Here is a 57671-nt window from a genome sequence, read left to right on the forward strand (position 1 = left end):
TTGAAGAGGGCACTGCTTTTAGGGATGCAGCACGAGATGTTCCTCTTCTCGCAGCGTCGAGCTCAGGGCCTGGACCAGGATCACACCCAATCGTTCGTGCCGGGCTGCCGGGGGCAGACGAGGGTGGGGAACCTCGGCCCCTTAGGACGGAGAGTGCATCGCGCGAAGACCGCTGGCGCCTGGCGCGCGGATCAGCCCAGGCCAGGGCAGTTCTTCTGGCTCGGCCCCCTCGGCTACCGCTATGAGGTCACGCCGAGCGGCACCCGCATGCTTGCATGAGGCCTTCGCTAGGCTGACGCCCATGAGTGGGGGGCTTGGATGAGCAACTTCGGTTTCATCGAGCCCATCTGGCCTGAGCTCTTCGCGGACTGCGTCCGAGCTGAGGGCTACCTGAGGTCAGACCCCCGCTCGGCCTGCATCTACGGCCGACGGGTGGCCGAGCTCCTCGTCGACTACCTGTACGACGTGCTGGAGCTCCCGCTGCCCTACCGCGACGACCTCAACGCCCGCATCAACGACGCGTCCTTCGCCGCCAAGGTGGGCGTGGGCATCCAGGGCAAGCTCAACCTCGTCCGCAGGCTGGGCAACACCGCGGCCCACGGCATGGCGTCCGTGCCGGGCGGCGACGCGCTCGCCGTGCTGAGGGAGGTCCACCACCTGGTGATCTGGGCCGCGTTCCGGTACTCGGACAGCCCGCGGGCGGTGCCCACCTCGGCGGCTTTCGACGCCAGCCTGGCCGCGAGGATGGCTCCGCTGAGCAGGGACGAGGCTGTCAAGCTCGCCGGCCTCTTCCGCGAGCAGGACGAGGCGCACAAGGCCGAACTCGCCAACCGCGACGACCTGCTGGCCAAGATCGAAGCCGAGAATGCTGAGCTGCGTGAGCGGATTCGCGCCGCGCAGGAGGCCACCACCCTCACTGACCTCCACGACTACACCGAGGCGGAGAGCCGCGACACCTTCATCGACCTCCTCCTCCGCGAGGCCGGCTGGCCGCTCGACGAGGCGAGGGACCGCGAGTTCGAGGTGGGCGGCATGCCCAACGCCTCGGGCAAGGGCTTCGTCGACTATGTCCTCTGGGGCGCCGACGGGCTCCCGCTGGCCGTCATCGAGGCCAAGCGCACCGGGCGGAGCCCGGACGTCGGCGAGCAGCAGGCCAAGCTCTACGCCGACGCTCTGGAGAAGCGGTTCGGCCGTCGTCCCGTGATCTTCCTCACCAACGGCTACGAGCACTGGATCTGGGACGACGCCGCCGGCTACCCGCGCCGGCAGGTGCAGGGGTTCTACACCAGGTCCGAGCTGGAACTGATGGTCCAGCGACGCACCACCAGGCGCCCTCTGGCCTCGGTGCCGGTGAACCAGGACATCGCGGGCCGGCATTATCAGGTGCGGGCCATCAAGGCCGTCGACGACGCCCTCGAGCAGGGCAAGCGCGAGGCGCTCCTGGTGATGGCCACAGGCTCCGGCAAGACCCGCACCGTCATCGCGCTGGTGGAGCAGCTGATGCGGGCCAACTGGGTCAAGCGCGTGCTGTTCCTCGCCGACCGCACCGCACTCGTCAAGCAGGCGGCCCGGGCCTTCAACGAGCATCTCCCGTCGACGCCCGTGGTCAACCTGCTCCAGGAGAAGGCCCGTGACGCCCGCGTGTTCGCCTCCACCTACCCGACGATGCTGAACCTCCTCAACGAGACCCACGACAACGGGGAACACCTCTACGGCCCCGGTTTCTTCGACCTCGTCATCATCGACGAGGCGCATCGATCGGTGTACGCCAAGTACGGCGCGATCTTCGAGCGTTTCGACTCCCTCCTCGTCGGCCTCACCGCCACCCCGAAGGACGAGGTGGACCACAACACGTACCGGCTGTTCCACCTCGAGGACGGCGTGCCCACGGACGCCTACCCGCTGGAGGACGCCGTCGCGGACGGCTATCTCGTGCCGGCGCGCGCCGTCGCCGTCGGCACCAGGTTCCTCCGCCAGGGGATCAGGTACGACGACCTGACCGAGGAGGAGAAGGACGACTGGGACGCCCTGGACTGGGGCGACGACGGCACCCCCGCCGAGGTGGGCGCAGACGCCATCAACCGGTTCCTGTTCAATGAGGACACCGTCGATCAGGTGCTCGGCACGCTGATGACGCAGGGGATCAGGGTGGATGCGGGAGACCGCATCGGCAAGACCATCATCTTCGCCCGCAACCGCCGTCACGCCGAGTTCATCGCCCAACGCTTCGACCTCGGCTGGCCCGACACGGCCGGCCACTTCGCCCGCGTGATCACCCATGACGTCACCTACGCCGATTCGCTGATCGACGACTTCTCCCAGCCCGGCAAGGCCCCCCACATCGCCGTCAGCGTCGACATGCTCGACACGGGCATCGATGTGCCCGACGTGGTCAACCTCGTGTTCTTCAAGCCGGTGCACTCCAAGACCAAGTTCTGGCAGATGATCGGGCGCGGCACGAGGCTCCGCCCCGATCTGTTCGGCCCCGGCCAGGACAAGCGCGAGTTCCTCATCTTCGACTTCTGCGGCAACCTCGAGTTCTTCAGCCAGGATCCCGCTACGGCCGAGGGATCGACGCAGAGATCGCTGACGCAGAGGCTCTACGAGATGCGGCTCTCGCTCGTGACAGGGCTGGACCGGGCCCAGACGGACCGCGATCTCCGCGATGAGGTGGCCCGGATCCTGCATGAGCACGTGGCGGGGATGACCCTGGACAACGTCATCGTCCGGCCGCACCGTCGAATGGTGGAGCGATTCGCCGAACCGGCGTCCTGGCAGCGGCTCGACGACGAGGCGGCTGAGGCGGCCCTCGCTCTTGCGGGCCTACCCACCACGGTCACCGATCCGGACGTCGACGCCAAGAGGTTCGACGCGCTGATCCTCCGCCGGCAGCTCGCCCAGCTCGACGGCGACACCGTGACAGCCGAGCGCATCCGGCAGACCGTGCAGGCGGTGGCGGAGTCGCTGCTGGCCAGGATCGCTATCCCGTCGGTCGCCGAGAGGGCGGAGCTGCTGGAGGCCGTTGCCGGCGACGGGTGGTGGGTGGACGTGACCCTGCCGATGCTGGAGGTGGCGCGCCTCCGGCTGCGCTCACTCGTGCGGTTCGTCGAGAAGAGCGCCCACAACCCGATCTACACGGACTTCGAGGATCTCCTGACTCCCGCAGTGGAGATTCAACTCCCAGGAGTGACGCCAGGCACGAACATGGAGCGCTTCCGGGCGAAGGCCGCTGCGTTCCTCCGCTCCCATGCCAACAATGTGGCCGTGGAGAGGCTCCGTCGGAACAAGCAGTTGACTCCAGATGACCTCGTCGCGCTCGAGACGATCCTGATCGACAGCGGGGCCGCGCCCACCGACATCGAGAGTGCCGCCCAACGGACCGGGGGTCTGGGCCTCTTCGTGAGATCGCTGGTGGGCCTGGACCGCCCGGCCGCTGTGGAGGCCTTCGGGGAGTTCCTGGACGGCAACCGCTACACCGTCGACCAGGTGCGCTTCGTCAACCTGATCGTCGACGAGCTCACCGCCAACGGCGTCATGGAGCCGGCGCGCCTTTTCGAGTCGCCGTACACGGATCGGGCGCCCACGGGGCCGGACTTCGTCTTCCCCGAGGCACAGGTGGGTCAGATCGTCGAGATCCTCGGCAGTATCAAGGCCCATGCGGTCGTCGCCTGAGCGAGAACCAGGGACCGGCGCTGCGCCGTCGACGGAGGGTCATGGGCACCGCGTAGAGTGGGTGGGAATCCGTGGGGGCATCCGGAGGTTAGCCATGAATGATTCAACCGTCGTGAAAGGCTTGTGCCGTGCAGAACCCTTCTGACCTTTACCGCTTCACCACCGAGGCGGGCCGCAACGATCCGGGTTCGGGCGTGCTTCTGGTGGCGCTGGGGGCCTTCATCGACGCAGGCCAGGTCCAGGGCATGCTCAGCGAGCACCTCATCGGGACCGGCAACGCCGAGGTGGTCGCCTCCTTCGACGTCGACCAGCTCTTCGACTACCGGGGCCGCCGCCCGGTGATGATCTTCGACACCAACAGGTGGGCGGAGTACGAGGCTCCCGCCATCGTGCTGAACCGGCTCACGGACCGCGACGGTCACGGGTACCACCTCCTCACCGGACCGGAGCCGGACTTCCAGTGGGACCGGATGGTCGAGGCCATCCGCGAGATCGTCGCCGCGCTGGGGGTCACGCTGGTGGTCACCGTCAACGGGATCCCCATGGGGGTGCCGCACACCAGGCCCGTTGGGATCACTGCACACGCCACGGACGCCACCCTCATCGGTGAGGTGAAGTCGCCGTTCGGCCGCGTGCAGGTGCCGGCCTCGATCGGTGCTCTGCTTGAGCTGCGTCTGGGTCAGGCCGGGCACCGCGCTGCCGGCTTCGCCGTTCACGTCCCGCACTACCTCGCGGCCTCGGAGTTCGCCGAGGGGGCCCTGGCGGCGCTCAACGCGATCGTTGACCTGACGGGGCTCAACCTGCCCAATGACGCCCTCGTCGCGAAGGCCGAAGCCACCCGTCGTGCCATCGCCGCAGAGGTGGAAGGCAACGATGAGATCAGCGCGATCGTGGCCGCCCTGGAGCAGCAGTACGACGCGTTCGTCCAGGGGCAGCACCTGCCGAACCTGTGGGCCGAGGGCTCGCAGATCCCTTCGGCCGATCAGCTCGGAGCGGAGTTCGAGAACTTCCTGCGGACGGTCTCAGACGACGAGACCGACTGACCTGGGTGTCGGACCACCAGTTCCGGGCTCAGGCGTGCTCCCGCCGATAGATCTCCCGGCCGCGCAGGTAGGTGGCCTCGACGGGGTCGGGGAGATCGCGGCCGTGGTACGGGTTGTTGCGGCTGAGCGACGCGGACGCGTCGCGGTCCACCGGCGCGCGGCGGGTGGGGTGCACGAGCACGACGTTGGCCGGTTCGCCCACGGCAAGGGGTCTGCCCTGCCTGTCCAGGCGCGCGATACGCGCAGGCGCGTGGCTCATCCGCTCCGCGACCCCCGACCAGTCCAGGCGGCCCGGGAGCACCATCGTCTCGATCACCACCGAGAGCGCCTGCTCCAGCCCGATCATCCCCGGCTTCGCGTCGACGAAGGCGTGATCCTTGTCCTGAGGGGCGTGCGGGGCGTGGTCCGTGCCCACCACGTCGATGGTGCCGTCCGCCAGCGCGGCGCGGAGCGACTCGATGTGCTCGGGCGTCCGCAGCGGGGGGTTGACCTTGTAGACGGTGTCGTAGCCCTCGAGCTCCTCGGTGCCCAGCAGCAGGTGGTGCGGGGTCACCTCGGCGGTCACGTCGATGCCGCGGGCCTTGGCCCAGCGCACCACCTCGACGCCCTCGGCCGAGGTGATGTGGCATACGTGCAGCCGCGACCCTGTCGTCTCCGCCAGCATCGCGTCGCGCGCGATGATGGTGGCCTCGGCCACCGGCGGCCAACCGCCCAGTCCGAGCCGGCCGGAGATCTCGCCCTCATGGCAGCAGGCGCCCGGCCCGGCGAGGTTGGACTCCTGCGAGTGCTGGGCGATCACGCCGCCGAACGGCTTGACCCACTCCAGGGCCCGCCGCATCAGGGCAGCGTTCTGGATGCACATGCCGTCGTCGGAGAACACCGTGACCTTGGCCCGGGAGCGGTTCATCAGCCCCAGCTCGGCGAGCTCCTCGCCGCGCAGGCCCTTCGAGATCGCGCCGATCACCTGCACGTCGACGAGGCCCGCCGCGACACCGAGGTCGTGCACGTGCTCGGCCTTCTCCGCCGTGTCCGTCACCGGTTGGGTGTTGGCCATCGCCAGGACCGCGGTGAATCCTCCGCGGGCCGCGGCCCGAGCACCGCTGGCCACGGTTTCCGCGTCCTCCCGGCCGGGCTCGCGCAGATGCGTGTGCACGTCCACCAGGCCGGGCAGGGCGATCAGGCTGTCGCAGTCCACGACGGTGGCCTCCCCGGAGGGGGAGTCGACGAACATGCCGTCCTCCATCACCAGGTCCGTGCGGGTGCCGTCGGGGAGCTGTACCCCGCGGAGCACTGTTGCCGTCATGACTGTTCCTCTCCAGCGAGCAGGTGGTAGAGCACGCTCATCCGCACCGCGACCCCGGACGAAACCTGGTCCAGGATGATGGAGCGTGCCGAGTCGGCTGCCGCCGACGAGATTTCGAGACCGCGGTTCATCGGCCCTGGGTGTGCGATGCAGGCGCCGTCCTTGAGCATCGCCAGGCGGCGGGGCGTGAGCCCGTAGCCGTCGATGTATTCGCGTTCGGAGGGGAAGAAGCCGCCGCTCATCCGCTCGCGTTGCACGCGCAGCATCATCACCACGTCCGCCCCGGGAAGGACCGGGTCGAGCTCGTGGCTCACCTCGACGCCCCAGTTCTTCACGCCCGGCGGCAGCAGCGTCGGCGGCGCCACCAGCACGACGGAGGCGCCCAGCTTCGCCCACAACAGCACGTTCGAGCGGACCACCCGCGAGTGGAGCAGATCACCGGTGATGGCCACCCGCTTCCCCGCGACCTCACCCAGCCCGTGCCGGGCGAAGTGCCGGCGCACCGCGTGCGCGTCGAGCAGCGCCTGTGTGGGGTGCTCGTGCATGCCGTCGCCGGCGTTGATCATCGACGCGCGCACCCACCCAGCAGCCTGGCGCACCGCGCCGGAACCGGAGTGCCGCATGACGATGGCGTCCACGCCCATCGCGTCGAGGGTGAGCAGCGTGTCGCGCATCGACTCACCCTTGGACACCGAGGAGCCCTTGGCCGCGACATTGATCGCATCCGCCGACAGCCACTTGGCGGCCAGTTCGAACGACGAGCGGGTGCGGGTGGAGTCCTCGAAGAACAGATTGACGACGGTGCGGCCTCGCAGCGCGGGGAGCTTCTTGATGGGCCGGGACTGCACGTCGTGCATCTCCACGGCCAGATCCAGGATGGAGGTGATCTCCTCGGCGCTGAGGTCCGCGATGCTGAGAAGGTGCTTCACTGGGCCGTCCGTTCGATGGTCACGAGGTCCTCGCCGTCGATCTCGCGCAGCGTCACGCGGACACGCTCCGCGCGGGCCGTGGGCAGGTGCTTGCCCACCACGTCGGCCTGGATGGGGAGCTCGCGCAGGCCGCGGTCCACGAGCGTGACGAGTTGGATGGCGCGTGGGCGTCCGAGGTCGGCCAGCGCGTGCAGCGCAGCTTGGACGGTGCGGCCGGAGTAGAGCACGTCGTCGACGAGCACCACCACCTTCCCGTCGACGCTCTCTGGCAGCACCGTGCGGCCGACGGGCCGGGTGGGCTGCGCGCGGAGATCATCGCGGTACATGGTGATGTCCAGCCGGCCCACCGGAAGCCGGTGCCCCTGGGACGCCGCGATCGCGGCCAGCCGCTCGGCCAGCGGGGCGCCGCGGGTGAGAATCCCGAGCAGAATCACCCCGTCGGCGCCGTGGTTGCGCTCCAGGATCTCGTGGGTCATCCGGGTCATCGCGTAGGACATGTCGTCGGCGGTCATCACCGTTCGCGGGGCCTGTTCCATCGCACCTCCTGGTCGAGGGAAATCTATCGCACCCGGCCCTCCGCCCGAGCCGGGAGTCTGTCCCGGTGGGCGCTCTTCGGCTAGAGTGCCCCCATGATTCTGCTCCCCCTTGAGGTCCTCCCAGGCTGGCCCCAGCCGGAGCCGGCGTCTGATCTGACGCTGCTCATGCTGACCGTCATCCTCCCCTTGGCCTTCGGTGCCATCGTCACCCTGCTGGCCTTCGGTCCGAAGCTCGCCCGCAAGCAGCGCGAGGAGCATGCGCGCGCCGCCGAGCTGGAGCCCGTGCGCAAGCTCTGAGCACCCTCGTACGACGACGGAGGGGCGGACCGCTGATGGTCCGCCCCTCCGTCGTCGTTTCGTCTTGTCACCCCTCGGCGCGGCTCCTGGCCTGCGCGCGCAGCGCACGCTTGGCCTCGTCCAGCCGCTCGGTGACGGCGCGTCGCACCTGTTCGCTCGGCTCGTTGTCCACCAGCCACGCGTCGACGGTGGCCACCAGCCCTTCGTCCACCAGGGGCGTCGGGAACAACCAGCGCAGTGCGGTGCCGATGGTGGCGTACCCGCGATCCGCCCAGGTGCCCTCGCGGCGCGAGATCTTTCCCAACAGGTCCAGGTACGCGGCCGGGTAGGGCTCAAGCACGTCGTCCTGGCCGTACCGCCAGAAGCCCATGCACAGCGCGCGGTGGGTCTCGTTCGGGATGGAGGGGTCGTCGGTGGCGCGCGTCCACGCCTCCATCTTCGCCTCGACGGTGGGCAGCGACGCGCCCGCCCCGGCGGCTTGTTCGGCGCCCGCGGAGGTCTTGTCCCGCTCGAGCTCGGCCGCGATCTCGTCCTCGCCGATGGCGCCCAGCTTGGCCAGCGCCGAGGTGATCGCCCACCGCATGGCCGTGTCGATCGCCAGCCCCTCAGGCACCTCCTCGTCGACGAGCCAGCCCTTGAGCAGCGCCACCCCGGCGTCGGCCCGGATGCTGGCGATGAGCGCCTTGGCGATGAGCACCTGCTCGTCGGAAGCGGCCGGCGCACCCTTGAGGAGCCGTGCCAGGCCGGCCACCAGCTTCACGTTGGCCTCGTCGCGCAGCTCGGGCGCCGTGAACGACAGCGACGCGGTGACGGCCTGGCCGAGCAGGGTGGAGACCGCGGCCATGTCGTGTTCGCTGGGGAGCCCCGCCAGCACCAACTGGACGTAATCCTGGGGGCGTAGCTCCGCGTCGCGGGTCATCTCCCAGAACGAGGTGAAGGCGACGGCTCTGGCCAAGGGGTCCGCCAGATCGCCGATGTGCTCCACCAGCGTGGCCGCGGACGCCTCATCGAGACGCACCTTCGCGTAGGTGAGGTCTCCGTCGTTGAGGAGGACGACGTCGCCCCTCTCCACGCCGACGAGCTCAGGCAGCTCGGTGCGCTCCCCGGAGATGTCCACCTCGGCGTAGTGGCTCCTGGTGAGGGCGCCGTCGGCCAGGGAATACAGCCCGACGCCCAGCCGGTGCGTGCGGAGCGTGGGCCACCCGGGGTGCGCGCTCTGAGTCACCGCGAAGCGCGTGAAGCGGCCCTCGTCGTCCACGTCGAAGTCCGCGGCCAGGGTGTTGACCCCCGAGGTCTCTAGCCACTGCGCCGAGAACCAGGAGAGGTCCCGGCCAGAGGCCTCCTCCAGCTCGTCGAGCAGGTCCGAGAGCTCGGTGTTGCCGTACGCGTGCTTGCGGAAGTACTGCGTGACGCCAGCGAGGAACGCGTCGCTGCCCACCAGCGAGACCAGCAGCTTGAGCACGGAGGCGCCCTTGGCGTAGGTGATGCCGTCGAAGTTCTGCTCCACCTTCTCCAGGTCCGACATGTCCGCCGCGATCGGGTGCGTGGTGGACAGCTGGTCCTGCAGGTAGGCCCACGCCTTGCGCTCGTTGCTGAAGGAGGCCCACGGGTCGGCGCCGGTGCCGAAGGCTTCGGCGATCTCCGCGTTGGCGAAGTGGGAGGCCCACTCGGCGAACGACTCGTTGAGCCACAGGTCGTCCCACCACCGCATGGTGACCAGATCGCCGAACCACATGTGGGCCAGCTCGTGGAGGATGGTGTTGTCGCGGGCGTCGAGCTCGCGGCTGGTCACGCGGGAGCGGAACAGGTACTCGTCTCGGAACGTGACGCAGCCCGCGTTCTCCATGGCGCCGGCGTTGAACTCCGGCACGAAGATCTGGTCGTAGGTGCCGAACGGGTATGCCACGCCGAAGGCGGTCTCGAACACTTCGAACCCGCGCTGCGTGGTGGTGAGGATCCTGTCGAAGTCCAGGTACTGGGCCAGGGACTGACGGCAGGCCACCGAGGCCGGCACCTCGCCGGCGGCGGAGGCGATCACGCCGCGCTGGACGTGGAAGTCTCCGGCCACGAGGGCGGTGATGTAGGTGGAGATCCGCGGGGTCGCGTCGTGCTCGAAGCGGCCGAAGCCGTCGCCGATGTCCGAGGGCGCGACGCTCGGGGCGTTGGTGAACACCAGCCACTCGACGGGGGCGAGCACGGTGAGCTGGAAGGTTGCCTTCTGATCCGGCTGCTCGGCGGTGGCGTACATGCGCCGCGCATCCGCTGCCTCGAACTGCGTGTAGAGGTAGGTGCGACCGTCGGCCGGGTCGATGAAGCGGTGGAGGCCCTCGCCAGAATTGGAGTAGCGGCACACCGCGAGGACGACCACCTCGTGGGGCCCCTCGTCGAGGTGCGGCAGCGGGAGGCGGTAGCCGTCGTAGCCGGAGGTGTCGAGCGGCTCGCCGTCGACCGTGGCCTCACGCACCTCGTCGGCGATCAGGTCCAGGTGGGTCTGTCCGCCGTGCCCGGTGAGGGCCAGCGACGTCGTCGAGACGAATTGACGCTCGGGGTCGGCGACGTCGCGCCCGGTGAGGTCCACCGTGACCCGGTAGGCCTCCGTCGAGATGATGCGCGACCGCTCCGACGCCTCGTCGCGGGTGATGTTCGCCGTACCCATCTGGGCCTCCTCGTTCATGGTTACGACGCCCAGCCGTGGCGGGACGCCTCTCACTGGACCCCATTCTGATGGTCATTCGCCCTGTGGCGTGGGATTTGGGTGGTCGAATCGCCCGTGATGGTGGAACCATGGCCCCATGAGCGAGCACATCGAGGCGGAGTCGGGGGTGACCTCCCCCGATCTCCGTAGGCGCTGGACAGAGCTGAACCAGGTGCTCACGGAGGCGCAGGAGGCCTACTACGGTGCTGCGGCGCCCACCCTGTCCGACGCGGACTACGACGCGGCCATGCGCACGCTTGAGGCTTTGGAGCGGGAGCACCCATCGCTGGTGACGCCCGATTCCGTCACGCAGCGGGTCGGGGCAGCCCGGGTCACGGACTTCAAGCCAGTGGAGCACCGGCGCCGGCTCATGAGCCTGGACAACGTGTTCTCGGACGAGGAGCTCGCGGCCTGGCTGGCCAGGACCCCCGCCGAGCGTTACCTGTGCGAGCTGAAGATCGACGGACTGGCAGTCAACCTGCTGTACCTCGACGGGCGGCTGAGTGTCGCGGCCACCCGCGGCGACGGGCGGGTGGGGGAGGACGTGACGCCCAACGTCCTCACACTCGACGGCGTCCCGCACCGACTGTCGGGGGAGGCCCCGGCCGTGCTCGAGGTACGCGGCGAGGTGTTCTTCCCGGTGGCCGGCTTCGAGGCGCTCAACGAGAGCCTCGTCGAGGCGGGCAAGGCCCCGTTCGCGAACCCCCGCAACGCCGCCGCCGGGTCGCTACGGCAGAAGAACCCGGCCGTCACGGGGTCGCGGCCGCTGCGGATGCTGGTCCACGGCATCGGCGCCGTCGAGGGGGCCGAGTTCAGCCGGCAGAGTGAGGCCTATGCGCGAATGCGGGAGTGGGGCCTGCCCGTGCCGGACACGTTCGTGGTGGTCTCCTCGCCCGACGAGGTGGCCGGGTTCGTGAAGCACCACGGCGAGCACCGCCACGACCTCAGTCACGAGATCGACGGCATCGTCGTCAAGGTCGACGACCTGGCCGAGCAGGACCGGTTGGGGTCCACGTCGCGAGCCCCACGGTGGGCCATCGCCTACAAGTACCCGCCGGAGGAGGTCAACACGAAGCTGCTGGACGTCCGGGTCAACGTGGGCCGCACCGGCCGGGTCACGCCCTACGGCGTGATGGAGCCCGTGTTCGTCAGCGGCTCCACCGTCGAGATGGCCACCCTGCACAACGCCCACGAGGTGGCCCGCAAGGGAGTGCTGATCGGCGACACCGTGGTCCTCCGCAAGGCCGGCGACGTCATCCCCGAGATCGTGGCGCCCGTGGTAGCGCTGCGCGACGGCACCGAGCGCCCGTTCGTGATGCCCACGCGCTGCCCGTCCTGCGGCGCCGAGCTGCGGCCCGAGAAGGAGGGCGACAAGGACATCAGGTGCCCCAACGCCCGCAGCTGCCCCAGCCAGCTCCGAGAGCGGCTCTTCGCCCTTGCCGGGCGGGGCGCGTTCGACATCGAGGCCCTCGGCTGGGAGGGCGCCGGAGCGCTGCTGGCCAGTGGGCTGATCGCCGACGAGGGGGCGCTGTTCACGCTCACCGCCGAGGACCTGCTCCGCACGGACCTGTACACGCGACAGGCCAAGGCTGCCGAGCTGGGGGCCGACGGCGTCCGCGACTCCCGCGTGCTGTCCGCCCAGGGGGAGAAGCTGCTGGCCAACCTGGAGACGGTCAAGACCCAGCCGCTGTGGCGGGTGCTCGTCGCGTTGTCCATCCGCCACGTCGGCCCGACCGCCGCCCGGTCGCTGGCCGGCCGCTTCGGGTCGATGGAGGCCATCCGCGCCGCCAGCGTCGAAGAGCTGGCCTCCGCCGACGGCGTGGGCCAGGTGATCGCCGAGGCCATCGTCGACTGGTTCGAGGTGGACTGGCACCGCGACATCGTCGAAGCGTGGGCCGCGGCCGGGGTCCGGATGGCCGACGAGGTGGACGAGTCAGCGCCGCGCACGCTCGAGGGGCTCACGGTGGTGGTGACCGGCGGACTGGAGGGCTTCACCCGCGACGGTGCCAAGGAGGCAATCCTGGCGAGGGGCGGCAAGGCGTCAGGCTCCGTCAGCAAGAACACCGACTTCGTGGTGGTGGGGGAGAACGCCGGCTCCAAGGCCGCCAAAGCCGAGCAGTTGGGGCTGCGGATCCTCGACGAGTCCGGGTTCGTCGCCCTCTTGGCCGAGGGCCCGACCGGGGTGGAATAGTTGCCCCATGCGAGTCCACATTGCCACTGACCATGCAGCGTTCGAACTGAAGAACTACCTCGTCGAACGGCTGCGGGAGGACGGCCACGACGTCGTCGACCACGGCGCGCACACCTATGAGGCGCTCGACGACTACCCGCCGCTGATCATCCCCTGTGCCGAGGCGGTGGCGGCCGAGCCGGGCTCACTGGGCATCGTGCTGGGCGGATCCGGCAACGGGGAGCAGATCGCCGCGAACAAGGTGACGGGGATCCGGGCGGCGCTTGCCAACAACGTCGAGCTGGCACGCCTGACCCGCGAGCACAACGACGCCAACATCATCGCCCTGGGCGGACGGATGCAGAGCCTGGAGGCGGGCTACGAGATCGTTGCCACGTTCCTGGCCACGCCGTTCAGCGGCGATGAGCGACACCAGCGTCGGATCGATCAGCTGTCGGCGTACGAGGCACGCTGACCCGCTCTAGGGGCCTCACTTGGGGTTCGGGGCGCTCCGGGTTTGGGTCTCGCCGCGCGGGCGCTTCGGCGGCGGGAGCAGACGGGCACGCAGGGCGCGGTGGTGATCCACCAGGCCCGAGATGCCGTCGCGGCCGAACTCGCGGCGCTGTTCCTCGCTCATGTGCACATGCTACGCCCGGCTAGGCTGGGCCGATGCCCGAGGGACACGTCATCCACCGCCTCGCCCACGCGCTGACCGACACCTTCGGCGGCCGGCCGGTCAACGTCACCTCGCCCCAGGGACGATTCGACGCGGCCCCGCTCGACGGCGCGGAGATCGAGCGAGGCGAGGCGGTGGGCAAGCACCTGTTCATCGACTTCGCCACCGGCGACGTCGTCCACATCCACCTGGGCCTGATCGGCAAGCTGACCCTCGAGCCGCTCGCGCCCCCGCGCGGCCAGGTCCGGCTCCGGATCGACGACGGCGTCACCGCGGCCGATCTCCGCGGCCCCCAATGGTGCCGGACCCTCACCCCGGCCGAGCGGGACGCGGTGGTCGAGGCCAGCGGGCCGGACCCGCTGCGCGTGGACGCGGATCCGGCCAAGGGCTACGAGCGGCTGCGGCGCTCGGGCAAGTCCATCGCCGCGCTGCTGATGGACCAGCGGGTGGCGGCCGGCGTGGGCAACATCTTCCGCGCCGAGGTGCTGTACCGGCACCGGCTGAACCCCACGGTGCCCGGAAACCGCATCGACGAGCGCACGTGGAGCGCGCTCTGGGACGACCTCGTGGGGTTGATGGGCTACGCCGTGCAGCAGGGGCGCATCGACACGGTGCGCGACGAGCACGGGCCGCAGGCGCAGGGCCGCGACCCACGCGTCGACAGGCACGGCGGCGAGGTCTACGTGTACCGCCGCGCCGGTCAGCCCTGCCTGGTCTGCGGTACCGAGATCCGCACCGCCGTGCTCGAGGGCCGAAATCTCTACTGGTGCTCTCGCTGTCAACGCCGACGAAGGGCTCCCGCTGCGCACTAGTCTCAGACGATGGACTGGAGCGCATACGCGGCCGTGCTGTTCGACCTCGACGGGGTCATCACCCCCACCGCACAGGTCCACATGCAGGCTTGGGATGAGATGTTCAACGGCTTCCTCGCGGAGATCCCCGGGCAGGCCCCCTACACCGAGTTGGACTACTTCAACTACGTCGACGGGAAGCCGCGCTACGACGGCGTCCGCGACCTCCTCGCCTCGCGCGGCCTCACCATCCCGGAAGGCAGCCCCGACGACGATCCCGCCCTGACCACGGTGTGCGGACTCGGAAACCGCAAGAACGACACGGTGACCGCGGTCATCGAACGCGACGGCGTGGCCGCCTACCCCGGCGCGGTCCGGCTGATCGAGGAGCTGGCAGCCAGCCACCACAGGCTGGCGGTCGTCTCGTCGTCGAAGAACGCTCACCTGGTACTCACCGCCTCAGGCCTGCTGAAGTACTTCCCGGTCATCGTCGACGGCAACCTCGCCCACGACGAATCGCTGCCGGGGAAGCCGGCGCCGGACACCTTCATCCGCGCCGCCGCACTACTCGGCGCCCTGGCCAGCGAATCTGTGGTGATCGAGGACGCGATCTCGGGTGTCGCGGCGGGCGCGGCCGGCCACTTCGGGCTGGTGATCGGGGTCGATCGCGGTGTGGGCGAAGAAGCCCTGCTGGCTGCCGGGGCGCACCTCGTCGTGACCGACCTCGGAAGCCTGGTGTCGCGATGATCCGCGAGATCGCGGCCGACCCGCTCAACCGGATGCGGTTCCCGATCGACGAGTGGCGGCTGGTTGAGGTGGAGCCGGACACCGCCGACGTCGGCGTCACCGAGACACTGTTCGCCGTCGGCAATGGCTACCTGGGGATGCGCGGCAACCCCGAGGAGGGCCGCCCCAGCTACGCCCACGGGACCTTCATCAACGGGTTCCACGAGACGTGGCCGATCAAGCACGCCGAGGAGGCGTTCGGGTTCGCGCACACCGGCCAGACCATCATCAACGTGCCGGACGCGAAGCTGATGAAGATCTACGTCGACGACGAACCGCTAGTGCTGTCCGTGGCGGACCTCGACGACTACGAGCGTTCCCTGGACTTCCGCAGCGGACGGCTCACCCGGACGCTCATCTGGCGCACCCCCGCCGGTAAGCGCGTGCGGGTCCGCAGCTCGCGCATGGTCTCGTTCACGGACCGGCATCTGGCCCTCATGGAGATCGAGGTGACCGTGCTGTCGGGTGGCGGCGCCCCCGTCGTGGTCACCTCGCTCATTGTCAACAGGCAGGACGGCTACACCGACTACCGCCGTCCGGACGCGGGCGGCGAATCCTGGGATCCGCGGCGCTCCTCGTCGATCAACGGGCGCGTGCTGCAGCCCGAACTGCACTGGTACCGGGGGCAGCGCATGTTGTTGGCCTACCAGACCAGCCGCTCCGGGATGACCATCGCGGTGGGGGCCGATCATTACGTCGACACGGAGAACCCGGTGGAGATCTTGTCGTCGACGGAGGACGACGTCGGCAAGCAGGTGTTCCGCGTGGAGGCCGCCGAGGGGGTCCCGGTGCGGGTGCGCAAGGCGGTGGCGTACCAGACATCGCGGGGGGTGCCCTGTGCCGAGCTCTCCGACCGCTGCCGGCGGACGCTGGACCGGGTGCGCGACAACGGTTTCGAGCACTACTACGACAGGCAACGGCAGTGGCTCGACAAGTTCTGGCTCGATGCCGACGTCGAGGTGGAGGGCCAGCCGCACATCCAGCAGGCCGTGCGGTGGTGCCTGTTCCAGCTGGCCCAGGCCACGGCGCGCAGCGACCAGCAGGGGATCGCGGCGAAGGGAGTCACCGGCTCCGGGTACGAGGGGCACTACTTCTGGGACACGGAGATCTACCTGGTCCCCTTCCTCATCTACACCGCGCCCGGCGTGGCGCGCAACGCGCTGAGGTTCCGGGTCAATCTGCTGCCCCAGGCCAGGGAGCGGGCCGCGGTGATGTCACAACGTGGCGCCCTCTACCCCTGGCGCACGATCAACGGCGAGGAGGCCTCCGCCTACTACGCGGCAGGCACGGCGCAGTACCACATCGATGCGGATGTGGCCTTCGCCTTCTCGAAGTACCGCGACCTCACCGGCGACACCGAGTTCATGTACCGCGACGGCGCCGCCGTGATGGTGGAGACGGCCCGGCTCTGGGCGGACCTCGGCTTCTGGAGGGCGGAGTCCGACGGCACTCAGCGGTTCCACATCCACGGCGTGACCGGGCCCGACGAGTACACGGCGGTGGTCAACAACAACATGTTCACCAACGTCATGGCCCGGGCGAATCTCCGCTCGGCCGCCGCCCTGATGCGGGAGATGCGCGCGACCGACGACCACGCGTACCGCCGCGTCGCGGCCGCCCTTCGGCTGGACCCAGCCGAGATCGACGAGTGGGAGGCCTGCGCCGACGGGATGGTCGTGCCGTTCGACGAGACCTTCGGCATCCACCCCCAGGACGACAAGTTCCTCTCCTCAGAGCTGTGGGACCTGCCGAACACACCCGAGGACAAGCGACCGCTGCTGCTCAACTACCACCCGCTGGTCATCTACCGCTTCCAGGTCCTCAAGCAGGCCGACGTGGTGCTCGCGCTCTTCCTTCAGGGCGACGAGTTCACCTCGGAGGAGAAGCGTGCGGACTTCGAGTACTACGACCCCATCACCACGGGAGACTCCACACTCTCGGGGGTGGTGCAGTCCGTGATGGCGGCCGAGGTGGGATACCAGGACATGGCCATGCAGTACTTCCTCTCGGGCCTGTACGTGGACCTGGCGGACCTTCACTCCAACGCCCGGGACGGGGCGCACATCGCCTCCACCGGCGGGGTGTGGAACGCGCTGGTCTACGGGTTCGGGGGGCTGCGTGACCACCACGGCCGGATCTCGTTCGACCCACGGCTCCCGGCGGGGTGGGCGGCCCTCACGTTCCCACTGAGGATCCGCGGCTCCCGGCTCCGGGTCCGCTTGAGTGCGCAGGCGATCTCATTCGAGGTGGAGGAGGGCGGCGCGGTCGATCTCACCGTCCGCGGGGCGGCCGTGACGGTGCAGCCCGGTTCGCCGGTCACCGTCGTGCTGGAGGATCAGGGTACGCGGCTACCCTCTATGGAGGGCAGCCCCCTCGTCCTCGGAGAGAACCGCGAGGACGGGTCTGTGGTCCGCGCGATTGTGCCCGAGTCGCATCCCCAGGAAGTGACGAGTTCTGACTGATGACTGCTGAAGTGACCGGCGCTGTGCGCGAGGCGTTCGAGTCGCGCACCACCGCCCGCGGATTCGAACTGCTCGGCGAGGGCAGGCTGACACGCCTCGCCGTCGAATTCCAGGATGGTTGGGGCCACCCGCGCCCGGCCGCGGACGCGGTGGGAGTCGACGTCGAGCATGAGGCCGGCGTGGCCGCCACTGTGCGGGTGCGTTCCGGGCAGCGGATGCGCCTCGAAGTCTCGCTGGAGTCCCAGTCCCAGGACGTGGTGACGGTGCCCGGCCCCCTCCTGCGCGTCGAGGGACTCCTCGAGCCAATCTCCTGGCTGGCCGGTGCGTCCGGGGAGATCGCACTGCGCTCTGCGGCCGGGCCCGGGCTGCTCACCCAGCGGCGCGGGTTGTCCGCCCCGTCGGACGAGGTAGGGGTGTCCTACCCGCTCGAAGAATCCGTGCTCGTGCGTCCCCGGCAGATGGTGTCGGCAGCATGGACCTACGAAGCGCACCATGGGGACGAACTCGAGGTCCCCGCCGAGCCGTCATGGTTGCCGTGGGCACGGCACGTCCCCCTCGGGCAGCCGGTCGAGTTCAGCGCGCCCGACGGCACGGTCACCGTCCCTGACGGGGTCCAGATGGAGGAGAGTGAGGGCGAGTTCTCGCTCGTCACCCCGCCCGGTCTGGTGCAGGTGGGGGTGTGGGGGCCCGGGGGGCGGACCTCGGTGGAGGTGGGCGCCTTCCGGGACCTGGCGGTGCTGCGAGGCGAGCTGATGGCCTCCGGCCCGAGGAGCGACGCCTGGGCCTACGTCGCGGTCCGGCACATGCTCGACGCGTGGGCCTCCGATGATCTGCTCGACGCCGTCGACAGGGTGATCGGCGAGCACCAGGACAGGCCCACGGCCTGGATCGCGTGTGCGGCGGCGCTGGCGGGACAGCTCGGGCTTCCCGTGGAGAGCGAGGCGGCGGCGTCGGCCACCGAGGTGCTGGCGCGGGCCTCGCGGCGCGACGGTGTGCTGCTGGCACTGCACGGGCTGGTTCCCATCGAGCTGGGGTCCGGGACATGGCCGGTGGGGGACTTCGACGTGCTGGGGGCGCAGGCGTTCGCGGCCATCGGGTTCGGGCGGATCAGCACGGATCCGAGGCCGCTCCGCGGGGCGGACGTGGCGTTGGCCAAGCTCTACGCGGCCGGACTGGGGGAGACCGAACGAGGGATCCGGCTCGCCGCCTACGCGCAGGCGGCGGAGAACCGACTCCTGTGTCAGCTGTCCATCCAGCCGTCGGTCTCCGACGTGGCCTGGTTGTCGATCTAGCGGTCATCCCCAACCGCTGGCTGAGGAGCCGCGTAGCGGCCTCGAAGCCTGAGAAACGTCAGCCGACAAGGTCGCCTTCTCGAGGCTTCGAGGCTCGTCGCTGCGCTCCTCACACCTCGGCCAGCGGGGTGGGCACGCGTAGCCGCCCTCCGACGCTGGCTGAGGAGCCGCGCAGTCCTCCCCAACCGCTGGCTGAGGAGCCGCGCAGCGGCCTCGAAGCCTCAGAAACGTCACTCATCACACCCCGCCTCGGGGCACCACCATGCCCACCCAACCCCCACCGCCTGCTCCGGATCTCGACGCCCTCATCCGACGCAGCTCCGCCGCTTGGGCGCAGGCCGGCTAGCAGCCATCCCCGAGAGTTCACCCGGGAATCCCACAACCTGGTCACGAGTGCAGGGCAGCCGCCTCAGTGAAAGAACGCTTGTCAGCTCCAGTTTCAGCGAGCCCGCGCCTGACCAGCGAGGGTGAAGGAGGGCAAGGACTACCACCTATGCCGCTCAGCGCGTGCGGGCGAGTTGGTCCTCGAGGTTGAAGACCTCCTCCAGCAGTACGAACCCCTCGTCAGGGGCCACGTCAAGGTCGGCGAAGAACTCGCCCATCTCGGCCTGCCAGCGGGCGTTGACCTCGGTATTGCCCATCGCTTCCTGGGCGGCCACCAGATCTTCGGATTCCACATAGCCGATCAGCAGCCCGTCGGGGCGCATGAACAGCGAGTAGTTGTGCCATCCCGACGCCTTGAGCGCCTGCAGCATCTCCGGCCAGACGGCGGCGTGGCGGGCCTTGTACTCGTCCAAGCGCTCGGGCCGGACGTGGAGTTCGAAGCAGTAGCGGCGACGGGTGGTCATGGGGGCGTCCTCCTGGATGCGACCGAATTGAAACGATCGAATCACGGGCTTCCACTCATGTCAAGGGAGCCGGGCGACGCAGGATGCGGCAGAGGGACCCGCACGGTGTGCGGGTCCCTCTGATTGCCGTGGCGTGTGCCAGATGTCAGCCGAGCAGCGCGGCGGCATCGACCGTCGGCGGCACGATGACCTTGTCGATGACGTGGATGACCCCGTTGGAGGCATCGACGTCGGTGGTGACGACGTTGGCGTCGTTGACCATGACGCCGCCGTCGGTGGTGATTGCGATGGTGGAGCCCTCCACCGTCGCGACATCGCCGGCCGTGACGTCAGCGGCCATGACCTCGCCGGAGACGACGTGGTAGGTCAGGATGCTGGTGAGGGCGTCCTTGTTCTCCGGGAGCAGGAGGGCGTCGAGCAGGCCCTCGGGGAGCGCGTCGAACGCGTCATCGGTGGGCGCGAAGACCGTGAAGGGTCCATCGCCCGACAGCGTCTCGACGAGGTCGGCCGCGGTCACCGCAGCGACGAGGGTCTCGAAGTCGGGGTTGCCGGCGGCCACGTCCACGATGGTGCCGGCCTCCTCCATGGGGGCCTCGGACATTGACTCGCTCATGGACTCCGACGGCGAGGCCGCGGCGCTGGTCGTTTCAGCGGTGCTCGCCTCCGGCGTCATCTCGTCACTGGCTCCCGCGCATCCGGACAGGAACAGAAGTGCTGCGACGCTTCCGGCAGCTGCGATCTTGATGTTCATGGTGTCTCCTTGGTGTGGGATGAAGCCGCCGTGTGCAGCTCGCTCTCACAGATGGATTCGCATGAAGTGCCGCCCTCGGATGCACCTGGGGCCGACTTTTTTCGGACGCGATCCTGAAGACCGGCCGACACGTGATGACACTGCGTGGTTTACGAGGCGCCGCGCAACGAAGATGATGACCTGGCTGCGGCCCGGGGGCCGCACCCACGCGATCGAAGCCGACGTCATCGAGCGCCGAGGACAAGCTCTGCTCAAGCCCGCCCTTGCCGCCCACGTCGAGGCCCTACCGCTGGGCATCGCCCACGAACTGCGCCACCAACGCCTTGTCCACCAGTGGCGGGACCGTCGTCGTCACCTGCTCCTCGACCTCCGCCACGGCCGCCTCAGCGACCGGCTCAACCTGCATCCTCATCGGGAACCTCTTTCATCGGAGTTACACCGGAAACCGTACGGTCCCTCTTCTAAAACCTCGAGAAGAACCGGCATCGAACCGGGGATGGTTCAGAGCTTCTCGGCACGAACGTTCCTCGGGCCATGTCGATGCAGGTACGAAAGTTCCTTGGGTGCTCCCGACGACGGAATGAACGTGCCCAAAAGCCGATGACGCATTGACGTGGTCGGCGACGTATGGGAGGGTTCGATCCAACTTGCCACGCCCATCGAGGGTGCGACACCATGCATTCTTGGGAGAGCTCAACGACTGTGATTCGAAGAGCGATGGGTTCGATGGTAGGGGTGCTGGCTCCGATCCGACTGTCGGTGGAACCGCTGTTGCATTGGCGAACAAGGAGCACAATAGCGAATGCGCGAGACCCACGAGTCGTGGTTGGAATGCAACTCGAATGGGCCGTTGACTGAGACGGAAATATCCGTATCCGCACGCTGGCCGAAAGTTGACCCTCCCCAAGGGGCAGTGTGAGCCACCGCATACCGTAGGCTCGCAATCAGTCAATCAGAAAAGAGGGGATGATGAATGATCGCCAATCCGCAGAACGTCGCGTCGGTCAGCTTCTTCGGGTAGCGCTCTCCGTGTTCGTTGCGGCCGTACTCCTGCTCGCGAGCACCCCAGCCCAGGCATCCGGTGACAGGAGCGATCCAGTCGAGTTCGATCTCGAGCACGTAGTTGTTGCCGCTATGGCAGGGAGCGCAACAAAGGCGCAGATCGCTTGGCTAATATCGAAGCATCCGACGGTGGCTGATCGAACGCCTGCACCTGACGTCGAGGACGACATCACGGAACTGGCTCTGACGCAAGGCGAGTTGAGCCGAGCGAGCTGCAAGGAGGTCTGGGGCACCCGGACAAAGCGCTCGATCACCGGGGCGGTTGTCCTGTACAAGTACACCCACAAGGTTCAATTCTGCTGGTTGGGAGGAGCGGTCACGTCGGCCGCGACGACCTCGGCCTACTTCACGAACGTGGACTTCAGTGTGGACATTGTGACAACGAATCACAACAGTTGGAAGTCTGGTGTGGGAACGCCCACGGCGTACGTCTTTCGACAGGGTCGCGTGAACCACATAATTCCCGTTGTCGGAGGAATAATCGGCCACACATACCCATGGGTGAAGCTCAAGGTGACCGGGGCAGGCAGCGCGACATACACGCAAGGAGAGTAAGGTGCCTCGCATTCTCGTTCCAGTCTTCGTGGGGATCATGACGGGCGGACTTATCATTGGGCCCATCCTCGGCGCCGCGATCGGCATCCTCTTCGGTGGATTCTTGGGTGGTTTTGAGTGGGGGGTCTCAATGGTGGCGGGTGCGGCATTAGGAGCGTGGCTAGGCTTGCAGTGGGCGCATCGGACGACTGTCTCGAAGTAGCCGGTCTATGGGCACGACATTGCCCGCCGACACCGCCGCTCAGGCCCTTCCTCATCGGCCGACTCCATCACTGGGAGCTTGTCGTTGAGATGGTCACCGGGTAGGAATCTCGCACTAACCTCGATCGTTCATGGCGGAGTGAGCGACGCGTGCGGTAGATAGGCCGGAGTGCCTTCTGACTACGGGATACTTGGACTTGCGACTGTTCAAGACCCCTGAAGTGGAAGACGCTCCGTAGACGCCAGGCGCAGGAAGATCGCCACGGCCCGGGCCCGTGTCCGCCGCCCCGGTCGGGCCGGGTCGAACACCGCCGTCGACCACATTCAGGTCCTGGGCGAGGCGATCACCCAGATCCCGATGCCGTTGTCGCCGCCATCTCTTGATCCGCTGCGACGGGGCCGGCGCCTCCCACCAGTTGCTGGACTGGCTCACTGCACAAGGCCAAGTCAGAGGCCGCAGCCTGGACTACAGCGTGGGGTTCACGATCGGCGAGAAGGTGCGTGCCGCGATCACCGAACTTCCCGCGGGCTTGTGGTCGCCGGCGCTGAAGGCAGGGGGTGAGGTCCGCGAGGGCGGGGACGTCGCTGAGGTCACCGGACTCCTGGACCTGACCAGTTGGCCGCCCGGGATGCGTGATCCTGCGCCGCGAACGCCCCCATCCGGGGGCTCAACTGTCGCTGTTCGAAGCCCACGACGGGTGGCGGTATCGAGCGTTCGCCACCAACACCGGCAGCGGAACTCTGCAGTTCCTCGAGGCCCGTCACCGGGCGCATGCCCGGGTCGAGGACCGGATCCGACATGCCAAAGAATCGGGCTTGGGGCAGGTTCCCGTCCCGCGAGTTCAGTATCAACCAGACCTGGCTTGCGCTCACGATGATCGCCGCCGATCTGGTCGCCTGGCTCAAGATGCTGGCCCTTGACGGCGACCTCGCGAAAGCCGAACCCAAGGCACTCAGGCATCGGTTGCTGCACGTCCCGGCCCGACTCGTTCACGGCGCCCGACGGCGCCTGCTGCGTCTACCCAAGACCTGGCCCTGGGTCGAGCACCTCGTGGCCGCGTTCGCCCGGATCGCCGCGATCCCACCACCGCACTGACCCCACCCCGTCCGCACCAAGCCGAGGAACCTGGAGAACCGCCCACCGGCAGCGTCAGCCGGCGAACAACCGCGCCCTCACCCGGCCCAGTGTTCAGATCGGGCTCCGACAGCCCAGCTGACAGCTCTCAAGCCGCCTCATGAAAGAGGGAGGCTAATCTGGTACGCCGTGAGCCCCCCGGGGGGGGGCAAAACCTGCTCTGGCCTTTGCTGGTCGGGGCGACAGGACTCGAACCTGCGGTCTCCTGCTCCCAAAGCAGGCGCGCTAGCCACTACGCTACGCCCCGGTGGCCGTCGAAACCCCTGTCAGTGGAGCCTGACAAGGGGCTTCGACGACTCGAGCGGATGACGGGAATCGAACCCGCGTAGTTAGTTTGGAAGACTAGGGCTCTACCATTGAGCTACATCCGCAGAACCGTCGATGACTCTACCAGCCGACTGCTGGAGAGCGCGATTCCAACTCACCCGATCGCATCGCGTCGGCGCCGCGCCAACTGCCGTCGGACATCCCTGGTGATCGCGGAGTTGAACGGCAACGCGCCGCCCGCAAGGTCGTCGTCGAGGGACGAGGTGGCGCGCAGCGCGGTGTTCAATGCGCGCTCGACCACGCCGGTCGGCAGGCCGAGCCCCCGCCCGAAGTCCACGAGGTGCCGCCGGATGAGGCCGTCGGTGCGGCCGCCGACGCTGAGCGCGAGCGTGTGGTCACGGTAGGGGAGGGTGCTCAGAACGTCGTACATGGGTGCCACTCGCCACTCGCCGCCCGGGTTCTGCAGCACGGACACGTTCTTGGCGTGCACATCGCCGTTGCCGATGAGCCAGGCGAGGACGAGCTGGATGAAGACGTTGCGCATCGCGACGGGTCGTGCCGCGCATGCGTCCGCCACCGCGGTCGCTGCCTCTTCCGCGGACAGGAGGTACTTGTCGCTGGGATAGCGACCGAGGAGCTGGCATGCGTCTTCGACCGCGCGGCGACCATCCGCCCGGTCGAAGCGGTGCACCACAAGCCCCGATCTGCCCCTCGTGTCGGTAATGATCGTTGCTTCCACGACGGAGAGGCCGAGGCGCCTGGCCACGCGGAGGAAGTACGCCTCGTTCTCGACGGCGAAAGGGTAGTCGGGCGGCGTCAACTTGATGATCGTCGATGCCCCTGATCCGGAGTGACCGGGGAGTGTGATCATCCCGGCGGACAGCTTGTCCTGAACGCCTGGCATGCCGACGGGATCGATGCCGTAGTCAGCGAGCAACGCCGCGAAGTCCAGCGGCTCCTCCGGTTCCACCAGCGGGCGGGCGGGTACTGGAGGCCTGCCCTGCGGTAACACCTGGACGTCCCCGATGGTGTCGGTACCTGTCGCGAGCAGCAGGGTGAGCTCGTCGTCTCCTGAGGTCTTGACCGCCCGCTGGAGTGCCGCGAGGCGGCGCCCCTCGGGCAGCAGATTGGTGAAGAAGGGCGGCAACGTCCGCCCGGGGCGCACGAATCGTGAACCCAGGGGAAGCGAGTGGGCTACGGGGGGGCCTGAGTAGTGATCCACGTAGGCGAACGTGGTGTCCACCCCGTCGGCCTCGAGTGTCGCGGCGAGGAGCCCGTCCTTGTAGACGTCGGCGACGTTCACGGCTTGATCCTGACTGTGAGCTCCAACCCAAGGGTGTCAAGAAGGGCGCGGAGTTTGTCGAACTGCACGGAGACCTTGCCCGCCTCGACGGCGCGGACGAAACGCTCGGACACCCCGGCGAGGTCCGCGGCGTCGAGCTGTGTCAGGTGCAACGCCCGACGCCTTTTGCTGACGGTGCTGGCAAGATCCATGGTGCTCCGATCGGCGTGAACGTGCCGTTTGTAGTCATTGTCCCCATGCAGGGCGGAGAGGTCAAGGCTATTCGGTGCGTTCGTGCCGGATCCTGTTTGCGACGGCGTCCCTCATGGCGCTGGAGGAGAAGATCGGCACGTGTGTGCCGGTCGTCGGAGCGATCCAGTCGCTGGGCTCAGAGGCCGAGGAAGGCGCGGATGGTGTCGAGTTCGCGCCCGGCCTGGGACCGTCCTGACTGGAAGACCGACCGGAGCATCGGGACCCGCCGCTCCGAGTTGCGGATCGGCATGGAGTCCGGGAACACGAGATAGGCGCGGCCCTCCCGCTCCAGCTCGAGGAGCTCGTCGAGCGATCGGTTGTAGTTGGCGGGCCGCTCGATCAGCCCCTGGGCGATGGAGGGGTAGCGCCGGAACAGCGTCCGCATGGCGGCCGTCGAACGGACCGGGGCCTTCCGATAGCCACGTGGGCGGGTCATCACCACGAGAAAGCGCTCGTAGCCGTCCCTCCTCGCCGCATCGAGGGCGAACCCGCCCGTGGGGCCGAGGGCGCCGTCGCAGTAGTCCACGCCGTCGATGGTCGTCAGCGGCATGAGCAGCGGCATCGTCGACGACGCCCTCACCCGTTTGGCCAGGGACATCACGTCCTGAAGGTCCTCGCGGCCCCAGTAGATCATCTCGCCGTCCGTGCAACGGACCGCTCCGATGCGGACCTGGGCCGGGTTGGCCCGGAAGGTGTCGAGATCCAGGGGGAGGACCTGGTGGGGGAGCGAGGTCTGCTCGTAAATCCACTCGGCGTTGAACATGCCCTTGCCTGCCACCCAGGTACGCCAGTCGCCGAACTGGGGCTCGGCCGCGACATCGACGAACGACCGCTCCGCGCGCCCGGGGTCCCGGGAGACGTAGTTGACGGTGCAGCTGGACCCGGCCGAGATGCCGCCCACCCAGTCGAGGTGGATGCCCGCCTCCAGGAAGGCGGCGAGCACCCCGGAGGAGAAGGCGGCCCGCATGCCGCCGCCCTCGAAGACGAGTGCGGTGTCGGTCACGGTGCTGGTCATCACGGGCACCCACTCTAGAGCGGTCCCGGGCCAGAGCGGCGCGGAGGGGCGCGCTGCCGATTGGTGGGCTGGGCATTGACCGATAGACTCGATCCCGATCATTCCAACTTCAGGAGTCCATTCGTGCCTAGCACCTCCCAGAAGCTGAGCCCGACGCGGGTGAAGCTCACCGTCGAGATCCCCTTCGCCGATCTCAAGCCCTACCTCGATGACGCCTACAAGGGGATTGCCGAGCAGATCAACATTCCCGGCTTCCGCAAGGGGAAGGTGCCTGCCACCGTCATCGATCAGCGCTACGGCCGCGGCGTCGTGCTGCAGGAGGCCATCAACGAGGCCATCCCCTCGGCGTACAACGCAGCCATCGAGGAGCACAAGGTTGTGCCCATGGCGCAGCCTGAGGTTGAGGTCACCAAGCTGGAGGACAAGGAACTCGTCGAGTTCACGGCCGAGGTGGACATCCGCCCGGACGTGACCCTGCCTGACTTCACCAAGGTCGAGGCCACCGTGGACAACGCCGCCAGCATCGACGCGCTCGTCGAGGAGCGCATCGGCCTCCTGCGCGAGCGCTTCGCCACCACCACAGAGGTGGACAGGGCTGCGGCCGAGGGCGACGTGCTCACCCTGGATCTCGTGGCCTCCCAGAACGGCGAGCCGCTTCCTGAGGCCACCGCCGAGGGTCTCACCTACAAGGTGGGCCAGGAAGCCAACATGCTCGAGGGCCTGGACGAGGCCGTGACCGGGCTCAAGGCCGGCGAGTCGAAGACCTTCACCTCCACCCTGGTGGGCGGCCAGTTCCGCGGCCAGGACGCGGAGATCGAGGTGACCGTGATCAAGGTCTCCCAGCAGGACCTGCCCGAGGTGGACGACGAGTTCGCGCAGCTCATCTCTGAGTTCGACACCGTCGAGGAGATGAAGGAAGACCTGCGCAAGGGCGCCGAGCAGCAGGTGAAGGCCGATCAGCTGGCCGACGCCCGTGACAAGGTGCTGGAGGCCGTCCTTGAGGCCACAGAGTTCGAGCTGCCCGAGTCCGTGCTTGCCCGCGAGCTTGAGGCGCGCCGCGCCGAGGTCCAGCGTCAGCTGGCCGGCGGGGGCATGACGGTCGAGGACTACCTCGCCAACTCCGAGGACGAGGAGGCCAAGGACGCCGACGAGTTCTGGGCCATGATCGACAAGCGCTCCGAGCAGGCCCTCAAGGCGCAGGTGGTGCTGGACGTCTACGCCGACACCAACACCGTCGACGTCTCCCAGCAGGACCTGACCGAGCTCATCTTCCGCAAGGCGCAGCAGAACGGCTCCAGCCCGCAGGACGAGATCAACCACATGATGGAGCACAACCACATGCCCGAGTGGATGCAGGAGATCCGTCGCGGCAAGGCGCTCGCGGCCATCTGCGCAGACGCGAAGGTCACCGATGAGGACGGCAACCCCGTCGAGACCGCGCTGGCGGTCGACGCCATCGAGGCCGCCGAGGAAGTCATCGCCGAGGAGGAGGCCGAAGAGGCCGAGGTCGACGCCAAGTAACACCCAGCACAGGATCGCCGCGGGACCCGTTCCCGCGGCGATCCTGTCGTCTCCGGTGACGCCTCGGGCGAACACGGCCCCGTGCTCTTGGGTCCTTGGCGAATGCCGGTAGGTTAGTGGGGTGACTGAGACTCGAAACGACATCCGGATGGCCGGGCCCTCGGGCGCCGGCCTCGGCATGACAGACAACGTGTATTCGTCCCTCCTGGCCAACCGGATCATCTTCCTCGGGTCGGAGGTGCGCGACGAGAACGCCAACGCCATCTGTGCACAGATGCTGCTGCTGAATGCGGAGGACCCGCACCAGGACATCTACCTCTACATCAACTCGCCCGGCGGCTCGGTGGACTCCGGCATGGCCATCTTCGACACCATGCAGTGGATCAGCAACGACGTCGCCACCGTCGCCATGGGCCTGGCGGCATCGATGGGGCAGTTCCTGCTCTCGGCCGGCACGCCCGGGAAACGCTTCGCGCTGCCGCACAGCCGGATCATGATGCACCAGCCCTCCGGCGGGCTCGGCGGCACCGCCTCCGACATCAGGATCCAGGCGGAGCAGTCGCTCCACATCAAGCGCACCATGGCCGCCCTCATCGCCAAGCACACAGGCCAGACGGTGGACCAGATCGAGGCCGACTCAGACCGTGACCGGTGGTTCACCGCCGAGCAGGCGCTCGAGTACGGGTTCATCGACCACGTCTACGAGCGCGCATCCCAGATCAAGACGGAGGCCCCGAACCAGTGATCACCAACCTGCCCCAGGGCTCCGCACCCACCGGAATGGACATGAGCTACTACATCCCCCAGTGGGAAGAGCGCACCAGCTACGGCATGCGCCGGGTGGACCCCTACACCAAGCTGTTCGAGGACCGGATCATCTTCCTCGGCACCCCCATCAACGACGACGTGGCCAACGCCGTCATGGCGCAGCTCCTCTGTCTGCAGTCGATGGACCCCGAGCGCCAGATCTCGATCTACATCAACTCGCCCGGCGGCTCCTTCACCGCGTTGACCGCCATCTACGACACGATGCGCTACATCAAGCCGGACATCCAGACCGTCTGCCTCGGCCAGGCGGCCTCCGCCGCCGCAGTGCTGCTGGCCGCCGGCACGAAAGGCAAGCGGCTCGCGCTGCCCAACTCGCGCATCCTCATCCACCAGCCCGCCACCGAGGGCGGCTACGGCCAGTCCTCGGACCTCGAGATCCAGGCCAGGGAGATCCTGCGGATCCGCGCGCTGATGGAGACCATGCTGGCCGCGGACACGGGCCAGGACCTCGACAAGGTGAGCAAGGACATCGAGCGCGACAAATACCTCACCGCCCAGCAGGCGGTCGAGTACGGCATCGTCGACGACATCCTCCCCTCGCTCAAGGGACTCGACTGAAGACCCCGGAACACTCCGGGCTCGGGAAGGCGTTTCGCAGTCCCCAGCCCGGGTGTCCCGGGTAGGGTGGGAAATCGGAGATCAACGCAAGACACTCGAGCCAAGGAGGTGGAGACGTGGCACGCATCGGCGAGTCAAGTGACCTGTTCAAGTGCAACTTCTGCGGCAAGAGCCAGAAGCAGGTCAAGAAGCTGATCGCCGGTCCCGGCGTCTACATCTGTGACGAGTGCATCGGGCTCTGCAACGAGATCATCGAGGAGGAGTTCCCGGCTCCGGTGGACGCCGGCCTCGTCACTGAGCTGCCGAAGCCGCGCGAGATCCGGGACTTCCTGGACACCTACGTCATCGGCCAGGACGGCGCCAAGAAAGCCCTCTCCGTGGCGGTGTACAACCACTACAAGCGCATCCAGTCCCAGCAGGAGGCGCACGGCCGGCGCGCCGAGCACGACGACGTCGAGGTCGGCAAGTCGAACATCCTCCTCATCGGCCCCACCGGCTGCGGCAAGACCTACCTCGCCCAGACGCTGGCCAGGATGCTCAAGGTTCCGTTCGCGATGGCCGACGCCACTGCCCTCACCGAGGCGGGCTATGTCGGCGAGGATGTGGAGAACATCCTGCTCAAGCTCATCCAGTCCGCTGATTTCGACATCGCCAAAGCCGAGACCGGCATCATCTACATCGACGAGATCGACAAGGTGGCGCGCAAGTCCGAGAATCCGTCCATCACCCGGGACGTCTCAGGCGAGGGGGTGCAGCAGGCCCTGCTGAAGATCCTTGAGGGCACCGTCGCCTCCGTCCCCCCGCAGGGTGGCCGCAAACACCCCCATCAGGACTTCCTCCAGATCGACACCACCAAGGTGCTGTTCATCGTCGGAGGTGCGTTCTCCGGCCTGGAGGACATCATCAACCAGCGCATCGGCAAGCGCCCGCTCGGGTTCAACAACTCGGCGGACGCGCGGAAGCCGGACGTGGACCCGTTCACGGCGGTGCGCTCCGAGGATCTGCACAAGTTCGGCCTCATCCCCGAGTTCATCGGCCGGCTGCCCATGATCACCTCGGTCTCCCAGCTTGACCGAGACGCCCTGGTGCGCATCCTCATCGAGCCGCGCAACGCGCTCGTGCGCCAGTTCCAGAAGCTCTTCGAGCTCGACGGTGTGCAGTTGGAGTTCACAGACGAGGCCATCGTCGCCATCGCGGACCTGGCGCTCCTGAGGGGCACTGGTGCGCGCGGGCTACGCGGCATCCTTGAAGAGCTCCTCCTGGACGTCATGTTCGACGTCCCCTCCGAGGACGACGTGGCCCAGGTGCTCGTCACCAAGGACGCCGTCGACGGTGTCGCGGCGCCCACGATGGTGCCGCGCGCCAAGCTCGCCCGCCGCCGCGACCTCTCGGCCTGATCCCTCACCCGCCGCGGGGCAGAGGCAGGCATGGAGCTTCACCGACTGGTCGCCACGTCGGCGGCCGTCGCCGCCACCCGATCACGCCTGGAGAAGCGACGCCTCCTCGCCGAGGCGCTGAACGCGGCGGACCCTGCAGACGTGGAGGTGGTGGCCACCCTCCTTGCCGGCGGCATCAGACAGCGACGCACGGGGGTGGGATGGCGCACTCTCGCCAGCCTGCCGGCGCCCGCCCTTGAACCCACGCTGACCGCCGCCGCCTTGGACGAAGCGCTGGCCCGGCTCTCGGAGCTGGCCGGGCCGGGGTCCCAGCAGGAGCGCACGCGCGCAGTGCGCGCACTCTTCGGCGCGTCCACCGCGGCCGAGCAGGAGTGGATCAGGGGACTCATCTCCGGTGAGCTGCGCCAAGGCGCGCTGGACTCGTTGCTCCTCGAGGCCATCGCCGAGGCCGCCGCGCTGCCTCTCGCGCTCGTCCGGCGCGCCGCGATGTTCTCCGCCCCCACCGGCCCCGTCGCTGCCGCGGCGCTGACGGGTGGCCGCGAGGCGCTGGCCGGCTTCCGCCTCGCCGTGGGTCGGCCGGTGCGGCCGATGCTCGCTGCCTCCGCCCCGGACGTCGACGCGGCTCTGGTGGGCCTCGGCGGCGAGGTCGCGGTTGACGGGAAGATCGACGGGATCCGCGTCCAAATCCACAGGGCCGGCCAGGACGTGGCAGTGTTCACGCGCTCGCTGGACGACATCACCCCTCGGCTGCCGGAGGTCGTGGAGATGGTGCTGGGGTTGGATGTCAGCGCCGTGGTGCTCGACGGCGAGGCCCTCGCGCTCGGCCCGGACGGCAGACCTCGGCCGTTCCAGGAGACCGGGGCCCGGGCGATGAGCAGTGACGACACCCTCCGTGAGGCGGTCCCGCTCACCCCACTGTTCTTCGACGTCCTGCACCTCGATGGCCGGGACCTGATCGACGAACCGGCCCGAACGCGGTTCGAGGCACTGGCCGCAGTCGTCCCCGAGGCGGCGAGGGCCCCGCGCGTCATCACTTCTGACCCCGCCGTCGCTCACGATTTCTTCGCCCAGATGATCGCGCTCGGACACGAAGGGGTGGTGATGAAGGATCTCGCGGCCCCCTATGACGCAGGGAGGCGGGGCTCCGGCTGGGTGAAGGTCAAGCCGCGACACACGCTGGATCTGGTGGTGCTGGCGGTCGAGTGGGGCAGCGGCCGCCGACGGGGTCTGCTCTCGAACATCCATCTCGGGGCCCGTGACGGCGACGGCTTCACGATGTTGGGGAAGACGTTCAAGGGTATGACGGACGAGATGCTGGCCTGGCAGACCGAGCGCTTCCTCGGGTTGGAGGTGCGACGGGAGGGCCACGTCGTTCACGTGCGCCCCGAGCAGGTGGTGGAAGTGGCCTTTGACGGGGTCCAACGTTCCAGCCGCTACCCCGGCGGTGTGGCCCTCCGGTTCGCCCGGGTTCTGCGCTACCGCGACGACAAGACCGCCGCCGAGGCCGACACCCTGGAGTCGGTTCGGGCTCTCGCCTAGGCGGTATCGTGGGGCGGTGACTGATGGCTACCTGCGCTTCCCGCACCTTCACCGCGACACCGTCGTCCTCGTCGCCGACGACGACCTCTGGCTCGGATCGCTCGGAGGCGGACGCGCCTCGCGGATCACACTGGGGGAGGAGACGCCCCGCAACCCCCGAATCTCGCCCGACGGCTCCCGGGTGGCGTTCACCGCCACCACCAACGGCGGGTGGGACGCCTACGTCGTGGACCTCGACGGCGGCACGAGGCGGCTGACCTGGCTGAGCGGGCGGCCCATGCTGGTGTCCGGGTGGCTTGATGCTGATCACATCCTGGTCTGCTCCCAGCACGAGGGCTTCCACCGCGTGGACTCGTCCATGTATTCGTTGTCGCTGGACGGCCGGCTCACCCGGCTTCCGTGGGGGCTGGCCACCTCGGCGGCGGTGCACAGGAAGGGTCGGGTGGCCATCGCGTCGGCGAACTTCCGGGATCCCTCGGGATGGAAGCGGTACCGGGGTGGCATGGCCGCCCGCCTGTACCTCTCTGCGGAGGGCAAGGGCGACTGGAAGCGGCTCCTGCCGGACGTGACCGCCGGCCTCTTCTGGCCCTCCTGGGTGGGGGAGCGGCTGATGTTCACCTCGGATCTGGGGGAGGGGCCGGACGTGCAGGGGCAGGTGTGGTCCGTGAACTCCGCAGGCAAGGACCTGCGTCAGCACACCCGGCACAGCGCCGAGCAGGGCTACGTGCGCGACGCCACCACGGACGGCCAGGCCGTCATTTATCACGCCCGGGGTCGTCTGCACTACATGGCCACGTTGAAGGCCGAACCCCAGGCCCTGGACATCACCGTTCCCCTGGGGCGCCCCCAGCCGGTGCCGGTCGCGCCCACGGACCGGCTCGAGTCGATCGCCCCGGACCGCGGTGGGGACGCCTCACTCGTGGAGTGGCGCGGCGCCGCCTACCTGCTCACCCACCGCGGAGGCCCGGCCCGCGCCGTCGCCGAGTCGCCGGGCGCGCGCATCCGCGAGCCGCGGTTCCTGGCGCAGACCGGACGCGGGGTGTGGGTGACAGACGAGGGGGGCGAGGACGCGCTGGAGATCCGGCAGCTCGACGGCTACGGCCCAGCCCGCCGCCTCGCCGCCGGGCGCCTGGGCCGCGTGATGACGCTTGAGCCCAACGCCGAGGGCAGCAAGGTCGCGGTGGGCAGCCACGACGGCACGGTCTACATCCTTGACGTGGCCCGCGGCTCCGCCCGGAAGGTGGGTCGGTCTCCGGTGGGTGAGGCCACCGGCCTGACCTGGTCCCCGGACGGCCGCTACCTGGTGTGGCGCAACGCCGTGGCGAACGAGGGCATGCTGGGCCAGCTCGTCGGCTACGACATGACGGCCGAGGCAGGATTCACGCTCACCCGCGGGCAGTACAACGACTACTCGCCCACCTTCACCGCGGATGGGAAGTACCTGTGCTTCCTGTCCAGCCGCACCATCGATCCCACCTACGACGAGCTCGGGTTCGATCTGGCGTTCACCAACTCCACCCGTCCCTGGTTGGTGCCGCTCAGCGCCACCGAGCCGGCCCCGTTCGGGCCATCGGCCGATGGATGGCCCATCAGCGAGTCCGACGACAAGGACGATGAGAAGAAGTCCGACGTTGCCAAGGACGGTGAGGGGGCGCAGGAGGAGGCGGCCCCCGTCGTGGTCTTCGACCTGGATGGTGTGGAGGACCGGATGGTGCCGCTGCCGGTGGCGTCGTCGCGATATGCCTCGCTGCAGGCCGCCAAGGACGGCCTGGTGTGGGTGGCGCTGCGCTCCACCGGTGAGCTGGGCGCTGCCCGGGCCGGGGTCGAGGGCGAGGTCAAGGACCACGTCGAGCACTTCTCGTTCAAGACCCGCAAGCTGACGGTGGTGGTCGAGGGCTGCGACGGCGCCGCGATCAGCGGCGACGGCGAGCGCCTCGTCGTGCGCAACGGCGAGGACATCTGGGTTCAGCAGGCCGACCACGAGCCCGACGGCGACGACGCCAAGATCCCCGTGGACCTCAGCCGCCTCCGCCGCGAGGTGGACCCGCGGGCTGAGTGGCGGCAGATGTTCGAGGAGAACGCCCGCCTCATGCGGGACCACTACTGGCGCGACGACTTCGACGGCACGGACTGGGCGGCCGCCGTCGCCCGCTACCGGCCGCTGCTCAACCGGATCGCCAGCCACGACGACCTCGTCGACGTGCTCTGGGAGACGGTGGGGGAGCTCAACACCTCTCACGCCTACGTCGACCCGCCGTCGCATCATCACGACGGCGCACACGTGGCGTTCCTCGGCGCCGAGTTCACCCGCAACTCCAAGGGGGAGGTGGTGATCTCGCGGATCCTGCCGGGGGAGACCTCGGACCCGTCCGCCCGGTCCCCGCTTCGGGCCGCAGGGGTCGCGGCGGCGCCAGGTGACGTCATCGCCGCAGTCGACGGGCGCTCCACGGCAGAGGTGCCAGACATCGGTGCGCTCCTCCAGGGCGCCGCTGACAAGGTGGTGGAGCTCACCCTCGTGCAGGGGCGGCAGCGCAGGCGCGTCGCCGTGGTGCCCACGCCCAGTGAGGCGCCCATGCGCTACCACGAGTGGGTGGCCGGCCGCGTGGCCCACACCCGCGCCCGGTCCCAGGGGCGCGTCGGGTACGTCCACGTCCCGGACATGGTGGCGAGGGGGTGGGCGGAGTTCCACCGCCTCATCGACGCGGCCATGCGGTGCGAGGCGGTGGTGGTGGACGTCCGCTTCAACGCCGGCGGTCACACCTCCGAGCTGGTCATCGAGCGGTTGTCGCGGCGGGCCGTGGGCTGGAACGGGGCGCGCCATCACGACGACGTCACCACCTACCCCAGCCAGGCCGCCCGCGGCCCGGTGGTGTTTCTCACCAACGCCTACGCCGGATCCGACGGCGACATCGTCACGGCCGCCGCCCAGGAGCTGGGCCTCGGCCCGGTGGTGGGGGAGCGGAGCTGGGGCGGCGTCGTCGGCATCGACGGCCGGTTCACGCTGGTCGACGGCACCGAGGTCACGCAGCCGCGGTACTGGATCGCGTTCGACAAGTACGGCTTCGGCCTGGAGAACCACGGCGTGGACCCGGACATCGTGGTCGAGACGGGGCCGGCCGAGTGGGAGTCCGAGGACGACGTGCAGCTGGACCGGGCCATCGACGAGGCGCTGTCCCGGCTGGCCGATCGACCGGCGGCGAGCCCGCCGTCGTTCGAGGCACCCCGATTCGCACGCAGGGAGAGCTGAGGATGACTGGAACCAACTGGGCCGGCAACGTCACCTACTCCGCGCGACGCTTGGCTGAACCGACGTCCGTCGACGAGCTGCGGGAGCTCGTGGCGGCCGAGGAGCTGATCCGGGTGGTGGGGTCGCGGCATTGTTTCAACGACATCGCGGACACCGCCGGGGTCCAGATCTCGTTGGGGAAGCTGAGCGATGAGGGCCCCGTGCGGGTGGGCGAGGCCACGGTCAGGGTCCCGGCATGGTGGCGCTACGGCGACCTGGTGCCCGCGCTGCGCGACGAGGGCGTGGCCCTGGCCAACCTGGCCTCCCTGCCCCACATCTCCGTGGCGGGGGCCGTCCAGACCGGCACGCATGGTTCCGGGGACCGCATCGGTTCGCTCGCCACGCAGGTGTCCGCGCTGGAGGTCGTCGACGGTCGCGGTGAGCTGGTGCGGATGGAGCGCGGCGGCGCGGACTTCGACGGCGCCGTCGTCGGACTCGGTGCCCTGGGAGTGCTCACGCACGTGGAGCTCGACGTGGCGCCGGCGCGCCCGGTGGCGCAGAGGGTCTTCGAGGGGGTGCGCCTCGACGCCGTCCTGGGTGATCTGTCGGCGGTCACGGGGGCCGGGGACAGCGTCAGCATGTTCACGACCTGGCAGGACCCGGCAGTCATCGAGCAGGTGTGGGTGAAGTCCGCGGGTGAGCCGTCCGTTGGCGGGATTCTCGCCGCGGGCGGGCGCCCGGCAGGCGGGCCGCGGCACCCGATCGCGGGCATCGACCCCACCCCCTGCACCCCGCAGATGGGCGAGTTCGGGCCGTGGTACGACAGGTTGCCGCACTTCAGGCTGGAGTTCACCCCGTCGGTGGGGGCGGAGCTGCAGTCGGAGTACCTGGTGCCGCGGACTGATGCTGTCGCGGCGATCGAGGCGGTGGCCGGGCTGGCACCGAGGATCGCGCCGCTGCTGTTCGTGTGCGAGATCCGCACCATGGCCGCGGACGCGCTGTGGCTCTCCCCGGCCTTCGGGGCGGACACGGTGGGGCTCCACTTCACCTGGAAGCCGGACGAGGCGGCGGTGCGCGCGCTCCTGCCCGAGCTGGAGGCGGCCCTGCCGGGCACGGCGCGCCCCCACTGGGGCAAGGTCTTCACGATGCCCGGCGACGAGGTGGCCGCCCGCTACCCGCGGTGGTCGGACTTCGCGGAGCTGCGCGGCCGGATGGACCCGGCCCGCCGGTTCGCCAACCCCTACCTGACCAGGCTCGGCCTGTAGCTCACGACCGACGGACGGGACCGGCGCGCCGTTACTGGTCGGCCGTGGGAGCCAGCTCCACCTCGACACCGAGCGGGGCGTCGACCTCGGCCCACGTCACCTCGCCGACGAGCCGGCCCACTGCGCGGAGGTCCGCTTCGATGGTGCGCAGCCTCGCGACGACGCCCGCGGGGCCGGCGAACGCCGCCCGCGACACTTCCGCCTTCATCGAGACCTTCGCCGTCGATTTGGCGCCCCGGATGGCGATCAGCGCCGTGGCCACGTCCGCGAGCAACGCGGGGTCCCCGGTGGGAAGCTCGTCGACGGTGGGCCACCCCGCCAGGTGCACCGAGGCGCCGTGCGTCCAGCGCCACACCTCTTCCGTGACGAACGGGAGGATGGGGGCGAACAGCCGCAGCTGCACGTCGAGCGCCAACGCCAGCGCGGCCTGCGCGGAGGCCTGCGCCTCGGCCCCCTGGGCGCCGTAGGCGCGTTCCTTGACCAGCTCGAGGTAGTCGTCGCAGAAGGACCAGAAGAACGACTCCGTGGCCTCGAGCGCCCCGGTGTAGTCGAAGTCGTCGAACGCCTTCGTCGCGGTGGCCACCACTCCACGCAGGCCAGCCAGCATCGCAAGATCGACGGGGCTAGTCACGGCCTGGAGCCCGCCCGGATTCTCGGCCATCGTGAGCACGAACTTGCCGGCGTTGAGGATCTTCATGGCGAGGCGACGACCCACCTTCATCTGGGTCTCGTCGAAGGGCGAGTCCATCCCGGGGCGCGCCATCGCGGCGCGCCAGCGCACGGCGTCCGAGCCGTACTTGTCCAGGATGTCTGTGGGCACCACGACGTTGCCCTTGGACTTGCTCATCTTCTTGCGGTCCGGGTCCACCACGAAGCCCGAGATGGTGGCGCGCTTCCACGGCAGGGAGCCGTTCTCGAAGTGGGCCCGCACCACCCGACTGAACAGCCAGGTCCGGATGATGTCGTGGGCCTGCGGCGCCACGTCCATCGGGAACGTGAGCGCGAACAGTTCCTCATCGCGCTCCCAGCCGGTGGCCAGGTGGGGGGTGAGCGACGACGTGGCCCAGGTGTCCATCACGTCCGGGTCCGCCATGAACCCGCCAGGCTGGTCGCGCTGCTCGTCGGTGAACCCCGGCGGGCAGTCGGTCACGGGATCGATGGGCAGCGAGGCCTCTTCGGCCACGATGGGGGACTCGTAGTCGGGCTCGCCGTCGGCGTCCAGGCGGTACCAGACGGGGAACGGCACCCCGAAGAAGCGCTGCCGGGAGATCAGCCAGTCGCCGTTGAGCCCCCCCACCCAGTTCTCGTAGCGGTGTGCCATGTGCTCGGGGGTCCACTGCAATTCGTGGCCGCGCGCCAGCATCGCCTGCTTGATGTCCTCGTCGCGTCCGCCGTTGCTGATGTACCACTGGCGGGTGGCGACGATCTCGAGCGGCTTGTCGCCCTTCTCGTAGAAGTTGGTCATGCGCGTGGTGGGCTTGGGGTCGCCGTCGAGGTCGCCGGTCTCGCGCAGCATCGCGACGGTGGCCTCCCGTGCGGAGAACGCGGTCTTGCCGGCGATGGCTTCGTAGGCGCCGGCGTTGACGATCCACTCGGGCGTCTCCCCCTGGATGCGGCCGTCGCGGCCGATCACCGTGCGGGTGGGGAGGTTGAGCTCGCGCCACCACGTGACGTCCGTCAGGTCGCCGAAGGTGCAGCACATGGCAATGCCGGCGCCCTTGTCTGGCTCCGCCGCCTCGTGCGCCAGGACCGGGATCTCCACGCCGAAGAGGGGAGAGGTGACGGTGCTGCCGAAAAGCGGCTGGTACCGCTCGTCGTCCGGGTGCGCGATGAGCGCGCAGACGGAAGCCAGCAGCTCCGGGCGGGTGGTCTCGATGTGCACCGGGGTGCCGTCGGGCCGGTGGAACGCCACGCGGTGGTAGGCGCCGGGGTACTCGCGGGCCTCCAGCTCCGCCTGCGCCACAGCGGTGTGGAATGTGACGTCCCACAGGGTGGGGGCGTAGCTGAGGTAGGCCTCGCCGCGGGCATGGTTGCGCAGGAAGGCCTTCTGGGCCACGGCCTGCGAGCTCGCCGAGATGGTGGTGTAGAGCGTGGACCAGTCCACCGAGAGGCCCAGCTGCTTCCAGAGGGCCTCGAAAGCCTGCTCGTCGACGGCGGTCAGCCCGTGGCAGAGCTCGATGAAGTTGGCCCGGCTGATCGGAACCTGACGCTTGGGGTCCGGCTTGGCGGGAGCTTCGAAGCCCGCGTCGTAGGGGATCGACGGGTCGCAGCGCACGCCGTAGAAGTTCTGGACCCGGCGCTCGGTGGGCAGGCCGTTGTCGTCCCAGCCCATCGGGTAGAACACGTGCTTGCCGCGCATCCGCTGGTAGCGGGCCACCGTGTCTGTGTGGGTGTAGCTGAACACGTGGCCCACGTGTAGCGAGCCGGACACCGTCGGCGGGGGCGTGTCGATGCTGAACACGTCCTCGCGGCTTGAGGGCCTGACGAACGCGTAGGTGCTCTCCTCTGCCCATACCTGCCCCCACTTGGCCTCCAGGCCTTCGAGGACGGGCTTGTCGGGGAGGGCGCGCGCAGACGCGTTCGAATGGGTCATGGGACCCGATCTTAATGGGCAGCGCGCGCCCGCCCGAACCGTCGCCCGGTCAGCTCTCGAGCTGCTGGCCGCCCGCCTCGAACGCCTCACTGATCGCCCCGAGCAGGCTCTCCGTGGTGGGCTGGATCAGGACGGTCTGGGACTCCTGGTCGTAGAACTCCAACACCTGGCCGCTCACGAGGAAGGTGGGCGTGGCGCCGATCTGGTCGTCGTTGAACTTCTGGTTGGCGGCGTCGGTGAAGTCGTTGAAGGCCCGGGTGTCGTAGAGCTCCTGGTACCGGGTGAGGTCCTCGCCCTCGATGCCGGCCAAGGCCGGGAAGTCCACCCGCAGCTGCTGATCGGTGAAGCCGGTGCCCTCCTGGGCAGGATGGTTGGCGTAGACCACGCGGTGGAAGGCGTCGAACGCGCCCACCTCGTCGGCCGCTGCGGCGGCCAGGGCGGCGCGCTTCGACGAGTCGTTGCGCAGCCCGGCGTCCAGGAAGAACGCGGTGCGGATCTCCGCGGTGATCGAACCGTCGGCCACCAACTGCTCGATGATGGGCCCGTAGCTCTCCTCCCGCGAGGCGCAGGCCGGGCACTGGAAGTCCTCCCACACCACCAGGTGGGGGGTGCCCTCCTGTGGCTGCTTGCCCGCCAGAGCGATGCCGGAGGAGGCCGTGGCGTTGGGGGGCGTCAGCTGCTCCGTCGCTACAGGCGCCTGCTTGGCCAGCGCCTGCATGATCACAATCGCCAGCACCGCGACGATGGTCAGCGCCGCGAGTCCCGCGCCGACGGCGAGAATGCGGCGCGTGCGCTTGGTGCGCTCTTCCATCTCCTGCTGCTGGCGCAGGGCGGCGCGCTTGCTCAGCGACGAATTGTTGGCCATATTGCGAAGCTCCTTGAGGGGCGTGAACGGTGCGGCGGAGCGATGGAACATGGCCCATCGCTGCCTACGGGTCATCCTAACCGGGCAGCTCAAAGGCCCGAATCGACGTCCGGGAGCCCCGGGGGGAGGCGTGTTCAGGCCAGGATCAGGCCCGACGCCACGGCCAGGTTGCTCGCGTGCAGTTCCTCGTAGGTGTCCAGTTCGCCGAACTGCTCGAACACCTCAACCGACACCGACCCGGCCATCAGGGTCCACGCGGCCATCGCGGCCAGGAAGAGTTCAGCAGGAAGCTGCTCCTCGGTCAGTCCCAGTTCATGCACCTGGTGACGCGCGCCGGCCAGTGCCCCGTCACTCGGGGACCGCCGGCGCGAGGCGGGCGCGGCCCGCCCGGCCGCAACGGCTTCGAGGATCAGCCCGATGACGAGCAGCAACACTCGGGTGCCGGGCGGCGTCGTCCGCTCGGGTGGGGCAACGTAGCCGGGCACGGGCGAGCCGTAGAGCAGGGCCCAGTCGTGCGGGTGGCTCACAGCCCACCCCCGCATGGCGCCCCCGATGGCCAACCATCTGCCGTGAAGATCCTCGACGGGGACCTCGCGAAGCGCGTCGTCCACGGCGTCGCCGAGCGCGTCGTAGGACTCGACGATCAGCCGGGTCAGCAGCTCGTCCCGGCTGGCGACGTAGCGGTAGACCGCAGACGACGCCATGCCCAGGTCTCTGGCGACAGCCCTCAACGACAGGGCAGCGGCCCCGGCCTCGGCGAGCTGGGCGCGCCCGAGCCGCAGAATCTCCGCCTCGAGGTACTGCCGGTTCAGCGCACGTCGTCCCTCCATGGGCCCAGCGTGCCGGAGTGGGGTCGTCGCCGTCAAGGAAATGAGAGCACCGCTCTTGACATCCGCGCTGCGCGGGCGCATCCTCGAAAAGAGAGCGGTGCTCTTGTTGATCCATGCAAGGAGTCCCCCATGTCCCGTCACCTCATCCTCGGCGCCGGCGGAATCGGTCGCAGCGTCGCCATGTCCCTCGCGGCGGCGGGCGAGGACGTCGTCCTTGCGTCGCGCTCCGGCCGCGACGCCCACGTGGCCGGGGTGTCGGCCCTCGCCCTCGACGTGACCGACCGCGACGCCCTGCGCTCGGCCGCGACCGGTGCGGCCACCCTCGTCAACGCCCTCAACCCGTCTCTGTACTACAGGTGGCAGAAGCAATGGCCGCCGATGGCGGACTCGATCCTGGATGCATCCGAGGGCACCCGGCTGGTGACGGTGTCCAACCTGTACCTGTACGGGAGGGTGGACGCGCCGATGACCGAGGAGACGACGGTGGCGCCGAACGGCGCGAAGGGTCGGGTGCGCGCCCGCATGTTCGAGGATGCGATGGCCAGGCACAAGGCCGGACGCGTGAGGGCCGTCGAGGTGCGCGCCTCGGACTACCTCGGCCCCCACACGCTGGCCAGCAGCTTCGGGTCCGGCATGGTGCTGCCCCCGCTCCTGGCGGGGAAGACCCCCCGGCCGCCGATGGGCGTGGCCGACGCGCCCCACTCGTGGACGCTCGACCTGGACGTCGCGGCGCTCATCGCGGCGCTCATCCTCCGCGACGACGCCGATGACTGGGGCCGGGCGTGGCACGTCCCCACCGACGAGCCCGCCACCCTCGCCGAACTGGCGGAGTTGGCTGCCGGAATCGCGGGGGTCGACTCCATCGCGCCCAGGCCGCTTCCCCGTGCGGTGGTCACGGTGGGTGGTCTCGTCGTCCCGATCCTGCACGCGCTGTGGGAGACCCGGCACCAGTTCGAGCGGCCGTTCGTCCTGGACTCGTCCGCGGCCCAGGCGCGGTTCGGCCTCGCCCCGACGCCGCTACGCCGGGGCCTTGAGCTCACCGTCGAGGCTCTTCGACGAGAGGCCGGTGCCCACTAGGCTGGGGTGCACCATGACTGACACCACGCACCACGAGTTGACGGCCGCCTTGACGAGCCGGTGGCCCGAGCACCGGGTGGCGCCCAGCCTGGCGCGCATCTCGGCCCTCATGCATCTCCTCGGCGACCCGCAGAAGGCCTTCCCCGTGATCCAGGTGGCCGGCACCAACGGCAAGGGCAGCACCGCCATCATGATCGAGGCTCTGCTGCGCGCCGCGGGCCTGCGCACCGGACGCTTCGCCAGCCCGCACCTGAGCGATGCCAGGGAGCGGATCAGCGTCGACGGGGAGGCGGTCAGCGAGGAACGCTTCGGCGAGGTCTGGCGCGACATCGAGCCGTACGTCGCCATGGTGGACGAACAGCGGCTCGACGGCGTGTCGATGACGTTCTTCGAGGTCATCACCGGCATGGCGTACGCGGCCTTCGCCGACGCCCCGGTGGATGTGGCCGTCATGGAGGTGGGCCTCGGGGGAAGGTGGGACGCCACGAGTGTCGCGGACCCGACTGTCGCGGTGGTGACGCCCATCGGGCTGGACCACATGCACATCCTCGGCTCCACCCTGGTTGAGATCGCCGCGGAGAAGGCGGGCATCATCAAGCACGGCTCGACGGCGGTCCTGGCTGGTCAGGACCCGGTGGCTGCGCGGGTGCTGCTGGAGCGGGCCATCGAGGTGGGGGCCCCGGTGAAGGTGGAGGGGCCGGACTTCGGCGTCCTGGACCGCAGTCTGGCCGTCGGAGGGCAGCTTCTCCGCATCGACACGGCGGGTGGCCCGGCGAGCGACGTCTTCCTTCCGCTGTTCGGCGAGCACATGGCCCGTAACGCCGCCCTGGCCGTGGCCGCCGTCGAGGCGTTCCTCGGCGGCCAGCCGCTGAGCCCTGAGGTGATCGTCGAGGGCCTCGGTTCCGTGGAGGCGCCGGCCCGGCTGGAGCTGGTCCGGACCTCGCCCCCCATCGTGGTGGACACCGCCCACAATCCGCCGGCCGCGCGCGTCACCATCGACGCGGTGGTGGAGTCCTACACCTTCGAGCCGCTGATCGGTGTGGTGGCGATGATGCAGGACAAGAATGCCGAGGAGGTGCTGGGGATCTTCGCCGAGGAGATGGATCAGGTGGTTATCACGCAGGTGTCGTCCTCGTCCCGTGGCCGCCCCGTCGACGAACTGGCCGCCGTCGCCGAGACCGTGTGGTCCACTCATCAGGTGCACCGCGCCGCCACCATGGCCGAGGCGCTGGACCTGGCTGTGATGCTGGCAGACACCGCCAGCGCCCACGCCGGCGTGCTCGTGGCCGGCTCCGTGATCGCCGCCGGCGAGGCACGCGACCTCCTGAGGACGGAGCGACACCCGTGACACTCGATCCGTCAAACCCGCTGCGCCCCGCCGCGATGTCGGTGCTCGTCTTCGAGATCATCGTGGTATGGCTCGCCTTCATCGGCATGATCCAGGTCTCCGGGGTCAACCTGTGGGTGGCGGCCGCCTGGTGTGCCGTCGCCACGCTGCTGTGCCTCGCCGCCGCCGCCGGCCTCAGGAAGCGGTGGGGCTACGTCGTGGGCTGGGTGGCCCAGCTGGTGCTCATCGGGCTCGGGCTCCTCACCCCGTGGATGTACGCCATGGGTCTCATCTTCGCCCTGATCTGGGTGACCTGCGTGGTGCTGGGGAAGCGCCTCGAGGCAGCCCAGGCTGAAAGGAACCTCTCGTGACCGAGCAGACGTTCGTCATCATCAAGCCCGACGCGGTCGCGGCCGGGCACGTCGGGGCCATCGTGTCGCGCTACGAGGACGCCGGGCTCCGGTTGGCGGCCATGGAGTTTCGTCAGATCGACCCGGAGTTCGCTGACCGTCACTACTCCGAGCATGTGGAGCGCGAGTACTATCCGCCGCTGCGCGAGTTCATGACGGAGGGGCCGCTGATCGCCATGGTGATCACGGGAGAAGACGCGGTTGCCCGCGTGCGTGCCCTCCACGGGGCCACCGATCCCGCCAAGGCCGAGCCGGGCACTGTGCGGGCGGACTTTGCGGAGTCCACCCGGCGCAACGCCGTCCACGCCTCAGATTCGCCCCAGTCCGCAGCCCACGAGATTGCGCTCTGGTTCGGCGAAGGGTAGGTCAAACGCGCGCTCGCGGTTATCCTTGGCGGCGTCATGACAACACTTTCCGCGCTGCCCACGCACTCCCTCTTCGCACGGTTGGAGCCGCTGCTCGCGCAGGTGAGCAAGCCCATCCAGTACGTCGGGGGTGAGCACAACTCCGTCGTCAAGGACTGGGATTCGGTCGAGGTCCGCTGGTGCCTGGCCTACCCGGACGCCTACGAGGTGGGTCAACCCAACCAGGGCGTGGCTATCCTCTACGAGATCCTCAACGAGCGCGAGTGGATCCTCGCCGAGCGCACCTACTGCGTGTGGCCGGACATGGAGGCAGGGATGCGGGCGGCCTCGATGCCGCAGTTCACGCTGGACGCGCACCGCCCCGTCGGCATGTTCGACGTGCTGGGGGTCTCCTTCTCCACCGAGCTGGGCTACACCAACCTGCTCAACCTGATCGACCTCTCCGGGTTGAGCCTCCACGCGGCGGACCGCATCGACGGCGAGCCGCTGGTCGTCGCGGGAGGGCACGCTGCCTTCAACCCCGAACCCATCGCGGACTTCATCGACGTGGCCGTGCTCGGCGACGGCGAGGAGGCCTCGCTGCTCATCTCGGACATCATCCGCGAGTGGAAGGTGGACGGCCGCGAGGGCGGCCGCGACGGGCTGCTGCTCCGCCTCGCCTCCACCGGCGCGTTCTACGTGCCGAAGTTCTACGACGTGGACTACCTCGACGACGGCCGCATCCAGAGGATCGCGCCCAACCGCGAGGGCGTGCCGTTCCAGGTGCGCAAGCACACGCTGATGAACCTCGACGAGTGGCCCTATCCCAAGCACCCCATCGTCCCGATGGCCGAGACGGTGCACGAGCGCTACTCCGTGGAGATCTTCCGGGGCTGCACCCGCGGCTGCCGTTTCTGCCAGGCGGGCATGATCACCCGCCCCGTCCGGGAGCGCTCGATCGACACCATCGGTGCCATGGTGGAGGGCGGACTCCGGGCCACCGGGCTGGAGGAGATTGGCCTGCTGTCCCTGTCGTCGGCGGACCACTCGGAGATCGCGGAGGTCACCAAGCAGCTCGCGGACCGCTACGAAGGTTCCAACGTTTCGCTGTCGCTGCCGTCAACCCGCGTGGACGCGTTCAACATCGACCTGGCCAACGAGCTCAGCCGCAACGGCCGCCGCTCGGGGCTCACGTTCGCGCCCGAAGGCGGCTCGGAGCGGATGCGGAAGGTGATCAACAAGATGGTCACCGAGGACGACCTCATCTCCACCGTGGCGGCGGCCTTCGCGTCGGGCTGGCGCCAGGTCAAGCTGTACTTCATGTGCGGACTGCCCACCGAGACCGACGAGGACGTGCTGGCCATCGCGGACCTGGCGCGGCGAGTGATCGAGACCGGGCGCCAGGCGTCGGGCACCCGCGACATCCGCTGCACCGTCTCGATCGGCGGGTTCGTGCCGAAGGCGCACACCCCCTTCCAGTGGGCGGGCCAGGCAAGCGCCGAGACCATCGACCACCGGCTCCAGCTGCTGCGCGACACCATCAGGCAGGACCGCCACTACGGCAAGGCCATCGGCATGCGCTACCACGACGGCAAGCCTGGGACCATCGAGGGCCTGCTGTCCCGGGGGGACCGCCGGGTGGGCCGCGTCATCGAGCGCGTCTGGCACGACGGCGGCAAGTTCGACGGCTGGAGCGAGCACTTCAGCTTCGAGCGCTGGGCCACGGCCGCGGCTGAGGAACTCGCCCCCTTCGGCGTGGACCTGGACTGGTACACCACCCGCGAGCGCGGCTACGAGGAGGTCCTGCCCTGGGACCACCTCGACGCCGGCCTTGACCGTGACTGGTTGTGGGAGGACTGGCAGGACGCCCTCGACGAGCGCGAGGTGGAGGACTGCCGGTGGACGCCGTGCTTCGATTGCGGCGTGTGTCCCCAGATGGACACGGAGATCCAGATCGGCCCCACGGGCAAGGTGCTCCTGCCGCTCGCCGTGGCCAAGCCCTCCCTCCAGTAGGGGGAGGGCCGCCCAGTAGGGGGAGGGCCGCCCGGACCGGCTAGGCTGGCCCCTCGTGGAGAGCGTGCGCAAGGTCGGGTTCGACCGCGAGAAGTATCTGGTCCTTCAGTCCCACCACATCGACGAGCGGCGCAAGCGCTTCGGCGGCAAGCTGTACCTCGAGTTCGGCGGCAAACTGTTCGACGACCACCACGCCTCCCGTGTGCTGCCCGGCTTCACCCCGGACAACAAGATCGCCATGCTGGAGACCCTGAAGGACGAGGTCGAGGTGGTCATCGTCGTCAGCGCCCACGATCTCGCCCGGAACAAGGTGCGCGCGGACCTCGGCATCCCCTACGAGTCAGATGTCCTGCGCCTCATCGACGAGTTCCGTTCCTACGGGCTGTATGTCGGCAGCGTCGTCATCACGCAGATGACCGATGAGCACCGGCAGGGGAGGGCGTTCAAGCGCAAGCTGGAGCGGCTCGGGCTGAAGGTCTACCGTCACTACCCGATCAAGGGTTACCCCAGCGATGTCGCGCTGATCGTCAGCGACAACGGCTACGGCCGCAACGACTACATCGAGACCACCCGCGACCTCGTGGTTGTCACAGCCCCCGGCCCCGGCAGCGGGAAGATGGCCACCTGCCTGTCGCAGCTGTACCACGACCACAAGCGCGGCGTCCCGTCCGGCTACGCCAAATTCGAGACGTTCCCCATCTGGAACCTCCCGCTGGACCACCCTGTCAACCTGGCCTACGAGGCGGCCACTGCGGACCTCGACGACGTCAACATGATCGACCCGTTCCACCTCGCCGCCTACGGCGAGCAGGTGGTCAACTACAACCGCGACGTCGAGATCTTCCCCGTCCTCAAGCTGCTCTTCGAGCAGCTCACTGGCGCCTCGCCGTACCAGTCGCCCACCGACATGGGCGTCAACATGGCGGGGCAGTGCATCTCCGACGACGAGGTGTGCCGGGCGGCCTCCAAGCAGGAGGTCATCCGCCGTTACTACAAGGCGCTGGTGCACGAGCGGCGCGACGAGCTCGAGCCCACGCTGTCGGACCGCATCGCGTTGACCATGCGCACGTTGGGCATCGGGGTGGAGGACCGCCCGGTCGTCGGCCCGGCTCTGGAGACCGAACGCCGCGCCAAGGGGCCTGCCGCCTCGCTGCAACTGCCCGACGGCACCGTCGTGACCGGCAAGACCTCGGCGCTGCTGGGCAGTTCCTCGGCCCTCCTCCTCAACGCCCTCAAGCTCCTCGCCGGCCTGCCGGACGAGGCACACCTGCTGGCGCCGGAGACGATCGGCCCGATCCAGACCCTGAAGACGCAGCACCTCGGTAGCGCCAACCCGCGTCTGCACACCGACGAGGTGCTCATCGCCCTGTCCGTGGGTGCCACCTACGACGAGTTCGCCAGACGGGCCCTGGCCGAGCTGCCGCACCTGCGCGGCTGCGACGTGCACACCACGGTGATCCTCGGACCTGTCGACGAGGCCATCTTCCGCAACCTCGGGGTCAACGTCACCAGTGAGCCCGTCTACCAGAGCAAGAAGCTCTACCGGAAGCGGTGATCGGGCCGCGCCGTCCGGTGCTGCCCTAGACTGCCGCCCGTGGGAAACCGACAGCCGCCAGTCCAGCAGGCACCTCCGGCGCAGAAGCTGCGGCTGCGCTACGCCAAGCGTGGCCCCGGACGCTTCACCTCGCACCGCGACTTCGGGCGTGCGCTCGAGCGCGCCCTGCGACGCGCGGAGATCCCGATGGCCTACTCCTCGGGCTTCTCGCCCCACCCCCGCATCTCCTACGCCAACGCCGCGCCCACGTCCGCAGCCTCCGAAGCGGAGTACGTGGAGCTGGGCCTCACCGAGGTCTGCAACCCGGTCAAGCTCGTGGAGGCGCTCAACGCGGTCCTCCCGCAGGGCTTCGTCGTGCTGGACGCGGCCGAAGCAGTCAAGGAGTCGCTCGGTGATCTACTCCAGGCGTCGGACTGGGTGATCAGCCTCGCCGGGGCAGAGCCGGGCGTCCTCAGCTCGGCCGCGTCGTCGCTCCTCGACCGGGAGGAGTACATCATCGAGCGGATGACGAAGAACGGCATGCGGGCCTTCGACGTGCGCGCGGCCATCGTGAGTTTGAGTGTCTCCGACGACGAGACGCTGCTGCTGCGCTCGATTCACCAGGCGCCGCTGGTGCGCCCGGATGACGTGGTGACCGCACTGCGTCAGCTCACCCCCCAGGTGCCCGCGCAGGCCCTCCTCACCCGCCTGGCGCAGGGGCCGCTGGCAGACGGCGTGATCGGCGACCCGCTGCACTGATCGGCGCGGTGATGCGCCAAGAGTTGCGACGGTGTGCGAGAATAACGCTCAGGTCACGGCACCGCCGGTGCCAACCGGGAGCAGCGAGGCTGCACCGCGGCAGATCTGCCGCGACTGCTCGCACTGCCCTGGAGGCCGGAGTCTTAGCGCACAGCGCGTCTGTGCCCGTCCGCGCATCCGCGCCTGAGGAGCCTCATGCTCGATATCGAGAACGACGGCGTCACCACCGCCGAGGAAACCACACCCACCGCCCCCGTGAGGCGCCGCCGCGCTGCGGGCCGCCCGGCAGGCCCGCCCCAGGACGCCGCGGCTGAGCCCACGGGTAGCCCCACGGCTGAGCCCACCAGTAGCCAGACGGCTGAGCCGGAAGCGGCTGACCTGACGCCCAAGCGACGCCGCGTCGCCTCGAAGCCGGACGCGGCCGCCGCGCCCGTTCGTCGCCGCAGGGTGAAGGCGGTGGAGGCTCCCTCCGAGGAGGCTCCCGCTGAAGTCGCCCCCCTTGAAGCGGCCCCCGCTGCGGAGATCGCCGCGGAAGCTCCCGTCGTGGAGGCGACCCCGCCGGTAGAGGAGAGCAAGCCGGTACGCCGCCGCGCCACCCGCCGCACCGCGCCGCCCGCGCCAAGCGAGCCCGCGCCAAGCGAGCCCGCGCCTGTCGTCACCCCCGCCCAGGTCGATGATTCGCCCGCGCCGGCCGAGGAGTCTTCCGCGACGCCGATCGACGAGCAGTCCCCGGAAGCAGCAGTGCCGCAGGCGTCCGCGCCCGCTCCTGTCCGCCGCCGGCGGGCGTCGCGACCGGCCGCCGCCCCCGAGCCGGTGGTCGCCGCTGAGCCCGCAGCAGTCCCGGAGCCAGCGGCCGCGCCGCAGCCGGCACTCGTTCCCGCCGAGACCGCGACCCCCGTCGCTTCCGAGTCCGCACCCGCCGAGGAAGCAGGCCCCACCTCCACCCGCAGCCGTCGTCGGCGCGCCAGCCGCCCGGCGGCCCCGCCCGCCACGCTCCCCGAAGGGCAGGACGAGGACGCCATCGGTGTCGCGCTCCGCGCCGCTGAGGAGGTCGCGGAGGCCCGCCGGGCCCTCCTGACCGACCCCTTCCTCACCGCAGCAGCCCGTGAGCAGCAGCTCGCGGCCCTGGCCGGCGCGATTGCAGGCAGCCCCGCGGAGGAAGGCGAGGCTGAGCCCGAGGACGAAGACGGCGAGCTGACCGAAGCAGAGACGGACGAGGCTGCCGTCGAACCCGCGGAGGACGAGCCCGAAGCCGACGAAGAAGACAGCGACGAAGCCGTCGACGATGAGTCCGACGACGACCGTCCCTCCCGCCGTCGCCGCCGACGCGGGGGCAGGCGCCGCCGTCGGGGTGGCTCCCGCGATGGCGCGGAGGACTCGGAGACCGACTCCGACGAGGCCGAGGAAGCGGAATCGGAGGCCCCCGCGGAGGAGGCTGCCGAGGGCGAGCCTGACGCCGAGGGTGCCGAGCAGGACACCGCTGAGGCAGACGACAACGGAACAACCCGCCGTCGCCGCCGCCGTCGCCGTCGTGGCGAGGGCGCAGATGCCGATTCCACGTCGTCTGACGAGGTGACCGGCATCGAGGGCTCCACCCGCATGGAGGCCAAGCGCCAGCGCCGCAAGGAGTCCCGTGCCGCGGGCCGCCGCCGCGCCCCCATCCTCAGCGAGGCCGAGTTTCTGACGCGCCGGGAGGCGGTGGACCGCAGGCTGGTCATCCGCCAGTCCGAGGACTACACGCAGTTGGCCGTGGTGGAGGACAACATCCTCGTCGAGCACTACGTGGACAAGGCGTCGGCCACCTCCCTGATCGGCAACATCTACGTCGGTCGCATCCAGAACGTGCTGCCCAGCATGGAGGCCGCATTCATCGACATCGGCCGCGGCCGCAACGCCGTGCTGTACGCCGGTGAGGTGGACTGGGCCAACTTCGGCGTCACAGGGGAGAACCGCAAGGTCGAGAACGTCCTGAAGTCGGGCCAGAGCGTTCTGGTGCAGGTGACGAAGGATCCCGTCGGGGCCAAGGGTGCCCGCCTCACGGGGCACATCTCCCTGCCTGGCCGCTACATCGTCTACTCGCCGGGCGGCCACCTGTCGGGGATCTCCCGCAAGCTGCCGGACACCGAGCGCAACCGTCTCCGCACCATCCTCGGGTCGCTGATCTCCGACGACGAGTCCGTCATCGTGCGGACCGCGGCGGAGGGCGCCAGCGAAGAGGAGCTGATCCGCGACGTCAACCGTCTCAAGGCCCAATGGGAGGTCATCGAGAAGAAGACGAAGCAGGGCAGCGCCCCACAGGCCCTCTACTCGGAGCCGGACCTGACCCTGCGGATCGTCCGCGACCTCTTCACCGAGGACTTCGGCCAGCTGATCGTCCAGGGCGACGGCGGCCCGTCTGACGCCTACGACGCCATCTCGGCCTACGTGAGTCACGTCGCGCCGCACCTGGCGGAGCGCCTGGTGCGCTTCGAACCCGCCGAAGACGGCCGGGACGCGTTCTCGCAGTTCAAGATCGACGAGCAGATCGCCAAGGCGTTGGATCGCAAGGTCTTCCTGCCCTCGGGCGGGTCCCTGGTGATCGACCGCACCGAAGCCATGACGGTCGTCGACGTCAACACGGGGCGCTTCACGGGCACCGGAGGCAACCTCGAGGCCACTGTCACCAGCAACAACCTGGAGGCGGCGGAGGAGATCGTGCGCCAGCTGCGCCTGCGCGACATCGGCGGCATCATCGTGATCGACTTCATCGACATGGTCCTGCCGAGCAACCGCGAGCTGCTGCTGCGCCGCCTCGTCGAGTGTCTCGGCCGCGACCGTACACGTCACCAGGTCGCGGAGGTGACCAGCCTCGGGCTGGTGCAGCTGACGCGCAAGCGGATCGGCACCGGCCTGGCCGAGGCGTTCACCGAGCCGTGCGAACACTGCCAGGGGGCGGGCTATGTCCGCTTTGAGGAGCCTGTGGATTCGCAGGCGCCCTCCGACGGCGGGGAGCGCAGGTCGCCGCGACGCCGCGGCAAGAAGTAGGCCCCATTTGGTCAATTCCACGCGGGCGGGTTAACATTCTACGGTTGCCTGCTCGCGTGGGCTTCACCCCAGAGCAATCCAGGCCATGGCCTGGGCACAGACAACAAGGAGATTCCAGTGGCCGCCACGTGTGATGTTTGCGCCAAGGGACCCGGCTTCGGTCACAACGTTCCTTGGTCGAAGAAGAAGACCAATCGCCGCTGGAACCCGAACATCCAGCGCGTGCGTGCCACCATCAACGGCACCCCGCAGCGCGTGAACGTGTGCACCTCCTGCCTCAAGGCCGGTAAGGTCTCGCGCTAGTTCGCATCCCTGACGCCGAGAGCCGGCGGTCCCCACGACGGGGCCGCCGGTTTTTCGCGTCCCCATCCCGCGCCCCTCGGACTGTCTGCGGGGGCCGGTAGGGTCTTGCTCATGTCCTTCTGGCGCACCCCGATCTACCGCGACCTCGGGCGTCGGCTCGTTGATGTGGTCGGTGGCAAGACGGCCGCAGAGTTCGAGCGATTGGGGATCAGCACCGTCGACGATCTGGTGCGGCACGTGCCGCGCCGCTATATCTCCGGCACGGAGATGTCCGACTTCAGCACCCTCACGGTGGGGCAGGACGTCGCGGTGATCGCCCAGGTGGTCGGAGCGAGGCAGTTCCACTCCTCTGGCGCGGGCCGCGTCCAGGCCGTCCTGAGCGACGGCCACGGGCGGCTCTCGGTGGCGTTCTTCGCGAAGAAGCAGCGGGTGCTGGATTACTGGGAGCGGCAGCTGGCCCCAGGCCGTCGGGGGATCTTCATCGGGCGTGTCGGCCGGTTCAACGAGCAGCTCCAGCTGGCCCACCCGGATTTCGTGATGCTCGACGGCGCCCGCATCTCCGGAGGAAAGGACGCCGAGAAGAGGGCCGCCATGGAGCGCAGCGTGCAGCGCGCCACCATGATCGGGCTGTACCCGGCCACAGGAAAACTACCCACGTGGGTGATCGCCGAGTCGATCCAGTTGGTCCTGCCCACCCTGTCCGGAGACACCCTCCCGGGGTGGGTGGTCGACGAGGCAGGGGTGCTGCCGTTCCAGGACGCGCTCACCGCCGTCCACGAGCCTGTCGAGGTACGGCAGGCGGAGCACGGCCAGGCGCGGCTCCGGTTCGACGAGGCGTTCGGCATTCAGCTGGCCATGGCGGCCAGGCGGCGAGAGGCCGCCGGTGAGCTCGCCACGCCGCGTCCCCGTCGCCCAGGGGGGCTCCTCGAGGCGTTCGACGAGAGGCTGCCCTTCACCCTCACCGACGGGCAGAGAAACATCGGGGAGGTCATCTTCGGCGAGCTCGCGGGCGGGGCGCCGATGAACCGTCTCCTCCAAGGCGAGGTCGGGTCGGGGAAGACGCTCGTGGCGCTCCGGGCCATGCTTGCGGTGGTTGATTCCGGCGGACAGTCAGTACTGCTGGCTCCCACCGAGGTCCTGGCCAAGCAGCACTACCAGACCATCTCCCGGCTGCTCGGTGATCTGGGCCAGGGCCGCCAGCTCGGCGCCCACCCGGAAGCCACGGGAGTGGTGCTCCTCACAGGGAGCCGCTCCGCCGCGGCCAAGCGTGGTGTGCTGGCGCAGATCGCCACCGGCGAGGCGGGGATCGTGGTGGGCACGCACGCGCTCCTCAGTGACCCGGTGGCCTTCAACGACCTGGGTCTGGTCGTCGTCGACGAGCAGCACCGCTTCGGCGTCGAGCAGCGGGCCGCGCTCGCCGCGAAGGCGGAGAGGAAGCCCCACACGCTCGTCATGACCGCTACGCCCATTCCCCGATCCATCGCCATGACGGTGTTCGGGGATCTGGAGGTCAGCGAGCTGCGCGAGCTCCCGGCCGGCCGGGCGGCCGTGCAGACGGTGTTCGTCGATACCGCGCAGACGCCGCACTGGGTGCCGCGCGCCTGGGAGCGCATCCGGGAGGAGGTGGAGCGGGGCAGGCAGGCGTTCGTGGTGTGCCCGTCCATCACCGCCAAGGAGGCAGAGGCGGGGGGCGCGCCCGCGATGTCCGCCGTCGAGGAGCTCGCCCCGCAGCTGGCCGCCGGACCCCTCGCGGGTCTGCGCATCGGGACGGTGCACGGCAAACAGCCCGCGGCCGATCGGGACGACGCCATGGCCGCCTTCGCAGATGGGCGGCTGGATGTGCTGGTGGCCACCACGGTGATCGAGGTGGGCGTGGACGTGCCCAACGCGTCGGTGATGGTGGTGGTGGACGCGGACCGCTTCGGGCTCTCCCAGCTGCATCAGTTGCGGGGGCGCATCGGTCGAGGGGAGCATCCGGGGCTGTGCCTCCTGCTCGCCGCAGTCGGGGAGAACCTCGACGCTCTGACCCGCCTCCAGGCCATGACGTCGACCACTGACGGCTTCGAGCTGGCCGAGCTCGACCTGAGGCTGCGCCGGGAGGGAGACGTCCTGGGCGCCGCCCAGTCCGGCGGGGGATCGCTCAAGCTGCTGCGGGCTCTGGACGACGCGGGTGTGATCCAGGCGGCCAAGGCGCTCGCTGAGCGTGTCCTGGAGGACCCGCGGTCCTCCACGGAGCCGCTGCTGGCAGACCTGATGGCGAAGGCAGACGCCGTCGCCGCCGGAGAGTGGATGGAGAAGTCGTGAGCAGGATCATCGCCGGCCGGGCGAAGGGACGCCGCCTGAGCACCCCGAAGGGCGCGCGCACCAGGCCCACCACAGACCGCACCCGGGAGGCGTTGTTCTCTGCGCTGTCGAGCTGGTTCAACTCCGCTGACTCGGACGCCTCAGCCCACCTCGCGGGGGTCTCCGTGCTGGACCTCTTCGCGGGCTCGGGGGCGGTTGGCCTCGAGGCGGCCAGCCGTGGTGCGGCGCCGGTGGTGCTCGTCGAACAGGACAGGCCCACCGCCAGGCTGATCCAGGACAACGCCCGGGCCACGGGCCTGGCGGTGGAGGTGGTCGTGGCCAAGGCAGAGGCTGTCGCCGGTTCCCCGGGCCGGACGTTCGACCTGGTCTTCCTCGATCCCCCCTACGAGATGGCCACCGAATCCATCGAGACCCTGCTGGAGAACCTGGCCGTCAGCGCGTTGGCGGGGCGCGGTCTGGTGGTCGTGGAGCGCTCCTCCCGGGACCGTGACCCCGGCTGGCCGCCGGGCTACACAGACACCTGGCTGCGCCGCTACGGTGAGACGACGCTCCACTTCGGGGCTGTGGACTAGGAGTGATGCCATGACGGTCTTGTGCCCCGGGTCGTTCGACCCGATCACCGTGGGCCACCTCGACGTCATCCGGCGGGCGCACGCGCTGTTCGGGGCCGTGGTCGTCGCCATCGGCAACAACTCCACCAAGAACTACCTGTTCAGTTTCGACGAGCGCGTGGAGCTGGTTCAGGGAGCGACGGCGGACCTGGACCACATCACCGTGGAGCCCATGGAGGGGCTCCTGGTGGACTTCTGCCGCACCCGCGGGATTCCTGCAGTGGTTAAGGGCCTGCGGTTCGGGTCTGACTTCGACTTCGAGCTCCAGATGGCCCACATGAACCACGCCATGGGTCCGGTGGAGACTGTCCTGCTGCCCGCCGGCAAGGAGCACGTGACCTTGTCCTCGACCATCATCCGTCAGGTGGTCCGGCTCGGCGGCGACGTCTCCGCCTACGTGCCCGGCAACGTCGCGCTCGCCATCGAGGAGAGGCGTCGAGCGGGCACGCTCTGAGCGCATTTCCGTTTTGGGAATTCTGCGGGCCCTCGGTAGAGTTGGAAGCCGGTCATGACGAGTCATGGACGGTAGACGAAGGGAATCCGACGTGTCACCCGTGCATCCCCACCCGGATCGCCGCTCGCCACTGGTTTTTGAGGTGCACGAGCTCGCGCGCAGGGCTGGGACGATGAAACAGGTAGTCACCACGGTTCCCGCGCCTGCCGACATGGGCACGGAAGTGATCGGGGTGCCGCAAGACACCGACATCGAGCTGGATCTCCGGTTCGAGGCGGTGACCGAAGGCGTCCTGGTGACGGGCACAGCAACCGTGGAACTCCACGGCCAATGCGCCCGCTGCCTGGATGACATCGAGGAGCAAGCCTCCTTCGATGTGCAGGAGCTCTACTTCTATCCCGGCAACGAGATAGACACAGACGAGAGCCTCATCGTGGATGAGACGATCGATCTGGACGAGGCCCTGCGTGACGCCGTGGTGCTCGAGTTGCCGTTCACGCCCCTGTGCGAGGATGATTGCCTGGGTCTCTGCCCCACATGTGGAGCAGACCTCAATGACGATCCCGACCACACTCACGGTCTACAGGTTGATCCCAGGTGGGAGAAGCTGACCGGGCTGAGCGGGGAAGCACCCAACTGAGCAAACCTGTCAGTTACTGACGAAGGAGAAGATCGTGGCCGTTCCGAAGCGGAAGATGTCGCGCAGCAATACCCGTTCGCGCCGTGCGCAGTGGAAGACGACTGTCGTCCCCACCGTCGTGTGCGCCAACCCGGCCTGCCGCGAACCCCACCTGCAGCACACCGCATGCGCGAGCTGCGGACAGTACGGACCCCGCGGCAGCCGCCGCCAGGTCCTCGAGGTCTGAGCCTGGCCCACCCCCGCGGAGCGGGTCGTCCCCGTCCTCGGGGTCGGTGTCACGACGAGACCGCACGCGTGGGGGTCTCAGCGGGATGAGCAGACTGGAAGAGCAGCTGAAGGAGCTGGGCGTCGAGGTGGACGCCCAGCTCTTTGAGTTGTCCTTCACGCACCGCAGCTACGCCTACGAGCACGGCGGCATCGAGTCCAACGAGCGGCTCGAATTCCTCGGCGATGCAGTGCTCCAGATCGTCGTCACCGAGCACATCTTCCGCAGCTATCCGGACCTCCCCGAGGGACACCTGGCGAAGCTCCGGTCCCGCGTGGTGAGTTCCGTGGCCCTCGCGGACGTCGCCCGTCTCCTCGAGCTCGGGGATCACCTGCTCCTCGGCAAAGGCGAGGTGGCCACCCGCGGGCGGGACAAGACCTCCATCCTGGCGGACACGATGGAGGCGGTCATCGGCGCCGTCTACATCTCCGACGGCCCGGAGTCCGCCGCGCGTTTCATCCACCGCAATCTGGATGAGCAGATCGCCGACGCCCAACGAAGCAGGGACTACGCGGATCACAAGACGGCGCTGCAGGAGATCTGCTCGCAGCGCGGTTGGTCACTTCCCCGCTACGAGGTCAGCGGCGAGGGCCCTGACCACCAGCGGGTCTTCACGGCAGCCGTCATCGTCGACGAGCGGGTTCGTGGGCGGGGTACCGCACCGAGCAAGAAGCACGCCGAGCAGATCGCCGCCCGCGCGGCCTGCGAGGATCTCGCCGGTGCCTGAGCTGCCCGAAGTCGAGGTGGTGAGGCGCGGGCTGTCGGGTCACCTCACGGGACGCAGGATCATCCGCGTCAGCGTCCTCCACCCCAGACCCGTGCGAAGCCACCCTGGGGGGCCTGCGGGGTTCGTCGCCAACCTTGAGGGGCGACAGGTCGACGGGGTGCGCCGCCGCGGCAAGTACCTGTGGTGGGTCCTGGGCGACGACGCGATGGTGGCCCATCTCGGGATGAGCGGCCAGTTCAGGCTCAACCGTCCCGGCGACGAGCACGCCCGCAACACGCGCGTGATCTTCGGCCTCGACGACGGCCAGGAGCTGCGGTTCGTCGACCAACGGATGTTCGGCGGACTCGACTGGCGCGCCGGGCAGGCCACGTGTCCAGTCCCTCACGTGGCGCTCGATCCCTTCGACGAGGCTTTCGACGAGGCCGCCGTCTCAGCGCGGCTCCGCAGCAGGCGCACGACCGTGAAGCGGGCGCTGTTGGACCAGACCCTGGTCTCCGGCATCGGGAACATCTACGCCGACGAGGCCCTGTGGCGGGCCCGGACCCACTTCGACCACCCCACCGCGGGCCTGTCACCCCAGCGTTCCCGGAGGGTCCTCCGCGCGGCGGGCGAGGTGATGGCCGAGGCGCTGGCCCAGGGTGGGACGTCGTTCGATTCCCTCTACGTCAACGTCAACGGGGAGTCCGGCTACTTCTCCCGCTCGCTCGAGGCCTACGGGCGCGAGAACGGGCCCTGCTCGCGCTGCGGCACGTCCATCGCGCGCCGCTCCTTCATGAACAGGAGCAGCTACTTTTGTCCGAGATGCCAACGGGCGTGGAAGGGTGGCCAGTGATCAAGAAGATGCTGCACCGCTATCGGAGCTCAATCCGACAGCTCTTCCGCTTCGGCATGGTCGGAGGCCTCGGAGTGGTGGTCAACATGGCCGTCATCTGGGTCCAGCGCCACACCCTGCCCATCTTCTGGCCGGAGTCCGCCTACGGCGGCGGGGCCTGGTGGTCCATTCCGGGCACCGAGTTCAACATCCGTTGGTATCACGTGATGAGCATGGCGGCATTCATGGTGGCCAATCTCGTCAACTTCCAGCTCAACAGGTGGTGGACCTTCGGCTCGCACAAGCACTCGGCCTGGTGGCGCGAGTACTGGCCGTTCCTCACCGTCGGGCTCGCCGCGCAGCTCATCGGAATGGGCCTGCTGACCCTGTTGATGTGGGAGCAGTCGCCCATCGCGCTGCCCAGCG

The 57671-nt window shown here is 69.0% G+C and carries 52 protein-coding genes and 2 tRNA genes (2 of these 54 cut by a window edge); 36 read left to right on the forward strand and 18 right to left on the reverse strand.

Features of this window, described 5'->3' with window-relative positions; translation table 11 throughout:
- From H5398_RS06120 to H5398_RS06130, 3 genes are all read left to right on the forward strand, one after another.
- A protein-coding gene (locus H5398_RS06120) for a hypothetical protein (RefSeq protein ID WP_182799387.1) crosses the window boundary here: on the forward strand, nt 1–279 show its end. Its footprint begins 1098 nt before the window's first position; 279 of the gene's 1377 nt are visible here — the last part of the coding sequence; its start codon lies beyond the left edge, outside the window; its stop codon occupies nt 277–279.
- A gap of 39 nt (nt 280–318) precedes the next feature.
- Complete coding sequence (locus tag H5398_RS06125) at nt 319–3672, forward strand: DEAD/DEAH box helicase family protein (RefSeq protein ID WP_182799388.1); 3354 nt, start codon at nt 319–321, stop codon at nt 3670–3672.
- Between the two features lie 128 nt (nt 3673–3800).
- Complete coding sequence (locus H5398_RS06130; protein WP_182799389.1) at nt 3801–4715, forward strand: PAC2 family protein; 915 nt, start codon at nt 3801–3803, stop codon at nt 4713–4715.
- 28 nt (nt 4716–4743) lie between these two features.
- On the opposite strand, the gene H5398_RS06135 is transcribed toward H5398_RS06130, so the two are convergent.
- From H5398_RS06135 to pyrR, 3 genes are read right to left on the reverse strand one after another with little or no spacing between them, the layout of a single operon-like run.
- On the reverse strand, nt 4744–6018 hold the full coding sequence (locus H5398_RS06135) for a dihydroorotase (RefSeq protein WP_182799390.1): 1275 nt from the start codon (nt 6016–6018) through the stop codon (nt 4744–4746).
- A complete protein-coding gene (locus H5398_RS06140; RefSeq protein ID WP_182799391.1) occupies nt 6015–6947 on the reverse strand; it encodes an aspartate carbamoyltransferase catalytic subunit in 933 nt (310 codons plus the stop codon). Before H5398_RS06140 ends, H5398_RS06135 begins: the two co-directional genes overlap by 4 nt.
- A complete protein-coding gene (gene pyrR, locus H5398_RS06145; RefSeq protein ID WP_182799392.1) occupies nt 6944–7483 on the reverse strand; it encodes a bifunctional pyr operon transcriptional regulator/uracil phosphoribosyltransferase PyrR in 540 nt (179 codons plus the stop codon). The genes H5398_RS06140 and pyrR overlap by 4 nt, the downstream gene beginning before the upstream one ends.
- Before the next feature lie 93 nt (nt 7484–7576).
- On the opposite strand from pyrR, the gene H5398_RS06150 reads away from it, so the two are divergent.
- A complete protein-coding gene (locus H5398_RS06150; protein ID WP_182799393.1) occupies nt 7577–7780 on the forward strand; it encodes a hypothetical protein in 204 nt (67 codons plus the stop codon).
- A 67-nt stretch (nt 7781–7847) separates the two neighbouring features.
- Here the strand turns inward: H5398_RS06150 and pepN are convergent, their stop codons facing one another.
- On the reverse strand, nt 7848–10454 hold the full coding sequence (pepN, locus tag H5398_RS06155; RefSeq protein WP_370586068.1) for an aminopeptidase N: 2607 nt from the start codon (nt 10452–10454) through the stop codon (nt 7848–7850).
- A gap of 118 nt (nt 10455–10572) precedes the next feature.
- Between pepN and ligA the strand changes: the two genes are divergently transcribed.
- On the forward strand, nt 10573–12666 hold the full coding sequence (ligA, locus tag H5398_RS06160; protein ID WP_182799395.1) for an NAD-dependent DNA ligase LigA: 2094 nt from the start codon (nt 10573–10575) through the stop codon (nt 12664–12666).
- A gap of 7 nt (nt 12667–12673) precedes the next feature.
- Complete coding sequence (locus H5398_RS06165) at nt 12674–13120, forward strand: ribose-5-phosphate isomerase (protein WP_182783655.1); 447 nt, start codon at nt 12674–12676, stop codon at nt 13118–13120.
- 15 nt (nt 13121–13135) lie between these two features.
- Here H5398_RS06165 and H5398_RS06170 read toward each other — a convergent pair whose 3' ends face one another.
- The gene (locus H5398_RS06170; protein ID WP_182783656.1) at nt 13136–13282 is read right to left on the reverse strand and encodes a hypothetical protein; all 147 of its coding nucleotides are present in this window, start codon (nt 13280–13282) and stop codon (nt 13136–13138) included.
- Nucleotides 13283–13314: 32 nt separating this feature from the next.
- On the opposite strand from H5398_RS06170, the gene H5398_RS06175 reads away from it, so the two are divergent.
- From H5398_RS06175 to H5398_RS06190, 4 genes are read left to right on the forward strand one after another with little or no spacing between them, the layout of a single operon-like run.
- Nucleotides 13315–14133: an Fpg/Nei family DNA glycosylase gene (locus tag H5398_RS06175; RefSeq protein ID WP_182799396.1), complete on the forward strand. Its 819-nt coding sequence runs from the start codon at nt 13315–13317 to the stop codon at nt 14131–14133.
- Between the two features lie 9 nt (nt 14134–14142).
- Nucleotides 14143–14859, forward strand: coding sequence for an HAD family phosphatase (locus H5398_RS06180; RefSeq protein WP_182799397.1), 717 nt, complete (start codon nt 14143–14145; stop codon nt 14857–14859).
- Nucleotides 14859–17360, forward strand: coding sequence for a glycoside hydrolase family 65 protein (locus H5398_RS06185; protein ID WP_370586085.1), 2502 nt, complete (start codon nt 14859–14861; stop codon nt 17358–17360). The genes H5398_RS06180 and H5398_RS06185 overlap by 1 nt, the downstream gene beginning before the upstream one ends.
- On the forward strand, nt 17360–18652 hold the full coding sequence (locus H5398_RS06190; protein ID WP_182783663.1) for a hypothetical protein: 1293 nt from the start codon (nt 17360–17362) through the stop codon (nt 18650–18652). Before H5398_RS06185 ends, H5398_RS06190 begins: the two co-directional genes overlap by 1 nt.
- Before the next feature lie 109 nt (nt 18653–18761).
- On the opposite strand, the gene H5398_RS17240 is transcribed toward H5398_RS06190, so the two are convergent.
- From H5398_RS17240 to H5398_RS06205, 5 genes are all read right to left on the reverse strand, one after another.
- Nucleotides 18762–18890 carry a hypothetical protein gene (locus tag H5398_RS17240; protein ID WP_255443580.1) on the reverse strand — a complete coding sequence of 43 codons (129 nt, stop codon included), beginning with the start codon at nt 18888–18890 and terminating at the stop codon, nt 18762–18764.
- Between the two features lie 262 nt (nt 18891–19152).
- Nucleotides 19153–19500 carry an L-rhamnose mutarotase gene (locus tag H5398_RS06195; RefSeq protein WP_182783664.1) on the reverse strand — a complete coding sequence of 116 codons (348 nt, stop codon included), beginning with the start codon at nt 19498–19500 and terminating at the stop codon, nt 19153–19155.
- 145 nt (nt 19501–19645) lie between these two features.
- Nucleotides 19646–20251: a fasciclin domain-containing protein gene (locus tag H5398_RS06200; RefSeq protein WP_220489181.1), complete on the reverse strand. Its 606-nt coding sequence runs from the start codon at nt 20249–20251 to the stop codon at nt 19646–19648.
- 283 nt (nt 20252–20534) lie between these two features.
- Nucleotides 20535–20663, reverse strand: coding sequence for a hypothetical protein (locus tag H5398_RS17245; RefSeq protein ID WP_255443581.1), 129 nt, complete (start codon nt 20661–20663; stop codon nt 20535–20537).
- Nucleotides 20664–21199: 536 nt separating this feature from the next.
- Entirely contained in the window at nt 21200–21370 is a 171-nt protein-coding gene (locus tag H5398_RS06205) for a hypothetical protein (RefSeq protein ID WP_182783666.1), read from the reverse strand.
- A gap of 72 nt (nt 21371–21442) precedes the next feature.
- On the opposite strand from H5398_RS06205, the gene H5398_RS06210 reads away from it, so the two are divergent.
- A complete protein-coding gene (locus H5398_RS06210) occupies nt 21443–21868 on the forward strand; it encodes a hypothetical protein (protein ID WP_182783668.1) in 426 nt (141 codons plus the stop codon).
- 1000 nt (nt 21869–22868) lie between these two features.
- Nucleotides 22869–23165, forward strand: a complete 297-nt coding sequence (locus H5398_RS06215; RefSeq protein WP_182783672.1) for a transposase — start codon at nt 22869–22871, stop codon at nt 23163–23165.
- Nucleotides 23166–23375: 210 nt separating this feature from the next.
- On the opposite strand, the gene H5398_RS06220 is transcribed toward H5398_RS06215, so the two are convergent.
- The 5 genes from H5398_RS06220 to H5398_RS06240 form a co-directional block, all read right to left on the reverse strand.
- Nucleotides 23376–23451: transfer RNA gene (locus tag H5398_RS06220), tRNA-Pro, on the reverse strand.
- 53 nt (nt 23452–23504) lie between these two features.
- Nucleotides 23505–23575 (reverse strand) — tRNA-Gly (locus H5398_RS06225).
- Nucleotides 23576–23625: 50 nt separating this feature from the next.
- Nucleotides 23626–24774 (reverse strand): HipA domain-containing protein, encoded by a 1149-nt coding sequence (locus H5398_RS06230; protein WP_182783674.1) that lies wholly within the window; start codon nt 24772–24774, stop codon nt 23626–23628.
- On the reverse strand, nt 24771–24965 hold the full coding sequence (locus H5398_RS06235) for a helix-turn-helix domain-containing protein (RefSeq protein ID WP_182783676.1): 195 nt from the start codon (nt 24963–24965) through the stop codon (nt 24771–24773). The genes H5398_RS06230 and H5398_RS06235 overlap by 4 nt, the downstream gene beginning before the upstream one ends.
- A 176-nt stretch (nt 24966–25141) precedes the next feature.
- On the reverse strand, nt 25142–26020 hold the full coding sequence (locus tag H5398_RS06240; protein WP_182799399.1) for a patatin family protein: 879 nt from the start codon (nt 26018–26020) through the stop codon (nt 25142–25144).
- 123 nt (nt 26021–26143) lie between these two features.
- Between H5398_RS06240 and tig the strand changes: the two genes are divergently transcribed.
- The 7 genes from tig (at nt 26144) to H5398_RS06275 (ending at nt 36354) form a co-directional block, all read left to right on the forward strand.
- On the forward strand, nt 26144–27541 hold the full coding sequence (tig, locus tag H5398_RS06245) for a trigger factor (protein WP_182799400.1): 1398 nt from the start codon (nt 26144–26146) through the stop codon (nt 27539–27541).
- Between the two features lie 148 nt (nt 27542–27689).
- Nucleotides 27690–28286, forward strand: coding sequence for an ATP-dependent Clp protease proteolytic subunit (locus H5398_RS06250; RefSeq protein ID WP_182784009.1), 597 nt, complete (start codon nt 27690–27692; stop codon nt 28284–28286).
- 41 nt (nt 28287–28327) lie between these two features.
- On the forward strand, nt 28328–28927 hold the full coding sequence (locus H5398_RS06255; protein WP_182784011.1) for an ATP-dependent Clp protease proteolytic subunit: 600 nt from the start codon (nt 28328–28330) through the stop codon (nt 28925–28927).
- Between the two features lie 116 nt (nt 28928–29043).
- Nucleotides 29044–30324: an ATP-dependent Clp protease ATP-binding subunit ClpX gene (gene clpX, locus H5398_RS06260; RefSeq protein WP_182783682.1), complete on the forward strand. Its 1281-nt coding sequence runs from the start codon at nt 29044–29046 to the stop codon at nt 30322–30324.
- 30 nt (nt 30325–30354) lie between these two features.
- Nucleotides 30355–31863, forward strand: a complete 1509-nt coding sequence (locus H5398_RS06265) for an ATP-dependent DNA ligase (RefSeq protein WP_182799401.1) — start codon at nt 30355–30357, stop codon at nt 31861–31863.
- Between the two features lie 16 nt (nt 31864–31879).
- Nucleotides 31880–35110 carry a S41 family peptidase gene (locus H5398_RS06270; RefSeq protein WP_182799402.1) on the forward strand — a complete coding sequence of 1077 codons (3231 nt, stop codon included), beginning with the start codon at nt 31880–31882 and terminating at the stop codon, nt 35108–35110.
- A 2-nt stretch (nt 35111–35112) separates the two neighbouring features.
- The gene (locus H5398_RS06275; protein WP_182799403.1) at nt 35113–36354 is read left to right on the forward strand and encodes a D-arabinono-1,4-lactone oxidase; all 1242 of its coding nucleotides are present in this window, start codon (nt 35113–35115) and stop codon (nt 36352–36354) included.
- 31 nt (nt 36355–36385) lie between these two features.
- Here the strand turns inward: H5398_RS06275 and valS are convergent, their stop codons facing one another.
- The 3 genes from valS to H5398_RS06290 all read right to left on the reverse strand — a co-directional run bounded on the left by valS (nt 36386) and on the right by H5398_RS06290 (nt 40642).
- A complete protein-coding gene (gene valS / locus H5398_RS06280) occupies nt 36386–38947 on the reverse strand; it encodes a valine--tRNA ligase (RefSeq protein ID WP_182799404.1) in 2562 nt (853 codons plus the stop codon).
- 49 nt (nt 38948–38996) lie between these two features.
- A complete protein-coding gene (locus H5398_RS06285) occupies nt 38997–39863 on the reverse strand; it encodes a thioredoxin domain-containing protein (protein WP_182799405.1) in 867 nt (288 codons plus the stop codon).
- A gap of 83 nt (nt 39864–39946) precedes the next feature.
- Complete coding sequence (locus tag H5398_RS06290; RefSeq protein ID WP_182799406.1) at nt 39947–40642, reverse strand: TetR/AcrR family transcriptional regulator; 696 nt, start codon at nt 40640–40642, stop codon at nt 39947–39949.
- A 129-nt stretch (nt 40643–40771) separates the two neighbouring features.
- Between H5398_RS06290 and H5398_RS06295 the strand changes: the two genes are divergently transcribed.
- From H5398_RS06295 to H5398_RS06375, 17 genes are all read left to right on the forward strand, one after another.
- Entirely contained in the window at nt 40772–41719 is a 948-nt protein-coding gene (locus tag H5398_RS06295; protein ID WP_182799407.1) for an NAD-dependent epimerase/dehydratase family protein, read from the forward strand.
- Nucleotides 41720–41732: 13 nt separating this feature from the next.
- Complete coding sequence (locus H5398_RS06300) at nt 41733–43067, forward strand: folylpolyglutamate synthase/dihydrofolate synthase family protein (RefSeq protein ID WP_182799408.1); 1335 nt, start codon at nt 41733–41735, stop codon at nt 43065–43067.
- Entirely contained in the window at nt 43064–43417 is a 354-nt protein-coding gene (locus H5398_RS06305) for a DUF4233 domain-containing protein (RefSeq protein ID WP_370586069.1), read from the forward strand. The genes H5398_RS06300 and H5398_RS06305 overlap by 4 nt, the downstream gene beginning before the upstream one ends.
- A complete protein-coding gene (gene ndk / locus H5398_RS06310; RefSeq protein WP_182799409.1) occupies nt 43414–43821 on the forward strand; it encodes a nucleoside-diphosphate kinase in 408 nt (135 codons plus the stop codon). The genes H5398_RS06305 and ndk overlap by 4 nt, the downstream gene beginning before the upstream one ends.
- Nucleotides 43822–43857: 36 nt before the next feature.
- A complete protein-coding gene (locus H5398_RS06315; protein WP_182799410.1) occupies nt 43858–45813 on the forward strand; it encodes a TIGR03960 family B12-binding radical SAM protein in 1956 nt (651 codons plus the stop codon).
- 55 nt (nt 45814–45868) lie between these two features.
- Nucleotides 45869–47368, forward strand: a complete 1500-nt coding sequence (locus tag H5398_RS06320) for a DUF1846 domain-containing protein (RefSeq protein WP_370586070.1) — start codon at nt 45869–45871, stop codon at nt 47366–47368.
- Nucleotides 47369–47407: 39 nt separating this feature from the next.
- Nucleotides 47408–48106: a TIGR03936 family radical SAM-associated protein gene (locus H5398_RS06325; RefSeq protein WP_182799411.1), complete on the forward strand. Its 699-nt coding sequence runs from the start codon at nt 47408–47410 to the stop codon at nt 48104–48106.
- Between the two features lie 195 nt (nt 48107–48301).
- Nucleotides 48302–51130: an Rne/Rng family ribonuclease gene (locus tag H5398_RS06330; RefSeq protein ID WP_182799412.1), complete on the forward strand. Its 2829-nt coding sequence runs from the start codon at nt 48302–48304 to the stop codon at nt 51128–51130.
- Between the two features lie 117 nt (nt 51131–51247).
- Nucleotides 51248–51433: a 50S ribosomal protein L28 gene (gene rpmB / locus H5398_RS06335; RefSeq protein WP_182783707.1), complete on the forward strand. Its 186-nt coding sequence runs from the start codon at nt 51248–51250 to the stop codon at nt 51431–51433.
- A gap of 111 nt (nt 51434–51544) precedes the next feature.
- Entirely contained in the window at nt 51545–53737 is a 2193-nt protein-coding gene (locus H5398_RS06340; RefSeq protein WP_182799413.1) for an ATP-dependent DNA helicase RecG, read from the forward strand.
- Complete coding sequence (rsmD, locus tag H5398_RS06345; RefSeq protein ID WP_182799414.1) at nt 53734–54309, forward strand: 16S rRNA (guanine(966)-N(2))-methyltransferase RsmD; 576 nt, start codon at nt 53734–53736, stop codon at nt 54307–54309. Before H5398_RS06340 ends, rsmD begins: the two co-directional genes overlap by 4 nt.
- Nucleotides 54310–54319: 10 nt before the next feature.
- Nucleotides 54320–54802 (forward strand): pantetheine-phosphate adenylyltransferase, encoded by a 483-nt coding sequence (coaD, locus tag H5398_RS06350; protein ID WP_182799415.1) that lies wholly within the window; start codon nt 54320–54322, stop codon nt 54800–54802.
- Nucleotides 54803–54893: 91 nt separating this feature from the next.
- Nucleotides 54894–55442, forward strand: a complete 549-nt coding sequence (locus H5398_RS06355; protein WP_370586071.1) for a DUF177 domain-containing protein — start codon at nt 54894–54896, stop codon at nt 55440–55442.
- Nucleotides 55443–55476: 34 nt separating this feature from the next.
- Entirely contained in the window at nt 55477–55668 is a 192-nt protein-coding gene (gene rpmF / locus H5398_RS06360) for a 50S ribosomal protein L32 (protein ID WP_182783717.1), read from the forward strand.
- A gap of 85 nt (nt 55669–55753) precedes the next feature.
- Entirely contained in the window at nt 55754–56434 is a 681-nt protein-coding gene (rnc, locus tag H5398_RS06365; RefSeq protein ID WP_182799417.1) for a ribonuclease III, read from the forward strand.
- A complete protein-coding gene (gene mutM, locus H5398_RS06370; protein ID WP_182799418.1) occupies nt 56427–57266 on the forward strand; it encodes a bifunctional DNA-formamidopyrimidine glycosylase/DNA-(apurinic or apyrimidinic site) lyase in 840 nt (279 codons plus the stop codon). The genes rnc and mutM overlap by 8 nt, the downstream gene beginning before the upstream one ends.
- Nucleotides 57263–57671: the 5' portion of a GtrA family protein gene (locus H5398_RS06375; RefSeq protein WP_370586072.1), read on the forward strand. It continues 152 nt past the right edge of the window; only the first 409 of its 561 coding nucleotides appear in the window; the start codon lies at nt 57263–57265; its stop codon lies beyond the right edge, outside the window. Before mutM ends, H5398_RS06375 begins: the two co-directional genes overlap by 4 nt.

Origin of the sequence: Tessaracoccus sp. MC1679 (assembly GCF_014164775.1) — a bacterium.
Taxonomy (GTDB): domain Bacteria; phylum Actinomycetota; class Actinomycetes; order Propionibacteriales; family Propionibacteriaceae; genus Arachnia.

Bases quoted from the DNA above. Each gene is read 5' to 3' on its own strand.
- H5398_RS06265 (WP_182799401.1), top strand. From the start codon at position 30,355: ATGGAGCTTCACCGACTGGTCGCCACGTCGGCGGCCGTCGCCGCCACC.
- H5398_RS06125 (WP_182799388.1), top strand. From the start codon at position 319: ATGAGCAACTTCGGTTTCATCGAGCCCATCTGGCCTGAGCTCTTCGCG.
- H5398_RS06240 (WP_182799399.1), bottom strand. From the start codon at position 26,020: ATGACCAGCACCGTGACCGACACCGCACTCGTCTTCGAGGGCGGCGGC.
- H5398_RS06285 (WP_182799405.1), bottom strand. From the start codon at position 39,863: ATGTTCCATCGCTCCGCCGCACCGTTCACGCCCCTCAAGGAGCTTCGC.
- ligA (WP_182799395.1), top strand. From the start codon at position 10,573: ATGAGCGAGCACATCGAGGCGGAGTCGGGGGTGACCTCCCCCGATCTC.
- H5398_RS06275 (WP_182799403.1), top strand. From the start codon at position 35,113: ATGACTGGAACCAACTGGGCCGGCAACGTCACCTACTCCGCGCGACGC.
- coaD (WP_182799415.1), top strand. From the start codon at position 54,320: ATGACGGTCTTGTGCCCCGGGTCGTTCGACCCGATCACCGTGGGCCAC.
- H5398_RS06165 (WP_182783655.1), top strand. From the start codon at position 12,674: ATGCGAGTCCACATTGCCACTGACCATGCAGCGTTCGAACTGAAGAAC.
- H5398_RS06315 (WP_182799410.1), top strand. From the start codon at position 43,858: ATGACAACACTTTCCGCGCTGCCCACGCACTCCCTCTTCGCACGGTTG.
- H5398_RS06295 (WP_182799407.1), top strand. From the start codon at position 40,772: ATGTCCCGTCACCTCATCCTCGGCGCCGGCGGAATCGGTCGCAGCGTC.
- valS (WP_182799404.1), bottom strand. From the start codon at position 38,947: ATGACCCATTCGAACGCGTCTGCGCGCGCCCTCCCCGACAAGCCCGTC.
- H5398_RS06195 (WP_182783664.1), bottom strand. From the start codon at position 19,500: ATGACCACCCGTCGCCGCTACTGCTTCGAACTCCACGTCCGGCCCGAG.
- H5398_RS06250 (WP_182784009.1), top strand. From the start codon at position 27,690: ATGGCCGGGCCCTCGGGCGCCGGCCTCGGCATGACAGACAACGTGTAT.
- rnc (WP_182799417.1), top strand. From the start codon at position 55,754: ATGAGCAGACTGGAAGAGCAGCTGAAGGAGCTGGGCGTCGAGGTGGAC.
- H5398_RS06255 (WP_182784011.1), top strand. From the start codon at position 28,328: ATGAGCTACTACATCCCCCAGTGGGAAGAGCGCACCAGCTACGGCATG.
- pyrR (WP_182799392.1), bottom strand. From the start codon at position 7,483: ATGGAACAGGCCCCGCGAACGGTGATGACCGCCGACGACATGTCCTAC.
- H5398_RS06330 (WP_182799412.1), top strand. From the start codon at position 48,302: ATGCTCGATATCGAGAACGACGGCGTCACCACCGCCGAGGAAACCACA.
- H5398_RS06150 (WP_182799393.1), top strand. From the start codon at position 7,577: ATGATTCTGCTCCCCCTTGAGGTCCTCCCAGGCTGGCCCCAGCCGGAG.
- H5398_RS17240 (WP_255443580.1), bottom strand. From the start codon at position 18,890: ATGAGTGACGTTTCTGAGGCTTCGAGGCCGCTGCGCGGCTCCTCAGCC.
- pepN (WP_370586068.1), bottom strand. From the start codon at position 10,454: ATGAACGAGGAGGCCCAGATGGGTACGGCGAACATCACCCGCGACGAG.
- H5398_RS06175 (WP_182799396.1), top strand. From the start codon at position 13,315: ATGCCCGAGGGACACGTCATCCACCGCCTCGCCCACGCGCTGACCGAC.
- H5398_RS06215 (WP_182783672.1), top strand. From the start codon at position 22,869: ATGCCAAAGAATCGGGCTTGGGGCAGGTTCCCGTCCCGCGAGTTCAGT.
- H5398_RS06190 (WP_182783663.1), top strand. From the start codon at position 17,360: ATGACTGCTGAAGTGACCGGCGCTGTGCGCGAGGCGTTCGAGTCGCGC.
- H5398_RS06340 (WP_182799413.1), top strand. From the start codon at position 51,545: ATGTCCTTCTGGCGCACCCCGATCTACCGCGACCTCGGGCGTCGGCTC.
- H5398_RS06235 (WP_182783676.1), bottom strand. From the start codon at position 24,965: ATGGATCTTGCCAGCACCGTCAGCAAAAGGCGTCGGGCGTTGCACCTG.
- H5398_RS06135 (WP_182799390.1), bottom strand. From the start codon at position 6,018: ATGACGGCAACAGTGCTCCGCGGGGTACAGCTCCCCGACGGCACCCGC.
- H5398_RS06170 (WP_182783656.1), bottom strand. From the start codon at position 13,282: ATGAGCGAGGAACAGCGCCGCGAGTTCGGCCGCGACGGCATCTCGGGC.
- H5398_RS06200 (WP_220489181.1), bottom strand. From the start codon at position 20,251: ATGAACATCAAGATCGCAGCTGCCGGAAGCGTCGCAGCACTTCTGTTC.
- H5398_RS17245 (WP_255443581.1), bottom strand. From the start codon at position 20,663: ATGAGGATGCAGGTTGAGCCGGTCGCTGAGGCGGCCGTGGCGGAGGTC.
- H5398_RS06300 (WP_182799408.1), top strand. From the start codon at position 41,733: ATGACTGACACCACGCACCACGAGTTGACGGCCGCCTTGACGAGCCGG.
- H5398_RS06290 (WP_182799406.1), bottom strand. From the start codon at position 40,642: ATGGAGGGACGACGTGCGCTGAACCGGCAGTACCTCGAGGCGGAGATT.
- H5398_RS06180 (WP_182799397.1), top strand. From the start codon at position 14,143: ATGGACTGGAGCGCATACGCGGCCGTGCTGTTCGACCTCGACGGGGTC.